46 protein-coding genes, 1 tRNA gene and 1 pseudogene (2 of these 48 cut by a window edge) are annotated in these 56,903 nt (G+C 70.2%); 29 read left to right on the top strand and 19 right to left on the bottom strand.

Annotated features, from left to right (window positions below):
* The 5 genes in view from AC1VNH_RS05380 to AC1VNH_RS05360 are tightly spaced (at most 4 nt apart) and all read right to left on the bottom strand, a layout consistent with a single transcriptional unit that may run on beyond the window.
* On the bottom strand, window positions 1-1,657 hold the 5' portion of the coding sequence (locus tag AC1VNH_RS05380; RefSeq protein WP_483110234.1) for a transglutaminase domain-containing protein. 845 nt of this gene lie to the left of the window's left edge; only the first 1,657 of its 2,502 coding nucleotides appear in the window; the start codon lies at window positions 1,655-1,657; its stop codon lies off the left edge, out of view.
* Entirely contained in the window at window positions 1,654-3,018 is a 1,365-nt protein-coding gene (locus tag AC1VNH_RS05375; RefSeq protein ID WP_483110233.1) for a DUF58 domain-containing protein, read from the bottom strand. Before AC1VNH_RS05375 ends, AC1VNH_RS05380 begins: the two co-directional genes overlap by 4 nt.
* Window positions 3,015-3,980: an AAA family ATPase gene (locus AC1VNH_RS05370; RefSeq protein WP_344229893.1), complete on the bottom strand. Its 966-nt coding sequence runs from the start codon at window positions 3,978-3,980 to the stop codon at window positions 3,015-3,017. Before AC1VNH_RS05370 ends, AC1VNH_RS05375 begins: the two co-directional genes overlap by 4 nt.
* Window positions 3,981-3,984: 4 nt before the next feature.
* Entirely contained in the window at window positions 3,985-9,963 is a 5,979-nt protein-coding gene (locus tag AC1VNH_RS05365; protein WP_483110232.1) for an Ig-like domain-containing protein, read from the bottom strand.
* A 1-nt stretch (window position 9,964) separates the two neighbouring features.
* On the bottom strand, window positions 9,965-11,104 hold the full coding sequence (locus tag AC1VNH_RS05360; protein ID WP_483110231.1) for a serine/threonine-protein kinase: 1,140 nt from the start codon (window positions 11,102-11,104) through the stop codon (window positions 9,965-9,967).
* Window positions 11,105-11,218: 114 nt separating this feature from the next.
* Here AC1VNH_RS05360 and AC1VNH_RS05355 point away from each other — a divergent pair, with 114 nt between their 5' ends.
* The 3 genes from AC1VNH_RS05355 to AC1VNH_RS05345 all read left to right on the top strand — a co-directional run bounded on the left by AC1VNH_RS05355 (window position 11,219) and on the right by AC1VNH_RS05345 (window position 13,955).
* Entirely contained in the window at window positions 11,219-13,066 is a 1,848-nt protein-coding gene (locus AC1VNH_RS05355) for a thioredoxin domain-containing protein (protein WP_483110230.1), read from the top strand.
* A gap of 21 nt (window positions 13,067-13,087) precedes the next feature.
* The gene (locus tag AC1VNH_RS05350; RefSeq protein WP_483110229.1) at window positions 13,088-13,606 is read left to right on the top strand and encodes a MarR family winged helix-turn-helix transcriptional regulator; all 519 of its coding nucleotides are present in this window, start codon (window positions 13,088-13,090) and stop codon (window positions 13,604-13,606) included.
* A 91-nt stretch (window positions 13,607-13,697) separates the two neighbouring features.
* The gene (locus AC1VNH_RS05345) at window positions 13,698-13,955 is read left to right on the top strand and encodes a three-helix bundle dimerization domain-containing protein (protein ID WP_483110228.1); all 258 of its coding nucleotides are present in this window, start codon (window positions 13,698-13,700) and stop codon (window positions 13,953-13,955) included.
* Window positions 13,956-13,957: 2 nt separating this feature from the next.
* Here AC1VNH_RS05345 and AC1VNH_RS05340 read toward each other — a convergent pair whose 3' ends face one another.
* Window positions 13,958-15,487, bottom strand: coding sequence for a dolichyl-phosphate-mannose--protein mannosyltransferase (locus AC1VNH_RS05340; protein ID WP_483110227.1), 1,530 nt, complete (start codon window positions 15,485-15,487; stop codon window positions 13,958-13,960).
* Window positions 15,488-15,510: 23 nt separating this feature from the next.
* Between AC1VNH_RS05340 and rsmI the strand changes: the two genes are divergently transcribed.
* Window positions 15,511-16,329: a 16S rRNA (cytidine(1402)-2'-O)-methyltransferase gene (rsmI, locus tag AC1VNH_RS05335; protein ID WP_483110226.1), complete on the top strand. Its 819-nt coding sequence runs from the start codon at window positions 15,511-15,513 to the stop codon at window positions 16,327-16,329.
* A gap of 56 nt (window positions 16,330-16,385) precedes the next feature.
* Here the strand turns inward: rsmI and AC1VNH_RS05330 are convergent, their stop codons facing one another.
* The 5 genes from AC1VNH_RS05330 to AC1VNH_RS05310 form a co-directional block, all read right to left on the bottom strand.
* A complete protein-coding gene (locus tag AC1VNH_RS05330) occupies window positions 16,386-18,728 on the bottom strand; it encodes a glycosyl hydrolase 53 family protein (protein ID WP_483110225.1) in 2,343 nt (780 codons plus the stop codon).
* Window positions 18,729-18,751: 23 nt separating this feature from the next.
* Window positions 18,752-19,621, bottom strand: a complete 870-nt coding sequence (locus tag AC1VNH_RS05325; RefSeq protein ID WP_243227351.1) for a sugar ABC transporter permease — start codon at window positions 19,619-19,621, stop codon at window positions 18,752-18,754.
* Window positions 19,621-21,225 carry an ABC transporter permease subunit gene (locus tag AC1VNH_RS05320; RefSeq protein WP_483112696.1) on the bottom strand — a complete coding sequence of 535 codons (1,605 nt, stop codon included), beginning with the start codon at window positions 21,223-21,225 and terminating at the stop codon, window positions 19,621-19,623. The genes AC1VNH_RS05325 and AC1VNH_RS05320 overlap by 1 nt, the downstream gene beginning before the upstream one ends.
* A 62-nt stretch (window positions 21,226-21,287) precedes the next feature.
* Complete coding sequence (locus AC1VNH_RS05315) at window positions 21,288-22,505, bottom strand: sugar ABC transporter substrate-binding protein (protein ID WP_483110224.1); 1,218 nt, start codon at window positions 22,503-22,505, stop codon at window positions 21,288-21,290.
* A 121-nt stretch (window positions 22,506-22,626) separates the two neighbouring features.
* Window positions 22,627-24,648: a beta-galactosidase gene (locus tag AC1VNH_RS05310; RefSeq protein WP_483110223.1), complete on the bottom strand. Its 2,022-nt coding sequence runs from the start codon at window positions 24,646-24,648 to the stop codon at window positions 22,627-22,629.
* A gap of 181 nt (window positions 24,649-24,829) precedes the next feature.
* Here AC1VNH_RS05310 and AC1VNH_RS05305 point away from each other — a divergent pair, with 181 nt between their 5' ends.
* The 3 genes from AC1VNH_RS05305 to AC1VNH_RS05295 are packed head-to-tail and all read left to right on the top strand — an operon-like array spanning window position 24,830 to window position 28,404.
* A complete protein-coding gene (locus tag AC1VNH_RS05305) occupies window positions 24,830-25,846 on the top strand; it encodes a LacI family DNA-binding transcriptional regulator (protein ID WP_483110222.1) in 1,017 nt (338 codons plus the stop codon).
* A 52-nt stretch (window positions 25,847-25,898) separates the two neighbouring features.
* Window positions 25,899-27,476: a methionine--tRNA ligase gene (gene metG, locus AC1VNH_RS05300; protein WP_483110221.1), complete on the top strand. Its 1,578-nt coding sequence runs from the start codon at window positions 25,899-25,901 to the stop codon at window positions 27,474-27,476.
* Between the two features lie 49 nt (window positions 27,477-27,525).
* Window positions 27,526-28,404: a TatD family hydrolase gene (locus AC1VNH_RS05295; RefSeq protein WP_483110220.1), complete on the top strand. Its 879-nt coding sequence runs from the start codon at window positions 27,526-27,528 to the stop codon at window positions 28,402-28,404.
* 240 nt (window positions 28,405-28,644) lie between these two features.
* Here the strand turns inward: AC1VNH_RS05295 and AC1VNH_RS05290 are convergent, their stop codons facing one another.
* On the bottom strand, window positions 28,645-30,096 hold the full coding sequence (locus AC1VNH_RS05290) for a sugar porter family MFS transporter (protein ID WP_483110219.1): 1,452 nt from the start codon (window positions 30,094-30,096) through the stop codon (window positions 28,645-28,647).
* Window positions 30,097-30,167: 71 nt separating this feature from the next.
* On the opposite strand from AC1VNH_RS05290, the gene rsmA reads away from it, so the two are divergent.
* The 3 genes from rsmA (at window position 30,168) to AC1VNH_RS05275 (ending at window position 32,467) form a co-directional block, all read left to right on the top strand.
* Entirely contained in the window at window positions 30,168-31,013 is an 846-nt protein-coding gene (gene rsmA / locus AC1VNH_RS05285; RefSeq protein WP_483110218.1) for a 16S rRNA (adenine(1518)-N(6)/adenine(1519)-N(6))-dimethyltransferase RsmA, read from the top strand.
* Entirely contained in the window at window positions 31,010-31,417 is a 408-nt protein-coding gene (locus AC1VNH_RS05280) for an arsenate reductase ArsC (protein ID WP_483110217.1), read from the top strand. The genes rsmA and AC1VNH_RS05280 overlap by 4 nt, the downstream gene beginning before the upstream one ends.
* A gap of 132 nt (window positions 31,418-31,549) precedes the next feature.
* The gene (locus AC1VNH_RS05275) at window positions 31,550-32,467 is read left to right on the top strand and encodes a phosphodiesterase (RefSeq protein ID WP_483110216.1); all 918 of its coding nucleotides are present in this window, start codon (window positions 31,550-31,552) and stop codon (window positions 32,465-32,467) included.
* On the opposite strand, the gene AC1VNH_RS05270 is transcribed toward AC1VNH_RS05275, so the two are convergent.
* Window positions 32,418-33,995, bottom strand: a complete 1,578-nt coding sequence (locus AC1VNH_RS05270; protein ID WP_483110215.1) for a stealth conserved region 3 domain-containing protein — start codon at window positions 33,993-33,995, stop codon at window positions 32,418-32,420. The genes AC1VNH_RS05275 and AC1VNH_RS05270 overlap by 50 nt on opposite strands.
* Before the next feature lie 159 nt (window positions 33,996-34,154).
* On the opposite strand from AC1VNH_RS05270, the gene AC1VNH_RS05265 reads away from it, so the two are divergent.
* The 10 genes from AC1VNH_RS05265 to AC1VNH_RS05220 all read left to right on the top strand — a co-directional run bounded on the left by AC1VNH_RS05265 (window position 34,155) and on the right by AC1VNH_RS05220 (window position 42,160).
* Window positions 34,155-35,141: an aldo/keto reductase gene (locus AC1VNH_RS05265; RefSeq protein WP_460740836.1), complete on the top strand. Its 987-nt coding sequence runs from the start codon at window positions 34,155-34,157 to the stop codon at window positions 35,139-35,141.
* On the top strand, window positions 35,138-36,070 hold the full coding sequence (locus AC1VNH_RS05260) for a 4-(cytidine 5'-diphospho)-2-C-methyl-D-erythritol kinase (RefSeq protein WP_483110214.1): 933 nt from the start codon (window positions 35,138-35,140) through the stop codon (window positions 36,068-36,070). The genes AC1VNH_RS05265 and AC1VNH_RS05260 overlap by 4 nt, the downstream gene beginning before the upstream one ends.
* Before the next feature lie 26 nt (window positions 36,071-36,096).
* The gene (locus AC1VNH_RS05255; protein ID WP_483110213.1) at window positions 36,097-36,483 is read left to right on the top strand and encodes a hypothetical protein; all 387 of its coding nucleotides are present in this window, start codon (window positions 36,097-36,099) and stop codon (window positions 36,481-36,483) included.
* Window positions 36,378-37,403, top strand: a complete 1,026-nt coding sequence (locus AC1VNH_RS05250) for a GNAT family N-acetyltransferase (RefSeq protein ID WP_483110212.1) — start codon at window positions 36,378-36,380, stop codon at window positions 37,401-37,403. The genes AC1VNH_RS05255 and AC1VNH_RS05250 overlap by 106 nt, the downstream gene beginning before the upstream one ends.
* Window positions 37,404-37,521: 118 nt before the next feature.
* The gene (locus tag AC1VNH_RS05245; RefSeq protein WP_243227364.1) at window positions 37,522-37,824 is read left to right on the top strand and encodes a DUF427 domain-containing protein; all 303 of its coding nucleotides are present in this window, start codon (window positions 37,522-37,524) and stop codon (window positions 37,822-37,824) included.
* Window positions 37,825-37,843: 19 nt separating this feature from the next.
* A complete protein-coding gene (locus AC1VNH_RS05240; protein WP_483110211.1) occupies window positions 37,844-38,665 on the top strand; it encodes an ABC transporter ATP-binding protein in 822 nt (273 codons plus the stop codon).
* A 1-nt stretch (window position 38,666) separates the two neighbouring features.
* Window positions 38,667-39,347, top strand: coding sequence for an ABC transporter permease (locus tag AC1VNH_RS05235; RefSeq protein ID WP_483110210.1), 681 nt, complete (start codon window positions 38,667-38,669; stop codon window positions 39,345-39,347).
* Complete coding sequence (locus tag AC1VNH_RS05230; protein ID WP_483110209.1) at window positions 39,344-40,066, top strand: ABC transporter permease; 723 nt, start codon at window positions 39,344-39,346, stop codon at window positions 40,064-40,066. The genes AC1VNH_RS05235 and AC1VNH_RS05230 overlap by 4 nt, the downstream gene beginning before the upstream one ends.
* A gap of 40 nt (window positions 40,067-40,106) precedes the next feature.
* The gene (locus AC1VNH_RS05225) at window positions 40,107-41,021 is read left to right on the top strand and encodes an ABC transporter substrate-binding protein (protein WP_243227368.1); all 915 of its coding nucleotides are present in this window, start codon (window positions 40,107-40,109) and stop codon (window positions 41,019-41,021) included.
* 146 nt (window positions 41,022-41,167) lie between these two features.
* Window positions 41,168-42,160, top strand: a complete 993-nt coding sequence (locus AC1VNH_RS05220; protein WP_483110208.1) for an NAD-dependent epimerase/dehydratase family protein — start codon at window positions 41,168-41,170, stop codon at window positions 42,158-42,160.
* 19 nt (window positions 42,161-42,179) lie between these two features.
* Here AC1VNH_RS05220 and AC1VNH_RS05215 read toward each other — a convergent pair whose 3' ends face one another.
* Window positions 42,180-43,979, bottom strand: coding sequence for an ABC-F family ATP-binding cassette domain-containing protein (locus AC1VNH_RS05215; protein WP_483110207.1), 1,800 nt, complete (start codon window positions 43,977-43,979; stop codon window positions 42,180-42,182).
* A gap of 94 nt (window positions 43,980-44,073) precedes the next feature.
* On the opposite strand from AC1VNH_RS05215, the gene AC1VNH_RS05210 reads away from it, so the two are divergent.
* The 3 genes from AC1VNH_RS05210 to AC1VNH_RS05200 all read left to right on the top strand — a co-directional run bounded on the left by AC1VNH_RS05210 (window position 44,074) and on the right by AC1VNH_RS05200 (window position 46,396).
* On the top strand, window positions 44,074-45,018 hold the full coding sequence (locus AC1VNH_RS05210; protein WP_483110206.1) for a hypothetical protein: 945 nt from the start codon (window positions 44,074-44,076) through the stop codon (window positions 45,016-45,018).
* The gene (locus tag AC1VNH_RS05205) at window positions 45,015-45,407 is read left to right on the top strand and encodes a GntR family transcriptional regulator (RefSeq protein WP_483110205.1); all 393 of its coding nucleotides are present in this window, start codon (window positions 45,015-45,017) and stop codon (window positions 45,405-45,407) included. The genes AC1VNH_RS05210 and AC1VNH_RS05205 overlap by 4 nt, the downstream gene beginning before the upstream one ends.
* Window positions 45,408-45,526: 119 nt before the next feature.
* Window positions 45,527-46,396, top strand: a complete 870-nt coding sequence (locus AC1VNH_RS05200) for an SDR family oxidoreductase (protein WP_483110204.1) — start codon at window positions 45,527-45,529, stop codon at window positions 46,394-46,396.
* Window positions 46,397-46,406: 10 nt separating this feature from the next.
* On the opposite strand, the gene AC1VNH_RS05195 is transcribed toward AC1VNH_RS05200, so the two are convergent.
* A complete protein-coding gene (locus tag AC1VNH_RS05195; protein WP_483110203.1) occupies window positions 46,407-46,931 on the bottom strand; it encodes a hypothetical protein in 525 nt (174 codons plus the stop codon).
* Window positions 46,928-47,425 carry a MarR family winged helix-turn-helix transcriptional regulator gene (locus tag AC1VNH_RS05190; protein WP_243227373.1) on the bottom strand — a complete coding sequence of 166 codons (498 nt, stop codon included), beginning with the start codon at window positions 47,423-47,425 and terminating at the stop codon, window positions 46,928-46,930. The genes AC1VNH_RS05195 and AC1VNH_RS05190 overlap by 4 nt, the downstream gene beginning before the upstream one ends.
* Before the next feature lie 315 nt (window positions 47,426-47,740).
* Between AC1VNH_RS05190 and AC1VNH_RS05185 the strand changes: the two genes are divergently transcribed.
* From AC1VNH_RS05185 to AC1VNH_RS05160, 6 genes are all read left to right on the top strand, one after another.
* Window positions 47,741-47,812: transfer RNA gene (locus AC1VNH_RS05185), tRNA-Gln, on the top strand.
* Window position 47,813: 1 nt separating this feature from the next.
* Complete coding sequence (gene glmU / locus AC1VNH_RS05180; RefSeq protein WP_483110202.1) at window positions 47,814-49,274, top strand: bifunctional UDP-N-acetylglucosamine diphosphorylase/glucosamine-1-phosphate N-acetyltransferase GlmU; 1,461 nt, start codon at window positions 47,814-47,816, stop codon at window positions 49,272-49,274.
* Entirely contained in the window at window positions 49,258-50,292 is a 1,035-nt protein-coding gene (locus AC1VNH_RS05175) for a ribose-phosphate diphosphokinase (RefSeq protein WP_483110201.1), read from the top strand. The genes glmU and AC1VNH_RS05175 overlap by 17 nt, the downstream gene beginning before the upstream one ends.
* Window positions 50,293-50,456: 164 nt before the next feature.
* Window positions 50,457-50,948 carry an FMN-binding protein gene (locus AC1VNH_RS05170; protein ID WP_483110200.1) on the top strand — a complete coding sequence of 164 codons (492 nt, stop codon included), beginning with the start codon at window positions 50,457-50,459 and terminating at the stop codon, window positions 50,946-50,948.
* The gene (locus AC1VNH_RS05165; RefSeq protein ID WP_483110199.1) at window positions 50,948-51,802 is read left to right on the top strand and encodes an FAD:protein FMN transferase; all 855 of its coding nucleotides are present in this window, start codon (window positions 50,948-50,950) and stop codon (window positions 51,800-51,802) included. The genes AC1VNH_RS05170 and AC1VNH_RS05165 overlap by 1 nt, the downstream gene beginning before the upstream one ends.
* Window positions 51,802-53,367 carry an FAD-dependent oxidoreductase gene (locus AC1VNH_RS05160; protein ID WP_483112695.1) on the top strand — a complete coding sequence of 522 codons (1,566 nt, stop codon included), beginning with the start codon at window positions 51,802-51,804 and terminating at the stop codon, window positions 53,365-53,367. The genes AC1VNH_RS05165 and AC1VNH_RS05160 overlap by 1 nt, the downstream gene beginning before the upstream one ends.
* A gap of 470 nt (window positions 53,368-53,837) precedes the next feature.
* Here the strand turns inward: AC1VNH_RS05160 and pgi are convergent.
* The 3 genes and pseudogenes from pgi to AC1VNH_RS05145 form a co-directional block, all read right to left on the bottom strand.
* Window positions 53,838-55,524: pseudogene (pgi, locus tag AC1VNH_RS05155) on the bottom strand (glucose-6-phosphate isomerase).
* A gap of 6 nt (window positions 55,525-55,530) precedes the next feature.
* Window positions 55,531-55,659, bottom strand: coding sequence for a hypothetical protein (locus AC1VNH_RS05150; protein WP_483112694.1), 129 nt, complete (start codon window positions 55,657-55,659; stop codon window positions 55,531-55,533).
* Window positions 55,632-56,903, bottom strand: the 3' portion of a protein-coding gene (locus AC1VNH_RS05145; protein WP_483110198.1) for a sensor histidine kinase. Its footprint extends 102 nt past the window's final position; only the last 1,272 of its 1,374 coding nucleotides appear in the window; the start codon falls outside the window, past its right edge — the gene reads right to left on this strand; it ends in the stop codon at window positions 55,632-55,634. The genes AC1VNH_RS05150 and AC1VNH_RS05145 overlap by 28 nt, the downstream gene beginning before the upstream one ends.

Here is a 56,903-nt window from a genome sequence, read left to right as displayed (position 1 = left end):
CGGCTGCGGACACGAGCAGCGAGTCGTCGGTGCCGCCCGTCTCGTTCTGCTTCTTCAGCAGCTCGCTGAACAGGTCGCCGATGCGGTCGGTGGAGTGTCCGCTGCGGCTGGGCTCGAACGTGTAGTCGCCGAGTTTCTGCGCCCACGCCGGGACGGTTCCGGGATCGAGCGTGAGCGCGTGCGAGAGGAGTCCCCGAGCACGCAGGCGCGAGATCAGCTCGACCAGACCCGCGCCGCCCGACGGTGCGTCCTGCGCGGTCACCCACTCCTCGAGGGATTCGGGGACGAAGGCCGGGTCGAAGGTGCCGGACCGGGACGGGGTCAGCGTCCCGGGGTCGCGCGGGGCGTCCGAGACCACCCCGGTCTGGGTGTAGCTGACGCCGGAGGCGAGCCCGGGGTCCGACAGCTCGACACCCGTGGCGGAGTCCGGGTTGTAGAAGAAGCCGTCCGACAGGGCCGCCCGTGTCGATCCCGAGAAGTCGATCGAGGTGAGATCGCCCACCGCCGGCACCCAGATGCCCGTGTAGTCGCCGATCGTGAACGTGGCGGATGCCCGGTTGCCCGTGTCGGCCGCCAGCGAGGCCGGCACCCGACGGAACTCCGTGCTGTCGGCGCGGCCGCCCGTCTGCGGGTCGGTCGCGCGCATGACCCGGCCGTCGTAGTAGCTCAGGGTCGCGAGACGCACGCGATCGACCCCCGAGTCGGCGGTGACCGTGAACAGCACGTCGTCGAACCTCTCGTCGGAGAACGCGGCACGGTAGTCGGCGAGCGGGCTCAGCGTCTGACGCACCTTCAGCACCGGGTCGACCGCGGTGCGCAGCACGTCGCGGGAGGAGCCCGCCACAGCCCAGGGTGCGAGCGCCAGGCCCAGGGCCAGGGCGATGACCAGCATCCCGGCGGCGAGGGCGATGCGACTGCCGAGCGTGCGCGCGACGCGGACGGAGGAGCGAACGCCGCTCGCCGTGCGGGCGACGCGCAGTGCGACCCGGCGCGTGTGGACGTTGCGCCAGACGTACCACGCGAAGCCGGTGAGCACAGCGCTGAGTCCGATCGCGGCTTCCCAGACGCCGTCCAGCTCCCAGAACCCGATGCGCCAGGAGCCGTCCACGGCGCTCGATCCGAAGAGCACGCCGAACGCGGTGATCACGAGTGCGAGCGGCGCCGCGAGCACCCAGAGTCTGGCCGCCCGCAGCGCCAGGATCAGGGCCAGCGTGCCGAGAGCGAGCATCAGGAAGAAGGGGAGCGCGAGGGTCGCCTGGTACACCCCGAGCGGCAGCTCGAGCGTCAGCAGGTTCTTCCACCCCGTGACCGGTGCGCTCACGACGCCCCAGACGCCCGGCAGGATCGTCGCGGGGTCGGTGATCATCGTCGGCGCGGCCACGGGAACACCCACGACGACGTAGGCGCCCGCGGTGATGAGCGCGAGCTGCCACCAGCGAAGCGGTCGCCAAACGGCGAGCAGAGCGATCGCGGTGGCGATCACGATCGCCACCGCGGCGGCGAGGACGAACCAGCCGCTGCGGTAGATCGCCCACGCGGATGCCGCGCCGATCGCGAGGAGGGCGTCGATGAAGACGATGTTGCCGACGAGGAACGCGATGTCGCGGTCGGCGCGGCGCGGTCGGCGCGTCCGCGCTCGTGCAGCGGGGGCGCTCATGACTGTGCGCTCCGCGCCAGGATGTGGCGCAGGTCTTCGAGCAGACCCACCGTCACGACCGAGGCTCCGCCGATCGTGCGGAAGCCGGGTTCCGCCGCGGGGTCGCACACGATGGCGGCGACGCCGGTGTCGGCGGGGAAGGCGAGTGCGGCGTGCTGCAGCATCCGCAGCGTCGGAGTGGATCCGCAGATGAGGAATCCCACCGAGACGTCGCGGTGCGCCTCCACCGCCAGGCTCGCCACGTCGCGGAGCCCCGTGATGCGTTCGCCCTTCTCGACGCCGGCGAGCTCGTCGAGAAGCGTCCGGGCGGTGATGGTCACGAGGTCACGGGAGGAGCGCACGGCCCGGCGCGCGAACTCGGGCACCTCGCCGCCGACCACGACGGAGACATCGCGTCCGTCACGGATGCCGCGCACGCCGAGCGAGGCGGCGGCGCTGACGGCGAGCTCGAACTCCTCGTCGTCCGCGTAGTCCTCTTCCCCGGTCGCCAGCACGATGACCATCCGCGAGCGGCGGGACTCCTCGTACTGGCGCACCATGAGCGTCCCGGTCTTCGCCGTGGATTTCCAGTGGATCTGTCGCTGCGAGTCGCCGGGGGCGTACTCGCGGATCGCGTGGAACGAGATGTCGGCATCGACGACGAGAGAGGAGGGGTTGCCCTCCAGATCCTTGATGAAGCCGGTCGCCGTGCTTGGGATCGCCGTCGTCACAGGGTGGACGTAGAGCGTGTGCATGTCGTCCCAGACGACCTCGCGGCGGAGGATGCCGAGGGGGTCGCCGCGCACGGCGCGGGCGGGGCCGATGTCCAGCACGCCGCGGCGCAGCCCAGGGATCGTGAGTTCCTCGTCGTGCGCGGCCTCGTGGCGCAGCAGCGGGATCGCGACGTCGACGAGCCCCTCGCCGACGGGCACGTCGACGCGGCCGGGGAGGGCGACGCCCTTCCCGACGTTGACGACGCGCAGCGACAGGGCCACCTCGCTGCCGGCGACGACACGATCGTTCGCAAGACCCAGACTCACGCGGTAGGCGCGCGCACCGAACAGGAACGGTGCCGCGCACAACACGAGCACGGCGGCGACGGCGCCGGCCAGGACGAACTCGATCCATCCGAACACGATGCCGAGACTCAGACCGATCGCGGCCGCTCCGATGAGCAGCCATCCTCCCGCGGTGACGGTGTCGCCGACGGCGCGGGCGCTGCGGGCGACCGCTCGTCGCACGCGCCGCCAGAAGCGGATGCCGCCGACGACGATGACGGTCGTGGAACGCGACGTGTCGTAGCGCGTGCGGGTGCTCCCGGCGGTCGACGTCGAGGTGGACGTCGAGCCGATCCGGGTGATGCGGGAGGAGGAGTCGGTCACGCCGACTCGCGCTGCGTCGGGGGAGCGACGTCGAGCATGACCTGACCGATCACCGCGCCGGCGGTCACGCCGTCGAACTCCGCCTCGGGGTCGAGGATGAGGCGGTGGGCCAGCACGGGCTCGGCGAGAGCCTTGACGTCGTCCGGGGTCACGTAGCCGCGGCCGTGGGCGAGAGCCCAGGTGCGGGAAGCGCGGGTGAGTGCGAGCGCACCGCGCACGCTGACGCCCAGACGCACCTGCGCGGCCTGACGCGTCGCCTCGATGACGCGCGCGATGTAGTCGAGCACGAGGGGGTTGAGGTACGCGTCCTGGGCGATCTGGCTGAGGGTCTGCACGGCCTCGGGCGTGATGACCGCGCCCACCTCGCGCTTGCCGGCGGCGCTGCCCTCCAGGATCCGCACGGTGGCGGCGTGATCGGGGTAGCCGAGCGATGTCTTCATCAGGAATCGGTCGAGCTGGGCCTCCGGCAGACGGTACGTGCCGGCCTGTTCGACGGGGTTCTGGGTCGCGACCACGAGGAAGGGGCTGCCCACCCGCCTCGAGACGCCGTCGACCGTGACCTGGCCCTCCTCCATGACCTCCAGCAGTGCCGACTGGGTCTTGGGACTGGCACGGTTGATCTCGTCCGCGAGGACGATGTTGGCGAAGATCGGGCCCGAGTGGAACTCGAACTCACCGCGCTTCTGGTCGTACACCGTGATGCCGGTGACGTCGCCCGGGAGCAGGTCGGGTGTGAACTGGATGCGGGAGCTCGTGCCCTGCACGCTCTCGCCCATCGCGCGCGCGAGGGAGGTCTTGCCCGTACCGGGGAAGTCCTCCAGCAGCAGGTGCCCCTGCGAAACGAGTGCGGTGAAGGCGAGCTCGATGACGTGCCGCTTGCCGAGCACCACCTGCTCGACGTTCTCCACGAGAGCGGAGAACGTCTCCTGGAACCAGGCGGTCTGTTCTGGGGTGACGGTCATCGGTTCAGCCTCCGGTGGTGGGGTCGTTGTTGGCGTTCGGATCGGTGCAGTCGGCGCGGACGTCGAATGATTCGGTCTGATACGTCGCGGCACCGTTGGACCACACGAACTCGATCGTCGCGGTCACACGACCCGTCTTCTTGGGCACCTTTAGCGGATCGCTGGGGTCGGGATCGATCTTCGTCGAGACGAGCCCGCCGCTGTAGTACGCCACCGAACCATCCTTGATCCGCGCGTTCCCGAGGCCGCCGACGCGTTGGTCGACCGCGACCGCGAGACGCTCTCCGACGACGCACTGGGTGATGCGGGCATTGGAGAGTCGCTCTTGGCGCGCCTTTGTCGGATCGGCCGGCCCCACGGTGGACTCGGGGCTGCATCGCTCTTGGTTCGATCCGTTCACACAGTACTTCGCGGTGATCTGGCCTTCTTGTCCGAAGTCCGGCTCGCGGTTGTTGATCACGGTCTCGTATCCGGACTTGCCAGGCACATCGACGTTGTTGACTCGGTAGGAGACGCTGCCGTCCCAGTCGGTCGAGCGACGGATCGAGTACGTGCCGCCGGTGGGAGCTTCCGGCTGCTGCCAGGCCCAGCCGTCCGCGGTGGCGCTCTTCGCGGCGCCGAAGCCGTTGCTCACGCACGCGCCGACCGTGTACTTCTGGTTCTCCTGCAGGCCGCTGATCGTGGTGGAAGTGGACGTCTGCCCATTGACCCTCGCCTGCAGATTCTGGCCATCGTTGTCCACGTCGCACGAGAAGTCGCCGAAGCCCGCACGGTAGGCGACATAGATGATCTGCCGGCCCCGGTTGCTCCCGTTCATGTCGACGTTGGGCCCGGTCACGACCAGCGCGTTCTTCTGCTCAGCCGCGATACCGACGCCGTCGGTGCGCGGCAGACCCGCGACCTGCACGCCCACGTTCTTGGTCTGCCCGACCGATCCGCTGCCGTCCGGCGCCGAGTTCGCGCTGTTGGCGGTGACGGTGACGGTGGCCTGCCCGACCGGCAACGTGACCGTCAGCTCGGTCGTGTCGCCGCCCGAGCGCGGCACATCGCCGTTCGCCCCCGTGACGGAGTAGGTGCGCACCTCGGGATCGACGTTCTGGATGCGGATCTTCACCGCGCCCGCGTCGTTGGTCGTGCGCTGCCGGTCGAAGATCGGATCCGCGGTGACGTTGCCGACGGCGGGCTGACGATACGCCCAGGCCTGCACGGTCACGCCCGTGCGGGACTCGCCGACGGTGTTGAACGCGCGCGCCTCGTACGTGCGGCGGTCGCCGTTGCTGGAGACCTGGAACGGTTCGCACGCTCCGGCGGCGGAGCACGTCGTGACCTGCTGGCCGCCCTGCAGGATGTGGAAGCCCTGGAGCGTGGGGTAGGCGTTGCTCGCGGCGCCGGGATCGACGCGTAGCGTGATCGTGCGGTCGCCGAAACCGACCTGCGTGACGCTGTTGGGCGCCTTAGGATATCCCTGCAGGTCGAGCGTCACCTGTCCGTTGCGGTCGCCCGCGGACTGGCGTCCCTGCGCGTCCTCGACCGTGAAGCCGACCGTGCAGCGTGTGCCGTCGGCATCCGGCGACCAGTTCGCCTGGATCGCGGTGGAGCTGGCGACGCCGAAGGAGACGCCCGCGCAGCTGCCGCCGGAGACGCCGCCGACGGCGACGAGCTTGAGCGGCGTGCCCGGGAGCGGGTTGATCTCGCCGCCCTGACCGATGACGTTGATCGTGCAGCCGTTGCCCGAGGACTGCAAGCAGGACTGGGTGAGCGTTGCGCCCTTCGGCAGCGTCGAGGGGGCCGGGCCCACCTGGAGGGCGAGGGTGGCGGGGCGCACGTCGCGGTGGCTGGGCAGGGTGACGGTCACCGGCTCCTGCCGGCCCGGGCGCGCGGCGTCACGGGCGGTGACGGTCACCTGCGAGCCGGAGGCTTCGACCGTGAACTGATCGCCGGCATAGGAGACGGCGTAGCGCAGCGCCCCCCAGTCCTCGGTTCCCGCCCACGTCGTCATGTCGCGCAGCTCGAACGTCGCGGAGGAGCCGGGGCTCACGGTGAGGGATGCGGCGCGCAGCTCGGGCTGCGGGTCCTCCGCGATGACGTCGACGCGAATCGTCAGGTAGGTGTAGGTGTCCTGGCCGACCAGGCGCACCGGGACGACGCAGCTGTCGGTCCAGGGCGCGCCGGCGCCGGCGGAGTAACGCACGGTCGTACCGGACACGAGTGCGCACGTGGCCTCCGCGCGCCCGCCGCCGGCGGCGACGCGGGATCCGTCGATCTCGATCTCCGCGTTCGGCGGCAGCGCGACGGCGCGGCTGAGGTCGACGTCGACCGTGCCGCGCTCGTCGACCTGCACCGACGTCGCGGACGAGCGCAGGCTCAGCTGCAGATCCTTCGTCCCGGGGACCTTGAGGAAGCCGTACGAGGTCACCTCGCTGCCGTCGAAGGCCGTGCCGGTCACCTGGAACGGGATGAGCTCGGTCTTGTCGGGCAGGCGTCCCGAGATCTTCCGGCCGTCGACCGCGACGCCGTCGGGGTTGCCCCACAGGGACAGCTTGAGCGTCCCGACGTCGCCCGCGTTCCAGGACACCTTGCCGCTGAGCACGTCGACGCCGTCGGGGAAGTCCTCGCGCGTCTCGACCGTGAGGGTCGTGTCGCGCACCGAGGGGTAGTCGGGGACGGGGTCTCGGACGACCTTGAGCACGATGAGGCCGATCGCGGTGTCGCCCTGTGCGTTGCGCACCGTGTACGCGAACGAGTAGGTGCCGAGCTGCGTGCCGGCCTTGAGTCGCACTTCGCTGTCCTTGACCCCCTGCATCATGGCGTCCATCGCGCGGTACTCCTCGGAGCCCACCTCCGCGTTCGGACGCACATCGATCACCTCGAGGGTCGTGCCGGAGGGATCGAGATCGTTGTCGGCGGGACGGACGACGGCTTCGGAGTCGGCGCCGGCCTGCACCTGCACGTAGTCGCTGTAAGTCACCGGGGCCGGGTTCGACTCCGCATCCAGCACACCGACGCGCACTTCGCCCACGCCGACCGCGCCGAGAGTGTCCCTGACCTGGTAGGTGAAGGAGACCTGGCCCTTGTCGCCGGGTGAGCTCGTGTAGAGGATGGCGTCGCCCTCGGGCGAGATCGCGGCCGAGCCACGATCCGGCTGCGTCGTGATGCGATCCAGCGTCACCGCGTCACCGTCGGGGTCGATCGCGTACCGGTCGAACGGGATCGACACGGTCGCACCGCTCAGCACGCGCCCGACGAGCGTGCGGGGGACCGGCGCAGCGTTCGAGTCCTCGGGCAGGACCGTGACGGTGACCTTGGCGGTGTCCGTCATGTCGGGGAAGCCCATGCGGTAGATCGTGTAGCCGAGCGTGTAGGTGCCGGGCTCGCTGGGCGCGAGGTAGCGCAGCAGGCGCCCCGTGGCGAACGCGAGACCCGTGTTCGACTCGTTCGTGATCGTCGAGGGGTCGATGGCGAACTGGGCGCCCGCGGGTGCCGTGTCGTTGTCCAGGACGGGGATGTCGATCTGCGCGCCGGCGCGCACGGTGACGGCGTCGTCGACGGCGATGGGCGGCTCCGCCGTCGGCGAGGGGAGCAGCACGACGGTCGTCTCGCCCGTCGTGGTGGTGATGCCGTTCCCTGTCCCGTCCGAGACCGTATAGGTCACCACGCCGAGCGTTCCCGGCTGCGCGTTGTCGGTGGAGCCGGCGACGCGCAGCATGCTCTGACCGACCAGATCCACGCTCAGCGACGCGCTCGGGTCGGGGGTGACCACGACGTCGCTGGCCAGGAGCACGAGACCTGCGGGGTTCGAGACGGGCGAGATGACGTCGATCGTCGCGTCCTCGCCGGGGCGGACGAAGGCCGTCAGAGGCGGAGTGGAGATCTGCGTGGCAGCGGGATCGACGATCGTCACCCTGACGGTGCCGGTCGCCTCGGCCAGCGTGTCGGCGACGGTGTACTGCACGAGATACGAGCCCGGATTCGCGGCGGTGAACACGAATGTGCTCGCGACGCCGTTCACGGAGATCTGCGCCGCCGCATCCGTGATGGAGTTCGCGCTGCGCATCGTGATGGCGCCGTTGATGCCGGTGACGTGCGGGCGCACGTCGATCGTGGTCGGCGCGCCGATGGTTCCCACCGCCGCGAACGACGCGGCCGTCAGCTGCGGGCTCGGGGTGATCGCGATCTCGAGCGGCTTCTCGGTCGACAGGCCCCTGGCGTCGGTGACGGTCACGAGGATCGTGACCGACTGGGCGTCGGTCTGGTTCGGATTGGGGTGCTGGAAGGTGATGGTGCCCTGCGGGTCGAGAGCCACAGAGCCGATGCCGCTCTGATTCACCGCGGAGGAGATGTAGATCGGGTCGCCGTCGGGGTCGACCCATCCCTCGAGGACGTTGACCGAGACGGTTCCGCCCGGCACGACCTGCGGGCTCGGCCAGGTGGCAAGACACGCCTGGACGCCGCACCAGACGGGGGCGGAGTTCTGGCCCGGGTCCGACACGGTGAGGGTGACGGTCGCCGGTTGCGAGGTGAGACCGTCGGTGGTCGTGCCGTCCGTGATGCGGTACCGGAAGGTCGCCGATCCGGTCGCCTCGGGGGAGATCCGAACGACGAGCTCCTGCTGCTCGTTCGAGACCGTGACCGTTCCGAACGCCGGATCGAGACCCTCGACGGATGCGGCGACGATGCTCAGCACGTCTTCGTTCGGATCGTGGTCGTTGAGCAGGACGGGCAGCACGGCGCTGCGGCCGGCGCGCACGCCGAACGCGTCGTCGACGGCGACGGGGGGCTTCGGATCGATCACGCGTTCGGCCTGGACGTCCTCCTGCTGCTGGGTGGGCACGTCCTGGTCGGAGTCCCACTGCTGCGAGGACGGCACGAGAGCGCCGTTCGGAAGCGTCCACACCCAGCCCGAGCGCGTCTCGTTCAGGATCATGCGCGAGCCGTTGCTCAGGAACTCCGGCGCGACTTCGTCGCCGAGCGAACCTCCGGCGTAGTCCAGGTCGCTCTGTCCCGCATCCGAGGTCCACAGCGTGCCCTGGGCCTGGCTGTTGGGCAGCCAGGCCGCGTACACCACGCCCTTCGCCTCCGCCGGAGCCGCGGGGGTGCCCTGTGCGGCGTCGACGACGCGCTCCGGTCCGGAGCCGTCGAGGGGGACGGAGACAAGTCCGGTGGTGTCGGCGATGTAGACCTGGTCCCGCGCCGAGCCCGACTTCTGGAGGACGCCGCCGATCGTCCCGGTGTCGAGGGGCTGATCGCGTCCGCGCAGCCAGAGGCGTCCCGAGTCCGGTTCGAGCAGAGCCCACGTCGTGCCGACGGCGCTCAGCGTCGCGGATGCGGGGGCGTCGGTCACCGCATCGGAGCCCTCGATCTTGCCGGTGCGCGCATCGGCGCGCAGAACGCGTTCCTCCTCGGACGAGTAGGCGTAGACGATGCCGTCGACCCCGACCGCCACGCTGTCGGCGACGAACACGGGCCGTTCCTCGCCCTCGGCGACCTGCGTCTGGGCGTACGGGTCGATGGGCACAGTGCTGCTCGGGGAGGCGAGCGAGCCGGCGAAGACAGCGCCGTTGTCGGTGCGGTAGGCGATGGTGTCACCGGTGGCGACGACGTCCACCGTGCCGGGCGGGGTGTTCTGGAACGCGTCCTCCGCGTCGGCGTTGAGATCGGCGGGCATCGCCATGTCGACGTCCGCGAAGCGGGTGTCGCCCTCGGCGTAGACGAGCAGGCGGTCCGCGTTCTGCACGAGTGCGCTGGGGTTCTCGACCTGCTTGACGGTGTCGATCTCGCCGACGGTCGTGTTCACCCGCGCATAGCGCCGACCCTCGCCGGACTGCATCGCCCAGATCGTGCCGTCGTCGGGCGGGGTCTGCTGCGCGTCGAAGCCCGGCCAGACGACCGCGAGCGTGGTCACGATGGCGAGCACGGCGGCGACGGAACCGCCGATGATCCAACCGCGGCGGTCGGCGAGGGGGGTGCGTGGGGCCTCTGCCATCTCAGGCTCCTCCGAGAACGAGGACGGTCACGAGCACGGCTGCCGCTGCGACCAGGGCAGCGCCGCCCACGAGCAGGGCGATCATCCCGCCGGATAGTCCACGCCCGCGCGGCGATGCTCCGGCGAGGACGGTGCCCTCGTCGGGACGCCGGCCACCGCGCTCGCGTGCGCGCACCGGCCGGCGCGATTCGTACTCCACGCGCGGGCGCACGGGGCCGCGAGCGCGATCATCGGCGAAGTTCACGGGGGTGCCGGCGGACGCCCATTCATCGACGGCCACCTCCATCGGGGTGTGCGGCAGGCCGAGCTCGTGCTGAATGAGCTGAAGTTCGTACGCGAATTGAGCGGCCGAGGGGTGACGGCCGGCGGGATCACGGTTCATCGAGCGCGACAGCACGGCCTCGAGGCTCGCAGGGACATCGGCCCGGCCGATCGGGGTGTAGGCGGCGCGGCGGATGCGGGCCTTGAGCTGGTCGCGACCGTTCTGGCCACTGCCGGGACGCTCGAACGGGCTGCGTCCTGCCAGCAGCGAGTACACGGTGGCGCCCAGCGCCCACACCTCGGCGGGCACGGAGCCGGCGATGCGCTCGTCGATGATCTCGGGCGCACTCCACGGCACGGACATGGCGAACACTTCGTCATCGCCGCGTCCGCCCACGGCGGTGGCGATGCCGAAGTCGGCGAGGACGGGAGCGCCGAAGGCCGTCACCAGAAGGTTCGAGGGCTTGATATCGCGGTGGAGCAGTCCCGAGCGGTGCGCCGTCTCCAACGCGGAGCCGATCCGGATGCCGGCCTGGAGCACCTCGGCCAGCGGGATCTCCTCCCGACGGTAGCGCGAGCCGAGCGATCCGGGGCAGTACTCCATGACCAGGTAGGGGCGTCCGTCGGAGGAGATGCTCGCCTGGTAGATCGTGAGGATCGACGGATGCGCACTCAGACGCGCCATGACATCGGCCTCTGCGTTGAACATGCGCAGCAGGCCCTCGTCGACGATGTCCTCGAGGAGGACTTTGACGGCGACCGGGCGGCGCGGCATGTCCTGTTCGAACAGGAAGACGTCGGCGAAACCACCCGTGCCGAGAGGGCGCACGTAGGTGAAGCCGGGAAGAACGGGCGGTGCCGCGGGCAATCTCTGCGCCACCGGGGTCCCCCTCTCCGCGTACGACGTGCACACCCGACGTACGCGCGGGACTCTGCCGAACCTTCCTATCACAGCGTCGTTACCGCATCCGATTCGGAAACCTACGCTTGACACATGTCCTCCGAACTATCGCGCGCGGCGAGCCCCTACCTCCGTCAGCACGCGGAGCAGCCGGTGGCGTGGCACGCGTGGGGTGAGGCCGCGTTCGCCGAGGCGCGCCGGCGCGACGTTCCGGTCATGGTCTCGATCGGCTACGCCACCTGCCACTGGTGCCATGTCATGGCGGCGGAGTCCTTCTCCGACCCCGATATCGCGGAGCGACTGAACCGGACCATGGTCTCGGTCAAGGTGGACCGCGAGGAGCATCCCGAGGTCGACGCGGTGTTTCTGGCTGCGGCGGCGGCGTTCACCCCGCATCTCGGCTGGCCGCTGACGGTGTTCACGACGCCGGAGGGCAAGCCCTTCTTCGCCGGGACGTACTGGCCGCCGACGGCGCGCGGCCGGCTGCCCGGATTCGTCGACGTCATCGACGCCGTCGACCAGGCGTGGCGTGAACGCCGTGAGGCGGTGACCGAGACCTCGGGCGCCGTGCAGCGGGCGCTCGAGGCGGCGGCGCGCGAGAGGGGCGAGGAAGCACTCGATCCCGCATGGCCCACCGCCGAGGTGCGCGCACAGCTCGCCGCGCGCATCGCGGCGCGCGAGGACCCCGAGTTCGGCGGGTTCGCTCCGGCGGGAGCGGATGCGGCGACTCCGAAGTTCCCGGTGTGGCCGGTGCTCCGCTTCCTGCAGACGGAACCCGATGAGACGGCGGCGCAGCTCGCCGCGCGAACCATCGACCGCATGGCCCGCTCGCCGCTGCGCGACGCGGACGGCGGGTTCTTCCGGTATGCCACACGACGCGACTGGAGCGTGCCCCACTACGAGCGCATGCTGACGGACAACGCCGGCCTCATCCAGGTCGCCCTCGCCGCGGGGCGTGCCGACATCGCGTCCGCCGCGGCGGGATTCCTCGTCGACACCCTTCAGCTGCCCTCCGGCGGATTCGCCGCCGCGCAGGACTCCGAGTCCTGGATCAACGGCGCGCGCAGCGAGGGAGGGTTCTATCTGCGCCCCCTCGACCAACGGAGCACGCTGGAGCCGCCGCGCATCGACGACAAGCTCGTCAGCGGCTGGAACGGTCTGGCCATCGGGGCGCTCGCCGCGACGGGGGCCCGCCTCGGGCGCGAGGAGTTCGTGAGCGCAGCGGTGCGCGCCGCCCTGGCGGTCGAGGAGTCGAACCTCGCCGACGACGGGACGCTGCGCCGAGCCTCGCTCGACGAGATCCTCTCCGGCGCGCCGGCGACCCTCGAGGACTACGGCGCTCTCGCCCAGGGGCTCGCGGTGCTCGCGATGGCGACGGGACGCGTCGCCTATGCCGTCGAGGCGCGCCGGCTCATCGACCTGTGCTGGCCGACGGAGGAGGCGACGGCCGTGCCCGGCGGACGCGACAGGGTGCTGGCGGCTCTCGGGGCGCCGGCGGTCGACGACGCCGACACCGACCGCCCGTCCGGGGCCGCGTCGCTCGCCGAAGCCGCCCTGACGCTCTGGCGTCTGGGGGCGGGCGAGCGGTACCGGCGTCGGGCCCGCACGATCGTGGCGGCGCGCGCGACACGCGCCGTCGAGGATCCGTTCTCGCACGCCGCGGTGCTGCGCGTCGCCGCACTCCTGGAGAGCGCTGGACGCCAGATCGTGGTGGTCGCCGACAGCGACGACGATCCGCTCGCGCGCGCCGCGCACGCGACCGGTGCCGACGTCGTCGTCAGGGTGAGCGAGGCGGATGCGGGGGCGTGGTCCGAGGCGGGCTTCTCGCTGTTCGCCGACCGCACTGCCCGCGAGGGGCGTCCGACGGCGTACGACTGTCGCGAGTTCGTGTGCCGCCTGCCCCTCCACGACGCGAGCGGTTTCGCCGACCCTGCGGCGTGAAGTCGTCCTATCATCGAGAGCATGCCAGAGCTGGAGGAGCCGCACAGCGGCTACTGGTACGCCGACGACGACGAGTCGCGCAAGCGTCGCGCCGTCGATCTGCTGCAGGCGTTCCGGGTGTACCGCGCGGCGGAGGTCGCGATGCGACGCCGCACGCGCGAGGCGATGTCGATGGGCGAGAACGATCTCCTCGTGCTGCGCTATCTGCTGCGCGCCCAGCAGCGCGGCGAGCGCGTCTCACCGGGTGAGCTGGCCCGCTACCTCGGCGTCTCCACCGCGTCCATGACGGCGATGGTGGACCGGCTGGAGAAGTCCGGGCACGTGCGGCGCGAGCGGCACGAGACCGATCGGCGCAGCATCTGGGTCGTTCCCACCGTCGACAGCGACGAGGAAGTGCGCCGCACTCTCGGCGACATGCACGAGCGGATGATGGATGCCGTCATCGACATGTCTCCGGACGACATGCGCATCGTCATGGAATGCCTGGGCCGGCTCCAGGCCGCGGTCGACCAGGTCGACGCCCACACCAGCGTCGGCTGAGCGGCACATGGCTCGCCGGGCGTCTTGCTCGTCAGGCTAGCTACCCGCCTCGACGGCCCACATCCGGTGCTGCGGTGACAGCATGGGCAGCATGACCCTTTCAGCCGACGCCGTCGGTGAGCACGACACGACGACCCACGTGGTCGACGGCTGGCTGCTCACCTCGTACGCCGGTGTGGTCGCGCGCCTGCAGGCCCGCTATCCGCTGCTGCGCCTCTCGGAGATCGAGGCGATCGTCGCGAGGGAGTACGACGCCTTCACCGGCGGGCGGCCGATCGCGGTGCCCGTCGACGTGGAGTCCGGGGCCGAGGAGATCCTGCAGATGTACGCCGACGAACAGCGCGCCTGAACTCAGATCCAGCTCGGCAGCCAGTTGTGCAGCCGCCAGAACTCGTAGGGCACCGGCATCGCCGTCCACACCGGGTACCAGAACGCCGACAGCGCGACGCAGGTCACCAGGAACACGGTGACCACCCGCTGGCCTGCGATACGGCGGTCGGCATCGGCCGAGCTCGCGATGCGCCGGGCAGCGAGGGCGATGGCGATCACGAGGAACGGCAGCATCACGACGGTGTAGAACTGGAAGATCGTGCGCTCGGGGTACAGCAGCCACGGCACGTAGGTCGCGGCGAGGGCAACGAGCACGAAAGCCGCCTGTGCGTCGCGGGTGCGGATGAACCGGTAGAGCAGGTACAGCGCCGCAGCGATCCCCGCCCACCAGATCAGCGGGTTCGGGATGCTCGAAACCGCCTGGACGGTGTCGCCGCTCTGGTGCCAGTACATCGACGTCGGGCGCACCAGCAGCGGCCACTGCCACGCAGGGCTCTGATAGCCGTGGGGAGTCGTGAGCCCGACGTGGAAGGCGTAGATCGCCTCGTGGTAGCGCCAGAGGCTCGCGAGCGCTCCGCCGAGGCCTTCGGATGCGATCGCGCGCCCGTATCCGCCGCTGCTGGCAAGCCAGCCCGTCCACGAGGCCAGGTAGACGATCATCGCGACCGGCACGAGCAGCACGAACGCCGCCGCGCCCTGGCGCACCGCATCCAGCGGCCACTGCACGATGCCGAGTCGGCGCCGTGCGAGGGTGTCGGTGACGACGACGTAGAGGCCCAGGGCCGCGAGCACGTACAGGCCCGACCACTTCACGGCCGTGGCGGCACCGACGGCCGCTCCTGCGGCGATGAGCCACGGCCGGTTCCAGAGCACCGGCCCCCACCCGGGACCGGCCGTCTCCGTATCGCGCGCAGGGACGGCCCGGCGCAGGCGCTCCAGATGCGCGCGGCGATCGAGTAGGACGAACCAGAAGCCCAGCGCCACGAACAGCGCGAGGATGCCGTCCAGGAGCGCGATGCGGCTGAGCACGATGGCGAGGCCGTCGATGGCCATCAGGCCGCCGGCGATCGCGGCGACGGTCGTCGAACCGGTCAGCGTGCGGGCGATCATGTAGACGACGAGGACGGTGAGGGTCCCCGCCGCGGCCACCGCCACCCGCCACCCGACCGAATCGCCGGGGCCGAAGAGCCACATTCCCAATCCGATCAGCCATTTGGCCAGCGGCGGATGTACGGAGAAGCTTCCCGTCACCAGCGGGGCGGGAACGTCGTCCTGCGCGAACAGGGCGTCGGCACCCTCGGGCCAGTTGGCCGTGTAGCCCAGCAGCCACTGCGACCACGCGTCCTTCACGTAGTACGTCTCGTCGAAGACCAACGACGACGGCGTACCCAGGTTCGCGAAGCGCAGGATCCCGGCGACGAGCGTCAGCAGGACGGGTGTCCACACCTGCACGCGCCGCTCCAGCACGCGAGAGCCGCGGATGCGGTCGGAGAACGCGTCGAACGCCGAGCGGCGCGGCGCGGGCGCAGTCGGCGGGGCGCTCGAGGTCACGCCCTCCACCTTATGCTGGGGCCGTGATCATCCTCGCGGCGACTCCGATCGGAAACCTCGGGGATGCCACCCGCCGGCTCGTCGAGGCGCTGGAAGCCGCCACCGTGATCGCGGCCGAGGACACCCGCACGACGCAGCGGCTGCTCGCGGGGCTCGGCGTCGCCAACCGCCCGCAGCTGATCGCCCTGCACGATCACAACGAGAAGCAGCGTGCCGCGGAGCTGGCGCGACGCGCGGCGACCGAGGACGTGCTCGTGCTCAGCGACGCCGGCATGCCCACGGTGAGCGACCCGGGGTACGGGCTCGTGGCGGAAGCCGTGGCACAGGGCGTCGAGGTGATCGCGCTGCCCGGCCCGTCCGCCGTGCTGACCGCTCTCGCGGTCTCGGGCCTTCCCACCGACCGCTTCGCCTTCGAGGGTTTCGTGCCGCGCAAGCAGGGGGAGCGGCGGGCGATGTTCGCCCGGTTGGCGGCCGAGGAGCGCACGCTGGTCTTCTTCGAGGCGCCCACCCGTCTCGCAGACACCCTCGCGGATCTGGCGGAGGCGTTCGGCGCCGATCGCCCCGCATCCGTCTCGCGAGAGCTGACCAAGCTCTACGAGCAGACCGTGCGCGGCCCGCTCTCTGAGCTCGTGGCCTGGGCCGCGGACGGCGTGCGCGGCGAGCTCGTCATCGTCGTCGGGGGAGCCGAGCGTGCCCGCGTCGCCTTTCCCGATGCCGTCACCCAGGTGCTCGAGATCGTCCGCACGGGCACGCGTCTGAAGGATGCGGCCGGCGAAGTCGCCGAGGCGACGGGTCATTCGTCGCGCGAGCTGTACCAGGCGGCGCTCGCCGTCCGCGGCTGACGCGCCCACCCGGCCGGACGCCGACTCCTCGCCGTGGGCGGGAGCCGGCGCCGCGGTCAGCGTCTGCGCACGCGGCGATGCCGTGCGAGCAGGGCGAGGCCGGCGCCGAGCACCAGCGTCGCCGCCACGAAGAGCGTGAGCGGGGCCTCCCGGCCGGTGGCGGCGAGCGCGGCGGATGAGGATGCCGTCTCGCGCTGCGGCTCGGTCGCGACGGGGTCTCCGGAGCCGGCCGCGGGGTCCGTCCCCGGCGTCTCGATCTCGGTGAGGGCGTCGAGCGCGGCGGAGAGCAGAGCCGCGGCCGCGTCCACCCGTTCCTGGGCGGGGGACTGCGCACCGCTCAGGAACCGGGCGACCTCCAGCGCGTCGTCGACCGCGGTGAGGGATGCGGGTGTGTACCGGGACTGCTCCAGCGCCTCGGCGCGGGCGACCAGCGCGCTCAGCTGCGTGAGATCGGCCGCCGCATCCAGCACGCGCTCCAGTTGCAGGTCGTCGACGGTTCCCCAGGACCCCTGCGCGAGCTCTCCGGCGACCCGCACGGTGATCGTCGCCCCGTCGGCCACGGTGAGGGTGTCCGTCGTCGGGGTCGACCAGTTGCGCCACCCGCCGAGGACGAACGGTCCGGACTCCTCCTGCGCCCCCGACGAGACCACGAGACGCACCGTGTCGCTGAGCTGGCCGCCGCCCTGAAGGGCCCCGGTGGCGCGGTAGGTGCCGGCAGGCACCGGTCCCACGGACTGCTCGAGCGTGAAGGAGAACCGATCCGCCGAGTAGAAGTGGGCGGATCGCGATCCGGTCCGCGGGTCGTCCCACGCGCCCACCGTCAGACCAATGCCCGCCGTTCTCCACATGGACGTGTCGTCGTCCTCGAAACCGGGGTTCGCGAGCAGGTTCGCCGAGGTCACGGTGACCGTCGCGCTGGTCGACAGGCCCGCCGAGGTCGTCCCGCGGAACACGTAGGTGCCCGGGCCCGACACCCACTCGGTGCCGGGTGTCCACGTGACGGCCTGTTCCTCGTTGCTCAGGTCGTTGTACGAGACCGTCACCGTGGTGGGCAGCGTGATCTCCTCGCCGTCGGCCACCGTCATCGCGGGGGAGGCGACGGCGGTGACCTCGCGAGGGGCGACGGCGCCGGTACGGGCGTACGAGAACACGTTCAGAGACTCCAGCGGCGTCCCGTCGTGGGCGAACAGGGCCTGGTTGTCCCAGGCGGAGCCTCCGTAGTGGACCCCCGCGTCGTTCGGGTCGTACTCGCCGGCGTAGCTCGCCGCCCAGCCGGAGCCGTCCCTTTCCCAGAGCGCGGCGTTCTGCGCCACCGCCTCCGGCGGGCCGACCGGCAACCAGGCGGGCTCCCAGTAGTACACGCCGAGCCCGGCCGCACCCACATCCGAGACGGCCTGGATGACGTCGCGCACCGCGAGCGCCTGCCCCTGCACGCTCACCGGGTAGTTCGTCGCCTCGCCGGGAAGGTCGATCACGTTGGTGTGGCCGTCGCCGTCATCCAGCGTGTACGCCCAGCTGGTCTCCGCGACGATGACGTCCTTGTCGTAGGTGTCTGCGACCTGCGTCAGGACACTCGTCAGGTTCTGCAGCGTGCCGTGCCAGAACGGGTAGTAGGACGAGGCGAAGACGTCGTAGTCGACGTCGCGGTCGTCGAGCTGCTTCGCGATGTTCGCATAGCTGCCGGGTCGCTCCGGATTGGTGAAGTGCAGCGCGACGAGCGCGTCGGGGAGGACCTCTCGCACGGCGGCGGAGCCGGCGGAGAAGATCTGCGCCATGTCGTCCCACCCGCTGACACCCGCGACACCGCTCGTGGTCTCGTTGCCGATCTGCACCATCCGCACGTCCACCCCGGCCGTCTCGAAGGCCGTGAGTGCGTCGGCGGTGAACGCGCGGGTCGCCGCCGCCTTGTCGGCGACGTTCAACGCCGCCCATGCCTTCGGGGCCTTCTGCTTCGCGGGGTCCGCCCAGAAGTCGGAGTAGTGGAAGTCCACGAGCACGCGGAGCCCCGCATCCGTCGCCCGCTCACCGATCTCGATCGCGCGGGCGACGTCGACGGTGCCGCCGCCGTAGCCGTTGCCGGCGGCGTCGAAGGGGTCGTTCCAGACGCGCACGCGCACGTCGGTGACGCCGGCGTCCGCCAACACGTCGAACAGGTCGGCCGGCTGGCCCGCCGTGTCACGGAAGACGACGCCGGAGTCCTCGAGGGCGATGACCGAGGACACGTCGACCCCGTTGATGAAATCGGGCGAGAGGTTGTCGACCCTCGGAACCGTGATGCCGGCCGAGACCGGCTCGTCCGCGGCCACTGCGGGGGTGGCGGCGAACGCGCTGACGGCGAGGACGCCGGCCGTGGCCGCGGCGGCGGATCGGCGGAGGGAACGACGGATGCGGCTGTGCATGAGTGTCCTTTCGTGCGGGCGGCTCAGCCCTTGACGGAGCCCTGGGTCAGCCCGCCCACGATGAATCGCTGCAGGGAGAGGAACAGGGCGAGCACGGGAACGGCGGCGATGACGGCGCCGGCGGCGAACAGGCCCCACCTGGAGGCGAGCTGGTTCGAGACCCACTGGTACATGCCGACGGCGAGCGTCCAGTTGTCTTCGCTGGTGAGCACGATCTTCGCGAGGATGTAGTCGCCGAACGCGGTGATGAACGCGAGCAGCGCCACCACGGCCAGGATCGGGGTGACGAGCGGGATGATGAGGCGCCAGAAGATCTGGGCGTGCGTCGCGCCGTCGATCTTCGCCGACTCGTCGATCTCGATCGGGATGGTGTTGAAGAAGCCGTACATGAGGAACGTGTTCGCTCCCAGCGCGCCGCCGAGATAGACGCAGATGAGCGCGAGTTTCGAGTTCAGCCCCAGCGCCGGCACGATCTCGCCGATCGCGAGAAGCATGAGGAAGATCGCGACGAACGCGAGCGCCTGCGGGAACATCTGCACGATGAGCAGCGACGTGAGGCTCACGCGGCGGCCGCGGAAGCGGAACCGGGAGAACGCGTAGGCGGCCGACGCGCCCATGATCACCGCGCCGACGGCCGAGACGCCGCCCACGAGCAGCGTGTTGCCGACCCACGTCCAGTAGCTGGTCGCGCCCAACGCCGCGAAGTTCGACAGATCGAACGCGCTGAACAGGTTGTTGGAGCCGGAGAGCGTGCCGCGCGGGTTGAGCGCCGCCGAGAGCACATAGACCAGCGGGAAGACCGCGTAGAAGACGACGATCGCGGCGAAGAAGTACTTCCAGCCGACCTCGAGCCACCAGCGGCGGCGACGGATGCGGGTGCGTGCCGTGGACATCACTGGAACTCCTCGAGCTTGCGGGTCTGGCGGAAGGCGACGGCGGAGATGACGCCCACGACGATGAACACGATGATCGACAGGGCACTGGCCAGGCCGTAGTCGGCGGCCCCGCCGGCGACGCCGGAGACGCGGTAGATCGCCGAGATGAGGATGTCGGTCGATCCGAGCGTGTAGGGCGCCCCGGGTATCGCTGGTCCGCCCGCGTTGAACATGTAGATGACGGTGAAGTTGTTGAAGCTGAAGGCGAAGGAGGAGATGGCGAGCGGCGCGGTCGACACGAGCAGCAGCGGCAGCACGATCGAGCGGAACTGGCGCCACCGGCCGGCGCCGTCGATCGAGGCCGCCTCCAGCGTGTCGGAGGGGAGCGCCTGGAGTGCGCCGGTGCACACGAGGAACCAGTACGGGAAACTGAGCCAGACGTTCACCCACAGCACGGCCGCCTTGGCCAGCCAGGGATCCCCGAGCCAATTGATCTGGCTGCCGAAGAAGAACAGGTCGTTGATGACACCGAACTCGGCGTTGAACATGCCGCGGAACAGCAGCGCGGACATGAAGGCGGGGAAGGCGTAGGGGAGGATGATGAGCGTGCGCAGGTACTTGCGGGCGCGCACGCGGGGGTCGTTGAAGACGAGCGCGAAGACGAGCCCGAGACCGAAGCTGATGACGACGGAGCCGGCCGCGAAGGCGAACGTCCAGCCGGTCACCGACAGCAGCGGGCCGGCGAGCGAGGGGTCCGTGAACACCCGCAGGAAGTTGTCGAAGCCGACGTTGACGTACCAGCCCGCGGGAAGTCGCGTGCCGTCGTCGGCGACGAAGCTGCCGGTCGCGTCATCCGCGGTGTAGACCGTGCCGTTCACGGTGTCGGTGATGGTGCCCGCGTCGGCATCCCACACCATCGTCGGCGTGTAGAGCACACCGGTGGAGCCGTCGCGGGTGCGGATGGAGCCGTCGTTGGGGTCGTCGGAGAAGGGCACGCGCAGGGCTTCGATCGTCGCCTGCAGCTGCTGGTCGGTGATCACCTGGGTACGCGGGATCACGGTCCACCCGTCGACGGATGCGGGCGCCTGGCCCGCGGGGGCGGCACCGGCATCCGTCAGCGGCGAATCGGCGCTGCCGACGCGGATGTCGCCGTCGTCGTTGATCGCCAGGCCGTACTCGCCGAAGCGCTCGACGACCGACAGCGGGTAGGTCTCGGAGCCCTCGATGCGCCGCTCGCCCTGGATGAGGGCGGCGTCCACGGCCTGCTCCTGGGACCCGGCGTGACCGGTGCCGTAGTTCGTGAAGGCGATGTAGGCGGTGTAGCCGAAGACGAACACCTGGAAGACGAGCAGGAAGACGAGCCCCGGCATCAGGTACTTCAGCGGCAGCGCGCGCTTAGTGAAGTAGACGATGTCCGCGGCGATCACGAGCGCCGCGGTGACGCCGAGCAGGATCCACGACTGGGCCGAGAAGGCGGAGAGGATCGCCATGACCCCGAGGGCGTTGATCAGGCCCATCACGATGAGCTTGACGATGAAGCCCCATCCGATGCCCCGCCACGATCGGGCATGGGACTCCCGTGGGGGCCTCGAGGGCGGGGTGAGAACCTGCGGCTGCGCCATGTGTGTCGTCTCCTGTTCGACGGCCACGAGCGGGGCGGGCCACAGGGCCCGCCCCGTCGCGGTCAACCCGCGAGGGTGCCCTGAAGGTCGGTGATCATCTTGTTCCAGGTGCCGGACGGGTCGGCGCCGCTGATGATCTGCGACTCTGCCGCGTTCCAGAAGTCCCAGACGGAGCCCATCTCGGGGATCGAGGGCATCGGCACGCCGTTCTGCGACGAGGCGAGGAAGCCCGCGATGATCGGGTCGCTCGCGACCTCCTCTGCCAGGCTGCTCCACGCCGGGATGCGGGGGTCCGCCTCGTAGAGCGCACGCTGCGCGTCCTCGGTGCCGAGGTAGTTCACGAGGAACTCCTGGGCCAGCAGTGCGTTCTTGCTCTGCGAGCTCAGGTAGAAGCCCTGCACGCCCACGAAGGGCGCGGCGGGCTGGCCGCCCGCGGAGGGAATCGGGTTCACGGCGACGTTGACGTCGGGGAAGGAGCTGATCGCCCAGGGGCCCTGCACCGTGTACGGCGCCTTGCCGGAGGCGAACAGCTCGTTGTTGATGTCGTAGTCGATCGTGGTCGAGAGGTATCCGGTGCCCGCCGAGCCGTTGGCGTGCAGCCACTGGGCGAACGCCTCGCCGGCCGCCCCGCCCATGCCGACCTCGTTCGTGTACGAGCCGCTGGAGTCCTGCACGAACACCGGGGCGCCGAACGAGGTCTGGAAGCCGTACATCGTGTAGCCGTCACCGGTCTCGCCGGCGGTGTTGATGACGAAGGGCCGCTCGGTGCCCGCGGCCAGACCCTTCTGGATCATCTCGTCCCACGTGGCGGGTGCGTCGGCGCCGACGAGGTCCACGTTCTGCACGAGAGCGACCGTCTCGAGCGAATAGGGCAATGCGTAGAGCTGACCGTCGTAGGTCATCGCCTCGATCGCGACCGGCTCGAACTCGGAGGCCTTCTCGCCCAGGTCGATCGTGTCCACGACACCCGCGGCGACGAGCGCCCCGAGCCAGTCGTGCGAGCCGACGGTGATGTCCGGACCTTCGCCGGTGGGCACCTGCGAGATGAAGTCGTTGCGGAGGTCCTCGAAGTTCTTCTGCACCAGGGTGACCTTCGCGCCCGTCTCCTCCTCGAACGCCTTCGCGGCCGCCGTGATGGCGGCTTCGCGTTCCTGGTCGGTCCAGATGACCAGCTCGGCCGACGAGTCGGCGGTCTGCTCGGCGGTCGAGCCGCCGGAGCAGCCGGCGAGCAGCAGCGCGGATGCGGCGGCAGCGACGCCGATTCCGATGATCTTGCGCATGTGACGTGTTCCTTTCAGAACGGTGGTCGAGGATGCGCGCCTTCGTCGACGTCGCATCGTCACGACCGGATGGGGAAGCGTCCGCCCGTTGACGGACGCCGAGGTTCGGGGGAGTCGCCGGTCAGCGACCACCCCCGCGGGTCGATGGGGTGCGCACGACGGCGACACCGCCGGCGGCGACGACCGTCTCGTCGTCCGAGGCGGTGCCGGTGAGCAGGTCCGTGCCGGCGACCGGGGCCGCGACGGCCGCGTCGGAGTGGTTGACGAGCACGACGTAGTCGGCGTCGCGGCCGTGTCGGGTCACTCTCTCCAGGCCTGCGGGCAGACCTGCCGGCGTGAGGCCGGCGTCGGCGTACACCCGCGTGAGGATCGCGGCGAGGCCCGCCGCATCCGGCCTCGTGCTGACGTACCAGCCGAAGCCCGCGCCGTGCCCGTTCCGCGTGACGGCGGGAGCGCCGTCGGCGGGGCCGCCGACGTAGCGGGCGAGCACCTCGGCGCCGTCGACGCGCAGGTCTTCGCTCCACTGGTCGATCGTCAGCCGCTCGCCGTCGAGATCGATGGCGGCGACGTCTCCCTCGCGCAGCGGCAGGAACTCCTCGACCCGCACGCCGAGAGCCTCGCCGAGCGGTGCGAGGTACCCGCCCTCATGGACGGCGTCGTTCTCGTCGACGACCGCGGAGAAGTAGGAGACGACGAGCGTTCCGCCGCCGGCGACGTAGGCGGTGAGGTTCGCCGCATCCTTCGTCGTCAGCAGATACTGCGCGGGGGCGAGGACGAGCGAGTAGCCCGACAGGTCGTGGCCGGGCAGCGCGAAGTCCACCGTGATGCCGTCGCGCCAGAGCTGCGTGTAGTAGGCGCGCACCCGCTCGTCGTGGTCGAGGAGATCCGACGGTCGCCACTCGAGGTCCTGCGCCCAGAACGACTCGAAGTCCCAGAGGATGGCGACGTCGGCTCTCACGCGGGAGTCGCGCACCTCGGCGAGGGCGGCGAGATCGGAGCCGAGGGCGGTGACCTCGCGGAACACGCGGGAGTCGGTGCCGGCGTGCGGCAGCATCGCCGAGTGGAACTTCTCGGCGCCGGAGCGCGAGGCGCGCCACTGGAAGAAGAGGATCGCGTCGGCGCCGCGTCCGAGGTGCGTGAGCGAGTTGCGGGCCATCTCGCCCGGGCGCTTGGCGACGTTCTGCGGCTGCCAGTTGACGGCGGACGTCGAGTGCTCCATGAGGATCCACGGCTTGCCGCCGCCGACGGAGCGGCTGAGATCCGCGGCGATCGCAAGACCGATCTCGCCCTCGCGATCGGGGGCCCACAGATAGTGGTCGTCGGAGACGATGTCGACCTCGCGCCCCCACGCCCACAGGTCCGTCGTCTGGCTCTGATTCGCCATGAAGTTGGTCGTGATCGGCTGGTCGGCGTACTGCCGGATGGCGTCGCGCTCGGCGATGAAGCAGGCGCGCAGTTGGTGATCGGTGAAGCGTGCGAAGTCCAGTCGCTGCGCGGGGTTGACCACGGAGGGCGCCGCGGCGGGCGCGCCCACGTGCTCCCACTCGCCGTAGTGCTGGCCCCAGAAGGCGGTTCCCCACGCGGCGTTCACCGCATCGAGGCTGCCGTAGCGCTCGCGCAGCCAGAGCCGCCAGGCGGCGACCGCGTGCGGCGAGTAGTCCTCGCCGACGGGCACGCCGTACTCGTTGTGGACGTGCCACATCACGACCGCCGGATGCGTGGCGTACCGGCGGGCGAGTTCGGTCGCGATACGCACCGACGCCTCGCGGTAGGCAGGGGCGGAGTGCGACGCCATCCCGCGGGAGCCGAAGCCCATCGTGGTGCCGTCGCGGGTCACGACGCGGGCGTCCGGGTGGTTCGCGAAGAACCATGCGGGCGGGGAGGCGGTGGGAGTGCCGAGATCGACGTGGATGCCGTTCGCGTGGAGGAGGTCGAGCAGCTCGTCCATCCAGGAGAAGTCGAAGACGCCCTCCGCGGTCTCGATCAGACCCCACGAGAAGATGCCGACGCTCACGAGGTTGACCCCCGCCTCGCGCATGAGCGCGACGTCCTCGTGCCAGGTCTCGACGGGCCATTGCTCCGGGTTGTAATCGCCGCCGTAGGCGATTCCGTCCAGCTGCGGCCAGGGTGAGCTCTGGGTCATGACGCTCCGTCGGGTCGAGGGTGATCGGTCCTCATCGGGTGCGACTGGGACCGGTCACAGTCTGCGCAGCTGCGCACGGAACGATCAAGCCCGTGACCCGTTCGTTATCAAACTGTGACCGGTCACAGTTTGCGCGGCACGTCGACTCCCCGCCGCGCAGAGCAGGCGATAGAGTCCTCGCGTGGAAGACACGACCATCGCCCGGCGCCGCCCCACCATTCGGGACGTGGCCGCCGCCGCCGGCGTCTCGCGCGGCACGGTCTCCCGCGTGATCAACGGCGGGCACTGGGTGTCGCCCGACGCCCGCACGGCGGTCGAGGAGGCAATCCGGCGCACGGGCTACACGGCCAACCACGCCGCCCGCTCGCTCGCGACCGGGCGTGCCGGCTCGCTGGCGTTCCTGCTGACCGAGCCGCAGCATCTGCTGTTCGCCGACCCGAACTTCTCGCTCCTGCTCCGGGGGGCCGCCGAAGCCCTCGCCCAGCGGTCGATGACCCTCGTCCTGCTCGTCGCCGGTACCCCGGAAGAGCGTGCGAACGTGGCGCACTTCGTCAGCGCGGGTCACGTCGACGGCGTGCTGCTCATCTCATCGCACGAGGCCGACCCGCTGCTCGATTCCCTCCTGGACGCGGGTGTTCCCACCGTCTCGTGCGGACTCCCGCTCGGCCATCAAGGCGACCTCGCCGCGGTCGCGGTCGACGAGGAGGGGTCGGCGCGCGTGATGACCCGGCACCTGCTCGAGCGGGGACACCGGCGCATCGCGATGATCGCCGGGCCCGACGACACCCCGGGCGGACGCTACCGCCTCGTGGGCTTCCGCGAGGAGCTCGGCGAGGCGTTCGACCCCGACCTCGTCGAGCACGGCGACTACAGCCGCGAATCGGGAACGCTCGCGATGTCGCGACTGCTCGAGCGCACCCGTGACATCGACGCCGTGTTCGCCGCATCCGACATGATGGCCGCCGGCGCCGTCGTGGCACTCGGTCGCGCCGGTCTCCGCGTGCCCGAGGACGTCGCCGTGGCGGGCTTCGACGACTCCGGACTCGCCGCGGCGCACGAGCCGCCGCTGACCACCATGCGTCAGCCCTGGGACCGCATCAGCGCCGAGATGGTGACGCTGCTGCTCGAGGTGATCGACGGTGCACCGCGTCGCAGCGTCACGCTGCCGACAGAGCTGGTCGTGCGAGAGAGCGCCTGAGCCGGCTCGTCACAGGGAAGCGGCCCCCTCAGGCGCCGCCTAGAATCTACGGGTGAGCAACGGCCGTTCCTTCTACATCACGACGCCGATCTATTACCCGAGCGATGTTCCGCACATCGGTCACGGGTACACGACGGTCGCCGTCGACACGCTCGCGCGCTGGCACCGCCAGTCGGGGGACGACACCTGGATGCTGACGGGCACCGACGAGCACGGCCAGAAGATGCTGCGCGCGGCCGCCGCCAACGGCGTCACGCCGCAGGAATGGGTCGACAAGCTCGTCAGCGAGGCCTGGTTCCCGCTGCTCGAGAGCCTCGACGTCGCCAATGACGACTTCATCCGCACGACTCAGGAGCGCCATGAGGAGGGCGTGAAGCGCTTCGTGCAGGCCATCTACGACCGCGGGTACATCTACGCGGGCGAGTACGAGGCGCTGTACTGCGTGGGCTGTGAGGAGTTCAAGCCGGAATCCGAGATCCTCGACGGCACAGGAGCGTTCGAGGGCCTCAAAGTCTGCGCGATCCACTCGAAGCCGCTCGAGCTGCTGCAGGAGAAGAACTACTTCTTCAAGCTGAGCGAGTTCGCCGAGCCGCTGCTGAAGCTCTACAAGGACAACCCCGACTTCATCCGTCCCGAATCGGCGCGCAACGAGGTCGTCTCCTTCGTGCGCTCGGGCCTGAAGGACCTCTCGATCTCGCGTTCGGCGTTCGACTGGGGCATCCAGGTGCCGTGGGATGCGCAGCATGTGATCTACGTGTGGGTCGACGCACTGCTCAACTACGCGACCGCGGTCGGCTACGGCGTCGACGACGAGGACTTCGGCCGCCGCTGGCCGGCCTATCACGTGGTCGGCAAGGACATCCTGCGCTTCCACGCCGTCATCTGGCCGGCGATGCTGATGGCCGCGGGACTCGAGGTGCCGCGCGGCGTCTTCGCACACGGCTGGCTGCTCGTCGGCGGCGAGAAGATGTCGAAGTCAAAGCTCACCGGCATCGCGCCCACGGAGATCACCGACGTGTTCGGCTCGGACGCCTACCGCTTCTACTTCCTCTCCGCGATCGCCTTCGGGCAGGACGGCTCGTTCTCGTGGGAGGACCTGTCGGCGCGGTACCAGGCGGAGCTCGCGAACGGCTTCGGCAACCTCGCCTCGCGCACGGTCGCGATGATCGAGCGCTACTTCGAGGCGATCGTTCCGCCGCCGGCCACCTACACCGAGGCGGATCTGGCGATCCAGCAGATCGTGGCGGATGCGGCCGCATCCGCCGACGCGGCGATGGAGCGCTTCCGCATCGACGAGGCGATCACGGCCATCTGGACGATCGTCGACGCGCTCAACGGCTACATCACCGAGAACGAGCCGTGGGCTCTCGCCAAGGATCCGGAGCAGGCGGGGCGCCTCGGCACCGTGCTCTACACGGCGGCCGAGGGACTGCGCGCGCTCGCCGTGCTGCTGTCGCCGGTCATGCCCGTCGCGACCGAGAAGCTGTGGATCGCCCTGGGGGCGGCCGAGTCGCTCGGGCGGCTGCGGGACCAGCCCCTGCGCGAGGCCGGGGTGTGGGGCGCCCTGCGACCCGGCACGAGCGTCAACGGCCTCTCGCCGCTGTTCCCGCGCGTCGAGCAGACGGCCTGATGGTGCGCGTTCCCTCTCGCTTCGCTCGCTCAACGAGAGGGGCGAGTCGATGAGCGATCCCAGCCAGTACGTGCGCCAGCGCGAGAAGGGCAGCCGCGACGTCAGCTACCCGCCCTCGCCCCAGCCGTTGGGCGTCGCCCTCTACGACAACCACTGCCACCTGGAGATCCAGGACGGCGACGAGGCGATGTCGTTGGACGAACAGCTCGAGCGGGCCGCATCCGTCGGCATCGTCGGAGTCGTGCAGGCGGGCGGCGACGTCGAGTCGAGCCGCTGGTCGGCGTGGGCGGCGGCCTCGCACCCGCGGGTGCTCGCCGCCGTCGCGATCCACCCCAATGAGGCGCCCGCCTATGCGGCAGCAGGGCAGCTGGGCGAGGCGATCGAGGTCATCGACGAGCTCGCCGCCCAGCCGCGGGTGCGCGCCGTCGGAGAGACGGGTCTCGACTTCTTCCGCACCGAGCCCGAGGGCCTGGGTGCGCAGCACGAAAGCTTCGAGGCGCACATCGCGCTCGCGAAGAAGCACGACATCGCGATGCAGATCCACGACCGCGACGCGCACGAGGCCGTGCTCGAGACACTCGAGCGGGTGGGTGCTCCCGAGCGCACGGTGTTCCACTGCTTCTCGGGCGACGCCGACATGGCGCGGATCGCGTCCGAGCGCGGCTACTACCTGTCATTCGCGGGCAACATCACGTTCAAGAACGCGCAGAACCTGCGCGACGCGCTCGCCGTGACGCCGCTGGATCGCATCCTCGTCGAGACCGACGCACCGTTTCTCACACCCACCCCGTACCGAGGGCGTCCCAACGCGCCCTACCTGGTGCCGGTGACGGTGCGCTTCATGGCCGCGGAGCTGGACATGGACCCCGACGCGCTGGCCGCACAGCTGGCCGCCAACACGCTGGCCGTCTACGGCTCGTTCGACTGACGGCGCCCGTGTCCGTTCCGCCCGTCGGAGAAAACGGCGAAGGTCGGAGGATGCGGCGGCAATCCTCCGACCTTCAAGCGTTTCTCCGACGGGAGAGGCCCGGGATGCGGGCTCAGCGGTCCTCGTCGTCGAGGCGCTTCTCCTCCTGCGCCTCGAGGCGGTCCTTCTCCTTCTGCGCCTTCTCCCGCTCCTCGCGGATCTCCTCGTGCGACTTCGAGTTGTTGGTCATGTCGGCTCCTCTCACTTCTTCTGGCGGGGTTTCTTGACGAACAGCGTCTCGGTCTGTTCGAGCTCCATGCCCTTGGTCTCGGGGATCTTCCAGAGCACGAAGACGAACGACAGGGCCGCGAAGATCGCGTACATCAGGTAAGTCAGCGGAAGCGACCAGGACGACAGCTCCGGGAAGGTCCACGACACGAGGAAGTTCGCGATCCACTGCGCACCGGCGGCCACGCCGAGGGCCTTTCCGCGGATGCGGCTGGGGAAGATCTCGCCGAGGAGCACCCAGACCAGCGGTCCCCACGAGGCGCCGAAGCCGACCACGAACAGGTTCGCCGCGACGAGGGCGACCGGCCCCCACGCGCCCGGCAGGGAGATGTCCGTGCCTTCACCGGTGGCGAACGAGAACGCCAGGGCCATGGCGCCCAGCGAGAGGGCCATCAGCACGGAACCCGTGAGCAGGATGGGCTTACGGCCCACCCGGTCGACGAGGAAGATCGCGATGAGGGTCACGAGCACGTTGGTGACGCTGGTGATGACGCTCACCAGCAGCGCGTTGCTCTCGTCGAAACCGACCGCCTGCCACAGCGTCGTCGAGTAGTAGAAGATCACGTTGATGCCGACGAACTGCTGGAACACCGACAGGATGATGCCGATCCACACGATCGGATTCAGCCCGAGCGCGGGGCCGGCGAGGCTGGCCTTCGCGTTCTTGCGATCCGTCTCGATGGCCGTCGTGAGCTCGTTGACGGTCTTGTCGAGGTCGGCGGCGGGCACGAGACGGGCGAAGATCTCCTTCGCCTCCTGGGTCCGGCCCCGCGCGAGCAGGTAGCGGGGCGACTCGGGCATCGTGAACGAGAGGATGCCGTACACGGCGGCGGGCACGACGCCGATGAGGAACATCCAGCGCCAGGCCTCCAGCCCCCACCACAGCGTGTCGTCGGCGCCGCCGGCCGCGCCGGCGAGCACCGCGTTGCTCAGCAGCGCGGCGAAGATACCGAGCGTGATGGCGAGTTGCTGCAGCGACGCCAGCGACCCGCGGATCTGCCGGGGGGCGACTTCGGCGATGTAGGCCGGCGCGACCACCGAGGCGATACCGATGCCGAGACCGCCCAGGATGCGCCACACGATCAGGTCGGGGACGCTGAAGGTCAGCGCGGAGCCGACCGAGCTGACCAGGAACAGCACGGAGCCCAGCAGCATGACGCGCAGACGCCCGAAACGGTCGGACAGGGCGCCGGCGAGGATGGCGCCGACGGCGCAGCCGAGCAGGGCGACAGCGACGACGAAGCCGGTGAGGATCGGCTCCTTCGTGTAGTCCGCCTCGATGGATTTCACGGCGCCGTTGATGACGGAGGAGTCGAACCCGAAGAGGAACCCGCCCACGGCCGCGGCGACGGAGAGTCCGATCGCCCGGCGTCCGAACGGACTGCGCATCGAGAACGTCCCCGTGGGGAGTGCTTCGGTGGTCATTTCGTCACCCTAACCCTGACAGCGTTCTCTCAGGGTCGGACTTGGCTCGACGGTTGTCTAGGGTTATACACATGACCGTGCACCTGCTCGGCGCGGCCGAGATCCGCGCGCTGGCCGCCGAGCTCGATGTCACTCCGACGAAGAAACTGGGGCAGAACTTCGTCGTCGACGCCAACACGGTGCGCAAGATCGTGCAGGTCGCCGGTGTCGCCGCCGGTGAACACGTCGTGGAGGTCGGACCGGGGCTCGGCTCGCTGACCCTGGCGATCCTCGAGACCGGCGCGAGCGTGGTGGCGGTCGAGATCGATCACCGTCTCGCCGAGCGCCTCCCGGCCACGGCGCGAGCGCACGGGGTGCGCGACGGGATGCTGCGCGTGGTGGATGCGGATGCGCTCACCATCCGGGAGCTGCCGGGGGAGCCGACGGTGCTCGTGGCCAATCTGCCGTACAACGTCTCGGTCCCTGTGCTCCTGCACTTCCTCGAGCACTTCGGTCACCTCGAGCGCGGGGTGGTCATGGTGCAGGCCGAGGTCGGCGAGCGACTCGCTGCACCTCCCGGGTCCAAGATCTACGGTGCTCCGAGCGTCAAAGCCGCCTGGTACGGCGCCTGGCGGCTCGCGGGAACCGTGTCGCGCCAGGTGTTCTGGCCCGTGCCCAACGTCGACAGCGTGCTCGTCGGCTTTCGGCGCGACGCCGCGGCGCGCGGCGACGAGGCTGAGCGCGTGGCGACGTTCCGGGTCGTGGACGCGGCGTTCCAGCAGCGCCGCAAGATGCTGCGCCAGGCGCTGTCCGGGCTGTTCGGCGGCTCGGCCGCATCCGCCAGCGCCGTTCTCGAGGAGGCGGGCGTGGACCCGACCCTCCGGGGCGAGCAGCTGACGATCGACGACTTCCAGCGGATCGCGCGGGTGTCCGCATGAAGGTTCCCGTCGTCCTGTTCGTGTGCGTCCACAACGCGGGACGCTCGCAGATGGCCGCCGGCTTCGCCCGCGCGCTGGGCGGCGACGGCGTCGAGGTGCGCTCGGGCGGCTCCGAGCCCGCATCCGCGATCAACCCCGTCGCGGTCGAGGTCATGGCCGAGCGAGGCATCGACATCACCCGGAACGTGCCGCAGCTACTGGCGACTGACGATGTGCGCCAGGCCGATGCCGTGATCACGATGGGATGCGGCGACGCCTGCCCGATCTTCCCCGGCAAGCGCTACGAGGACTGGGAGTTGCGCGATCCCGCCGGGCAGGGCCCGGAGCTGGTCCGTGAGGTGCGCGACGACATCGAGGCCCGCGTGCGCCGACTCCTCGTGGAGCTCGACGTCATCTCCGCCTGAGCGTCCCGCCCCGGATCGTCACCGGCTGCAACTGAGGGATTTACCGTGTGTTCAGCCACCGGTACGAAACATGCCGGTAACGTTCGCGGGAACGATGGCCGCGCCCGAGCGGCCCGTGAAAGGGACGAACCGATGCGTGCTGGGGAGTATCCGGCGGCGGAACGCGTACTGCTGCACCTGAGCGACACCCATCTGCGAGCGCCGGGGCCGAAGTTGTTCGACCGCGTCGACGGACTCCGCCTGCTCGAGCGGGCCCTCGAGCGCATCGAGGCGAGCGGTATCCGCCCCGACGGCATCGTCTTCACGGGCGACCTCGTCGATCTGGGCGAGGCGGATGCCTACACGGCCCTGCGCGGCCTCGTCGAGCCGTTCGCCCGGCAGCTGGACGCGCCGGTGTTCTGGGTGATGGGCAACCACGACGAGCGCGGCGCGTTCCGCGCGCGCCTGCTGGATGCGGCCCCCGCCACGACGCCGTTCGACCGCGTCGACGAGATCGACGGGCTTCGGCTCATCACCCTGGACACCACCGTCCCCGGCGCGCACCACGGCGAACTGCGCCCCGCGCAGCTCGTGTGGCTCCGGGAGCAGCTGGCACAGCCGGCGCCGCTGGGCACGATCCTCGCCATGCACCACCCGCCCGTGCCTAGCGTGCTGCCGCTCGCGGCCAGCGTCGAGCTGCGCGATCAGCGCGCGCTCGCCGAGGTGCTGCGCGGGAGCGACGTGCGGGCGATCATCGCCGGCCATCTGCACTATTCGACCTTCGCGACGTTCGCCGGCATCCCGGTCTCGGTCGCATCCTCGACCTGCTACGCGCAGGACCTCACGGTCCCCGTCGGAGGCACCCGTCCGCAGGACGGCGCACAGTCGTACAACCTGGTGCACGTGTTCGCCGAGACCGTCGTGCATTCCGTCGTCACGGTCGACGCGCCGCATCCGCTCGAGTACATCGACCCGCTCGAGGCGCAGCGCCGCCTACACTCGGCGGGCATCGCCCAGGACGTCAGCGCAGGGCGGACGCCTCCGACCGCTCCCATCCCGATCCTTCGCTGACCGCGGGAAGCTCCCACGGGGCGCGCACCGGGAACATGCGCTCCAGGAGCTCTGTGACCACCCGCACGCGCACCTCTTCGGGAACCTCGGCCGAACCGCCGTCGTTGAGGCAGAACATGTCGATGTCGCGGCGCTCGCCCAGCCGGCTCATGCGTCGCAGCGACTCCGCCATGGTCGTCTGGTAGTAGCGGGTGCGCGGCGCGGTCGTGGCGACCGCGCGACCGGTGAAGGCGGCGTAGTAGTGGTACAGGCTGTTCGTCACCGAGATGTCGGTGGCAGAGCGGAACCGGGATGCGGCGGTGCGCGCGAAGTCCTCGGCGAACGTCTGCTCCAGCTCGGCCATGACGCTGCGTCGGAGCGGCGTGGCGCAGTGCTCGAGATCGTGTGTGATGGTGCGTCCGAAGCGCTCGCGCAGGAGCTCGCGGTTCACCCGCAGCGCGTTGTCGTGGCCGCTGCGGTGAGGCGCGTTCGGCCCCGTACCGATGCGCACGTCGCACTCCACGAACTGCGAGACGCCGGCGGGGGAGAAGAACAAGCCCGGCGCGACGGGCCGCCCGAAGAACATGTCGTCGTTCGAGTAGAGGAAGTGCTCGGCCAGACCGTCGATGCGGTGCAGCTGCGCCTCGACCGCGTGCGAGTTGTGGATCGGCAGCACCGAGGTGTCGGCGAAGAACTCCTCGCTGCGCACGACTGTCACCCGCGGGTGGTCGGCGAGCCAGGACGGCGTCGGCGAATCGGTGGCGATGAAGATGCGACGCACCCAGGGCGCGTACATGTACACGCTGCGCAGCGCGTAGCGCAGTTCGTCGACGTGCCGGTAGCGGGCCGGCCCGTCATCGCCTTCGCCGACCACGTAACCGGCCATCTGCGCCGCGCGCTGACGCTGGAACTCGCTCGACGAGCCGTCGACCCACGAGAAGACCATGTCGATGTCGTCGACCATCTCGTTCGGATGCGGGTCGAACATGCCTCGCAGGCTCTGCCAGGTGCGGCCATGACGCTGGATGTTGACGCGCTCGATGTCGGCGGCGGCGATGATGCGCCGGGTCAGCGCGTTGGCGTGCGGGGCCTCGACCGTCTCGGCGCCGAAGCGCCAGAACTCCAGGCGTACGCCGTGCGACGCGCCGTACCGCAGCGATCCGGCCAGGCGCGGGCGGAACACGCGCAGCGCGCTCGGGGCGCCGCGGCGCGGGGTGTGATCCGGCGCGGGCACCGCGCTCAGGCCCTTCGGCTTGACGTACACCGGTTCGCCGACGCACAGCCGCGTCACGGCGTCCCAGGCGCGGTCCTGATCGGCGACGTCCACCACGATCGCCTCGTCGCGCAGCCCGTGGCGCACGAGCAGCGGCTCGATGCCGGCATCCGTCAACGCGTCCGCGATCATCGCGAGATCTGCGAGGTGCGCGTCGTGCGGGGAGAGATCGTCGTGACGGAGGTGGAGCATGCCCGCTTCGAGCACGATGTCCTCACGCGTCAGAAGCGCCGCCCAGGGGTGAGGGTCGGCGGGAAGAGCAGACAGAGAGACCATCTCGTCAGCGTAGAGCGCGCGCATTACGGGGGAGTTTCGCAAGGGGCCGCGCTCCGCGGCCGCCCTGGATAGGCTGCAGTGGTGACTGCGCCGCGTTTCCGTCCGAACGTCCCCGAGATCCACCGCCCCTACACCGCCGCCGACGAGCGCTACGGTGCGATGGATTACCGCCAGGTCGGCCGATCGGGCCTGTATCTGCCGCCGATCTCGCTGGGGCTGTGGTGGAACTTCGGCGACAACGTCGCGTTCGACAAGCAGCGCGAGATCCTGCGTCACTCCTTCGACAGGGGCATCACGCACTTCGACCTCGCGGACAACTACGGGCCGCCCTACGGTGCCGCGGAGACGAACTTCGGGCGCATGATGCGCGAGGACTTCGGCCGCTACCGCGACGAGCTGATCATCTCGTCCAAGGCGGGTTGGGACATGTGGCCCGGCCCCTACGGCGATTACGCCTCGCGCAAGCACATCCTCGCCGGCGCCGAGCAGTCCCTGAAGCGGATGAACCTCGACTACGTCGACATCTTCTACTCGCACCGCGTGGACCCGGTGACCCCCATCGAGGAGACCATCGGCGCCCTCGACACCCTCGTGCGCCAGGGCAAGGCGCTCTACGTCGGCATCTCGTCGTACAGCGCCGAGCGCACCGCCGTCGCCTCGGCGGTGGCGCGCAGCCTCGGGACGCCGCTCGTGATCCACCAGCCCGCGTACTCGATCCTCAACCGCTGGGTCGAGGACGGTCTGACCGCAGTGCTGCGCCAGGAGGAGATGTCGGCCATCGCCTTCACGCCGCTCGCGCAGGGACTGCTGACCGGCAAGTATCTCGGCGACGGGCGCGGTCATCGCTCGCAGACCCGCAGCTCGCTTCCCGACAAGCCGCTCTCGCACGCCACGATCGCGGCGCTGCGCGGACTCAACGTCGTGGCGAAGGAGCGGGGTCAGACACTCGCTCAGATGGCGATCCAGTGGGTGCTGCGCGAGCCGACGGTCGCGTCCGCGCTCATCGGCGCGTCGAGTGTCGAGCAGATCGACGAGAACCTGGCAGCTCTGGCCGGCCCCGCGTTCGACACGGAGGAGCTCGAGCGCATCGACGCGCTCGCGGAGGGCATCGACGTCGACCTCTGGGCGGTGTCCTCGAAGCTGTGAGCATCTCGCGAGCGTCGTCGCGCGTCCATGTGCGCGCCCCGGGGAAGATCAACGTCTTCCTCGAGGTCGGTCAGGTGCAGGACGACGGCTATCACGACGTCGCGAGCGCGTACCAGGCCGTATCGGCGTTCGAGGATGTCTGGGCGACGCCGGCCGACGCGATCAGCGTCGAGGTGACGGGTTCCGTGGATGTGGCCGGCGTGCCGCTCGACGACCGCAACCTCGCCGTCCGCGCTGCGCGGCTCCTGGCTGCGGAGACCGGCTATCGGGGCGGGGTGCATCTCGAGATCCACAAGGGCGTCCCCGTGGCGGGCGGCATGGGAGGCGGGTCCGCGGATGCGGCGGCGACTCTTCTCGCCTGCGACGCCCTGTGGGACACCCGGCTGGGAACGGCGCAGCTCCACGCGCTCGCTGCGCGGCTGGGAGCCGACGTGCCCTTCGCGCTCATGGGGGGCACGGCGGTGGGCGTCGGGCGCGGCGACGAACTGAGTCCCGCTCTCGCCCGCGGACGCTTCGACTGGGTGATCGTCACGAGTCAGGACGGCCTGTCCACGCCGGAGGTGTACCGCGCGCTCGATGAGCATCGGGCCCGCCACGCGCTCGACATCTCGCCCGCTTCGCGTCGGCCGCTGGTCGACAACGACGTGCTCCACGCGCTGCGAGCGGGGGATGCCGCCATGCTCGCCTCATCCGCTCGCAATGATCTGCAGGTCGCGGCCCTGACGCTGCGTCCGAGGCTCGGCGACGTCCTCGAGGCGGGGGAGCGCGAGGGCGCGCTGGTGGGCCTCGTCTCAGGGTCGGGGCCTACGCTCGCCTTCCTCACAGCCGACGCCGAAGCGGCGATCGAGCTCCAGATCGTGCTCAGCGCGAGCGGGCACGTCGCCCACCACGTGCACGGGCCGGTGCCCGGCGCCCGGATCATCGACTGAGCGCGCCGCTCGTCAGGAGGATATGCATGTCTGCCCACGACGTCATCGCCCGTCAGCACGAGGGGCCGGTCGACGCCGCATCCGCTGCGCGTCTGGCGAGTGACGGCCTGCAACTCGTGCGTCTCTCCGACGACGACGACCGCTCGTTCGACGGCTGGCAGGCGGCCGTCGCGCGTGGGTTCCTCGACGACGAGCCCAGCGACGTGCAGCGCGAGACCGGTCGGGGGCTTCGCGGGCACCGCCGGATGGTCGCGGTGCTCGACGACACCGCCCCGCAGCCCGAGGTTCCGGTGGGAACCCTGGCCTCGTGGGTGGGGAGCTGTCCGTTCCCGGCGGTGTCGTCGACTCCTGCGCGATCAGCTCCGTCACGGTGGCACCCACGCACCGTCGGCGCGGCATCTGGCGCGCGATGATGGAGGGCGAGCTGCGCACGGCAGCGGCGCTCGGGCTGCCGGTCGCGAGTCTGACGGTGAGCGAATCGACGCTCTACGGTCGGTTCGGATTCGCGCAGGCGGTCGCCGTGGCGAGCATCGAGATCGACGTCAAGCGCGCGGCGTGGGCGGGGCCTGCGCCCTCCGGCCGGGTGGACTTCATCTCGCGCGAGCGTTGGCGCGAGCTCGCGCCCGAGCTGTTCGACCGTGTCCGGGTCACGCGACCGGGCGAGGTGGAGATGCCCCGCGGGCACTGGGGACGCTTCGCCGGCACCCGGGCCGATGCCGAGAAGCCCGGCCACACCCGTGCCGTCCAGTACCGGGACGCCTCCGGTGAGATCACGGGTCTCGCGCTGTACTCCGTCGAGGAGAACCACGACGACTTCACCCGTTCGAGCGTGACGGTCGCGAACCTCACGGCGGCGGATGCGGACGCGTACGCGGGCCTGTGGCGCTTCTTCGTCGAGATGGACCTGATCGGGACGGTACGTGCGAGCGAGCTGGCGGTCGACGAGCCGCTGCTGTGGATGATCTCGGATCGCCGCGCCGCCACCCTCATCCTTCGCGACCACCACTACCTGCGCGTGCTCGATACGCCCGCGCTGCTGGGGTCACGGCGGTACGAGGGGGCGGGCTCGGTCGTGCTCGACGTGCAGGATCCACTGGATCTCGCGGGCGGGAGGTTCCGCCTAACGGTCGGAGAGGACGGCGCCGCGTCGGTCACCGAGACCGACGACGATGCCGACGCGCGCCTGGGCGTCGCGGAGCTCGCCGCGATCTTCCTCGGTCAGGTCTCGGCGGTGACCCTCGCCGCGGCCGGTCGCATCGACGCCGACGATCCCGTGACGCTCGCCCGCCTGTTCGGCTGGCACCTGCCGGTCCGCTTGAGCTACTGGTACTGACGCAGCGCCAGCACATGACGCCCCATGACGCAACCTGCGGCGCCGGTGTCGCCGGGGGTCGGTAACGTTGGTGCTTCTCCGCTGTTCTGCGGGGGTGTGGCGCGGCTGGGAGGCGGCGATGAAGGCTCTTTTGGGTGACACGGTGCTCGCGGAGGCTCCGAAGGAAGATCTGATCCGCATCGAGGGCAATTGGTACTTCCCGCCGGCGAGCATCACCGACGGCGTCCTCGTCGACAGTCCGACGCCGTACACCTGTCCGTGGAAGGGTGCGGCGCACTACTTCACGGTCACCGCGGACGGCCGGGAGCTTGCCGATCGCGCATGGTCCTACCCCGAGCCCTACCCGGGTGCGATCGAGAAGGTCGGCGCGGATTTCTCGGGGTACGTGGCCTTCTGGAAAGAAGTCGAGGTCACCGAGTGAGCCTCGCCCGGGACCGAGCATGATCGAGTTCCGCGGCGTCGACAAGCAGTTCCCCGACGGCACGCGTGCGGTCACGGACTTCTCCCTGGTCATCCCGTCGCGCCAGACCACGGTGTTCGTGGGCTCGTCGGGATGCGGCAAGACGACGCTGCTGCGCATGATCAACCGCATGGTCGAGCCGACAGCGGGCGTCATCGAGATCGACGGTGAAGACGTGTCGACGGGCTCGCCCGTGGCGTTGCGCCGGCGGATCGGCTACGTCATGCAGAACTCCGGTCTGCTTCCGCACTTCACCGTCGCCGACAACATCGCCACCGTGCCGGTGCTGAACGGCACCTCTCGCCGTGACGCGCGGCGCCGGGCGCTTGAGCTCATGGAGACCGTCGGGCTCGACACGGCCCTCGCCGATCGCTACCCGAGCCAGCTCTCGGGCGGCCAGCAGCAGCGCGTGGGCGTGGCCCGCGGCCTCGCCGCAGATCCCAACATCCTTCTGATGGACGAGCCGTTCGGCGCGGTCGATCCGATCGTGCGCGCCGAGCTCCAGCAGGAGCTCATCCGCCTTCAACGCGACCTCGACAAGACGGTGGTGTTCGTCACGCACGACATCGACGAGGCGTTCCTGCTGGGCGATCAGGTCGTCATCCTCGCGAAGGGGGCGCAGAAGCTCCAGGTCGGCAGCCCGAGCGAGATCATGCAGGCGCCCGCCGATGACTTCGTGTCGGCCTTCATCGGCGCCGACAAGGGCAAGCGCGCGCTGCGACTCAAAGAGGTGGGCGGGCGCACGGTGGTCGTCGACGCCGAGGGGCGCACGCAGGGCGCGCTCGTCGAGAACGGCGACTGAGATGGCCTGGGTGCTCGCGAACCTCGGAATGATCGCGGAGTTGGCTCTCGATCACCTGCGCCAGAGCCTCATCGCGATCGTCGTCGGATTCGTACTGTCGATCCCGCTCGGCTGGGTGGCATGGCGGTACCGCCTGCTGCGCGGCTGGGTGATCACCGTCACCGGGCTGCTTTACACGATTCCGTCCCTCGCTCTGCTCATCCTGTTGCCGACGGCGCTCGGCTACCGCATCCCGACGGAGTTCAACCTCATCGTCGGTCTCACGATCTACGCGATCGCGATCCTCACGCGCGCCGTGACGGATGGCCTGGACTCGGTGGATGCGGGCGTGCGTCAGGCGGCGACGGCGATGGGCTACGGCGGCTTCCGACGCTTCTTCGCCGTCGATCTGCCGTTGGCAGGGCCCGTGATCCTGGCCGGGCTGCGGGTCGCCGCGGTGTCGACCATTTCGCTCGCCACGGTCGGCATCCTCGTCGGCGTCACCAATCTCGGTTATCTCTTCACGAACGGCCTGCAGCGCCGCATCCTCGAGGAGGTCTTCGCGGGTGTGGTCGCCGTCGTGATCCTCGCGCTCGTCGTCGACCTGCTGCTCGTGCTTCTCGGACGCCTGGCGATGCCGTGGAGCCGCACGGCCCGCCCGACCCGTCGGCGCGTGGCCGAACGAGCGGAGGCGGCCGCATGAACGTCTTCTGGGATGCGATCCTCTGGCTCTTCTCGCCCGAGCAGTACACCGGCCCGAGCGCACTGCCGGTGCTGCTGCTGCAGCAGCTGGGCTACACGGCGGTGGCGGTGGCGATCGCGGGCGTGATCGCGATTCCCGCCGGACTCGCCATCGGTCACACCGGTCGCGGCCGTGAGATCGCCGTGGCGGTCTCGGGTGCTGCCCGTGCCGTGCCGTCCTTCGGACTGCTGGTGCTGCTGGTGCTGCTCATGGGCGTGCTGCACAAGCCGGAGGCGGCGGTGGTGACCTTCGTCGTGCTGGCCATCCCGGCGCTGCTCGCCGGTGCCTATTCCGGCCTCGAGGCGATCGATCGCCGTGTCATCGACGCCGCCCGCGCGATGGGCATGACCGAGTGGCAGATCCTGTGGCGCGTCGAGATCCCGCTCGGCCTGCCGCTGCTGGTCGGCGGCATCCGCTCCGCCGTGCTGCAGGTCGTCGCCACCGTGACGATCGCCGCCTACGTCGGCCTCGGCGGCCTCGGCCTGCCGATCATCCAGGGCATTCCGCTGCGCAGGATCGACCAGGTGCTCGGCGGGGCGATCGTCGTCGCCCTTCTCGCGCTCGTGCTCGACGCGCTGCTCGCCCTCGCACAGCGCGCCGCCGTGCCCGCCGGCATCCGTGTCCAAGCACCGTCGCGCACGCCGCGGCGGCTGCGCTCCCGACCCGTGCAGGCCGCCTGAGCCTCCCGCACACGTCCCGAATCCACCAGGAAGGAACACCATGTCCACAGCATTCCGCCGCCGCGTCGCCCTCATCGGCGCCGTCGCACTCACCTCGGCGCTGGCCCTCGCCGGCTGCGCGTCCTCTTCCGACCCGCTCTCCGACGGCGACCAGACGAAGGCGCCGTCCGACACGATCGTCGTCGGCTCCCAGGACTACTACTCGAACGAGATCATCGCGGAGATCTACGCCCAGGCACTCGAGGGCGCCGGCTTCACGGTGCAGCGTGACTTCACGATCGGTCAGCGCGACGCCTACCTGCCCGAGCTCGAGAGCGGCGCCATCACGCTGTTCCCGGAGTACACCGGCAACCTGCTCCAGTTCTTCGAGCCCGACACCGAGGCGCGCTCCTCCGACGACGTCTACGCCGCGCTCAAGGACGCCCTGCCCGACAACCTCACGGTGCTCGACCAGTCGACCGCGAGCGACCAGGATTCCTACACGGTCACCGAGGCGTTCGCCGAGCAGTGGGGGCTGGAGACGATCGCCGACCTCTCGAAGGTCACGGAGCCGTTGACCCTGGGCGGCCCGCCCGAGCTCGCCGACCGTCCGTACGGGCCCACGGGTCTCAAGAGCACCTACGGCATCGACGTGACCTTCCAGGCGACGGGGGCGACCACGGTCGAGGACCTCGTGGCAGGCACGGTGAACGTCGCCAACGTGTTCACGGCCGACCCGCAGATCCAGACCCAGAAGCTGAAGGTTCTGGAGGACCCGAAGTCGCTGTTCCTCGCGTCGAACGTCGTCCCGCTCGTCAACAAGGACGTCGCCGGCGACATCGCCGACGTCATCAACAAGGTGAGCGCCGCGCTGACGCCCGAGGGCCTCGTCGCGCTGAACGTGGAGAGCACGGTCGACAAGTCGTCTTCCGCGGACATCGCGAAGAAGTGGCTGGCGGACAACGGGCTGAGCTGACCGCATCCGTCATCGAAGGGCCCCCGGCGTGCACCGCGTCGGGGGCCCTCCGCCGTCATGGGACCTTCGCCCCTGCTGCGTGCGGATGCGCGCGCCTAGCGTCGAAGACACAGGGCGCCGAGGGGATCGGCGCGGAAGGGCTCATCATGCAACGCGCACTCGTCGTCGGCGGCACCGGCCTCCTCGGCTACCACACCACGCAGGAGCTGCTGCGTCGCGGCTATCCGGTCGCGACTCTCGCGCTTCCCGCCACCGACGCGCCGGAGCTGCCGGTGGAGGTCGACGCCCACTGGGGCGACCTGAACCTGATGACCGACGGCGAGCTCACTGACCTGCTCACCGGAACGGATGCGGTGTTCTTCGCGATGGGTGCCGATGAGCGCACGCTCCCGCCCGCTCCCGCATCCCGCTTCTACTACGAGGCCAACGTGGTGCCGACGCAGCGCCTCGCACGCCTCGCGCGCGCGGCCGGCGTCCGGCGCTTCATCGTCTTCGGCTCCGACACCGCCGAGTGGGGCGAGCGCTGGCCCGAACTCGGGTTCCGTACCCGCAACGCCTACCCGCGCTCCCGCTACGCGCAGGAGGAGGTCGCCGTCCTCGAGGGCGACGGCGCGATGGATGTCATGGTGCTGCGCCTGCCCTACATCTTCGGTGTCGTGGCCGGGCAGCGTCCGCGCTGGCAGGCCGTGCTGGATGCGGTCGCAGCCAGTGCCGGCCCGATCCCCGTGCTGGGCGGCTCCACGTCCGCCGTCACGGTACGCCAGGTCGCGCAGGCCGCCGTCGGTGCGATGGAGCGCGGCACGCACGGCAGCCGGTACACCCTGAGCGCGTACGAGCTGAGCCATTCTCAGTTCCTCGAACTATGCTGCGAGGCGGTCGGTCGTGACCCGCACGATGTCGCGGTGGTGCCGCTGGGCGACCTGCTTCCCGCCTCAGAGGCCCGCGAGGCCGAGGTGCAGGCGGTCGGACGCGAGTTCGGCCTGCACCCCGCCGACACGGCACTGCTCGGTGAGAAGCGCGCGGTGGGGGATGTGGCCGACACGATCGCCCTCGACGTCGAACCCGACGACGTGCTGGGCGAGATCCGCGCCTGCCTCGCCTGGTGCGTCGAGCACCCGCGCGAGGCTGTCCCCGCCTGACGGGCCTTCGGCGGGGCGCTCAGTCGTCGAGCGCCTCGCCGAGTTCCAGCCAGCGCTCTTCGAGCGTGGCGACCTCGGCGACGTGTGCATCACGCGTGCGCTGCAGCTCGAGCAGCCGGTCGTAGTCGTCGTGGGCGTCCGCGAACCGGGCGTCCAGGGCAGCAATTTCGGTCTGCAGCTTCGCGAGACGCCGGTCGATCGCCGACAGCTCCTTCTCGGCGGCGCGGCGCTCGGCGCCCGCCAGCGCGGGGGAGGCGGCGGTCGCGTTCGCAGGACCCCGTCGTTCCGCGCCCGTGCTCCGAGGCTGCGCGGCGCGCAGCTTCAGATACTCGTCGACGCCGCCGGGCAGGTGCCGGAAGCGGCCGTCGAGGATCGCATACTGCTGGTCGGTGACGCGCTCGAGGAAGTACCGGTCGTGCGAGACGACGACGAGGGTGCCCGGCCAGGAGTCGAGCAGATCCTCCATGGCGGCGAGCATGTCGGTGTCGAGGTCGTTGGTCGGCTCGTCGAGGATCAGCACGTTGGGCTGCGACAGCAGCACGAGCAGCAGCTGCAGCCGGCGCTTCTGACCTCCTGAGAGGTCCTTCACGGGCGTCGAGAGCTGCGCGCTGGAGAAGCCCAGGCGCTCGAGCAACTGGCCGGGGGTGAGCTCCTGCGCCTTCGATCCCGCCCCGAAGGAGTACGTCGTCCGCAGGCCCGCGAGCACGACGCGCACGGGGGAGTCGAGGTGCTCGTCGAGCTCGTCCATACGCTGCGAGAGCGTCGCGACCTGCACGGTCTTGCCGCGCTTCACCCGTCCCGCGGTCGGTGCGATCTCGCCCGAGACGAGCCCCAGCAGAGTGGACTTGCCGGCTCCGTTCACGCCGAGGATGCCGGTGCGCTCGCCCGGGGCGATGCGCCACTCGACCTCGTGCAGCACCTCGCGATCCCCGTAGGAGACGGAGGCGTCGAGCAGATCCACCACGTCTTTGCCGAGCCGGGCGACGGCGAGGGAGCGCAGCGAGACGCTGTCGCGGATCTCGGGCACGTCGGCGATGAGCTCGTTCGCCGCATCGATGCGGAACTTCGGCTTCGACGTGCGGGCCGGTGCGCCGCGCCGCAGCCACGCCAGCTCCTTGCGGGCCAGGTTCTGCCGCTTCGACTCGATCGCCGCGGCCTGCCGGTCGCGCTCGACGCGCTGCAGGATGTATGCGGCGTAGCCGCCTTCGAAGGGCTCGACGATGCGGTCGTGCACCTCCCAGGTCACGGTGCACACCTCGTCGAGGAACCACCGATCGTGGGTCACGACGAGTAATCCGCCGGCGTTCGCGGGCCACCGCTTCTTCAGGTGCGCAGCCAGCCAGCTGATTGCCTCGACGTCGAGGTGGTTGGTCGGCTCGTCGAGGGCGATGACGTCCCAGTCGCCGGCGAGGAGGGCGGCGAGTGCCACGCGTCGCCGCTGCCCTCCGGAGAGGGTCGCGACATCCGCATCCCAGTCGAGATCGCCGAGCAGCCCCGCGATGACGTCGCGGGCGCGGGCGTCGCCGGCCCACTCGTGTTCGGGGCGGTCGCCGACGACGCTCTCGCCGATCGTCCGCCCGTCGACGAGGGTGTCGGCCTGATCGAGCACGCCGATGCTGACGCCGCCGCGGACCGTGACGCGCCCGCTGTCGGGTTCGGTGCGGCCGGCGAGCATGCCGAGAAGGGTGGACTTGCCGTCGCCGTTGCGGCCGACGATGCCGATGCGGTCGCCCTCATTCACGCCGAGCGAGACGGAGTCGAAGACGACCTTCGTCGGATATTCGAGATGGAGCGCTTCGCCGCCGAGTAGATGAGCCATGTTGCTTCCAGGCTACGCAGTCTGGTCTGTATCAACGCATTGACACACGAGATCCCCTGCGTGTATCAGTTGATTGATACAGGTGGGAGGCGGGATGGTTGAGGCAGTCATCGTCGGATATGTCGCATGCGTGACCGCGGTGATCGCGGTCGTGTGGCGGCGGGGGCGCAGCGGCAGGGAAGACACGAGGTCGTTGTCGCCGATGGTGCGCCGGCTCCTGCAATCGGCCCGTCGGCGCGCGCTCGCCGCCATCGTGGTCGCAGGAGGGGTCGTCGTCTGCTTGTCCGCGGCATCATTCTTGGCTTCCCGGCTCGTCGGCCTGCCCATCCTGATCGCCCCGGCCATCGGGGCGATCTCAGGACTTCTCCTGTACGCGGCGATGCCGCCTCGCGTCGGGGACGCGGGGCCCGACATCCCCCGCGAGGCCTCGCTCACCCCGAGGACACCGCTTTCTCACCTCGGTCGACGCGGTGTCGGCCTCTTCGTGCTGCTCGTCGTCGCCCAGCTGCTCTTCGTCCTGTTCGCGGGCCTCACCGGCAGCGCCGACGAGAGGGGGCGAGAGAGAACGATCGCATTCGACACCGGGGAGTACACGACGGCGGCCACTCCGTATCCGGGGTGGTTCTATGGGGTCCCTCTCCTCGTTGCGACGTCGATGCTCGTCGCGTCGACGTTCCTCGCTCTGCGGCGAGTCAGCTCCACCCCGGCCCTCGGCGATCATCGGCTCGCCGACGTGGACGCGTCGTGGCGTCGCGAGACCGCGCAGATCATCCTGCTCGTCGCCCTCTCGGCGGTTCTGCTTCCCCTCGGCGGCGTGGTGTTGCAGGCCGGCCTCTCGATCGGCCGTGCGTATGTCGTCGGGGTCGGAGTGGCATGGATCGTCGCCGCGCCGATTCTCGCGGTCGTCGGCGTTCTGGCGTTGGCCTGCAGCGTCGTCGCGGTGATCATGGCGGCACGTCGGACGATCGTGCTTCCGGTGTCCGTCGCGGTGGAGGCGGGGAATCGTGCCGCGTCCGAGCGCCGGATGGCCGCGCGATGATCGTGCTCGATCCGGGCAGCGCCGTGCTCCCGTCGGAACAGATCCGTGGGCAGATCGCCGGCCTCATCCGGTCGGGGAGTGTCGCCGGTGGCCACCGGCTGCCGTCGGTGCGTCAACTGGCCGCTGATCTGCGCGTCGCACCGGGGACGGTGGCGAAGGCATACTCGGCCCTCGAGGCCGAGGGTCTGCTCGAGACCAGCCGAACCCGCGGCACACGAGTCGCGCTCCACCGCGCGCACCCCGAGGAGGTGCGACGCGCGGCCCGACGCTACGTGGATGCCGTCGCGGAGCTCGGCCTGGAGCAGGCGCTCGGTGCGGTCAGAGCCGCATGGCTGGCGCGCGCTTCGGGTTCGCCTCGCGGGTCTGCCGAGGGGGCCGCATCCGAATAGTCGAGCTCTCCGCCGCCGAGCGCGCTCGATGCGGTTGGTACGCTCGCAGCATGCAATGCCGGTGACCCGCCTTCTTCTCCCGCACACGCGCGCTCGCGCGCCCCGGAAAGGGTCCACCCATGCATGCAGATCTTCCCCTGAGCGGCCGCACCGCTCTCGTCACCGGCGTCTCCCGCCGTCGTGGCATCGGCTACGCCGTCGCCCGCTCACTCGCCGCCCGCGGCGCGCATCTCGTCATTCAGCACCACCGTCCACACGACGCCGACCAGCCGTGGGGCGCCGACGACCTCGACGCGGTCCGCGCCGGCATCCGTGCCGAGCTCGCCTCCGGTGCGACGCTGACCGACATCGGCGCGGATCTCGCCGACACCGAGGCGATCGGTCGGGTGATGGATGCAGCCGCCGCTGCGACCGGCACCGTCGACATCCTCGTCTGCAATCACGCGAAGAGCGGCGACGACGGCAGTATCCTCGATATGACACCCGAGCGTCTCGACGCGTTCTGGCAGGTGAACGCGCGCTCGACGCTGCTGCTGACGGCGGAGTTCGCCCGCCGCAAGGCTCCGAGTCGGGACGAGCAGCGGCGCCCCGGGGAGCGCGTGAGCGGAGCGAAGCCCTACGCTGCGCCGCAGGGCCACGTCATCTGGATGACCTCGGGTCAGATCCACGGGCCGATGCGGGGAGAGATCGCCTACGCCGCGAGCAAGGCCGCGCTCGCCGGCATCACCGCATCCGTTGCGGCGGAGCTGCTGGAGCTCGGCATCGTGCTGAACACGGTGAACCCGGGGCCGGTGAACACCGGCTACCTGGACGCCGAGACCGCGGACCGTCCGCTGGGCGGCGTCGAGGAGTACCTCCGGACGACCCCGTTCGGGCGCTTCGGCCGTCCCGAGGACGCGGCGGAACTGATCGCCTGGCTGACCAGCGCCGCGGGAAGTTGGGTGGTGGGTCAGGTGCTCACGGGCGACGGGGGCTTCTCGCTGGGCTGAGCACGGTCGTTCAGTGCAACAAGAACTCCAGCATCACAACGAGCAGGCCCAGGAACGCGGTGCCGACGGCGCCGAGCAGGCGCACCCAGAGCTTCGCACCGGTGCGGGCGTAGGCGGAGAACCCGAGGATGGCGAGCATCGCAATAGCCGCCCAGATGCCGGCATCCTGCACGTCGCCCGCGTCCGAGGTGAAGAACGCCGTGATGATCATGGCGATCGTGGACGGCGCGCACGCGTAGAGCATGCCGAGTGAGTGGATGAAGGCGAGTCGTGTTGCGGCACCGAGGCCGTGGCGACCGTGGTCCGAGAGGGTGTGCGCGAACACGTGCGCGAGGTAGAAGACGACCAGGCTGCTGATGGCTACCGAGAGCAGCTCGCTGACGGGGCCTTCCTCATCGGCGATCAGCACGACCGTCGTGTAGACGATGAGGCCGTAGACGGCGACGGGGGTGCGGAAGCGGTTGTCGAACCAGCGCTGCAGCTTGCGGTGCCGAGCCGCATCCGGGGCGGGGGCTGCGATCGTGTCGTCGCTCATGTGTCGAATCCCAGGGAGAGTTTGCGCAGGAGGGCGGCGAGGCGGTCCCGGTCGCTGCGCGAGAGTCGCTGCAGCAGCAGGGCCTCCGCATCGACCAGGCGGGTGATGGCCGCGTCGACGCGGGTACGGCCCTCGTCGGTGAGGATCACGTGGACGCTCCGGCCGTCGGCCGGATCCGCCTCGCGGCGCACGAGCCGGCGCCCCACGAGCCGGTCGATGCGATTGGTCATGGTGCCGCTGGAGACGAGCGTCTGCTGCAGCAGCTGCTTGGGGCTGAGCTGGTACGGCTCGCCGGAGCGCCGCAGCGCGGAGAGCACGTCCCACTCCCACGGCTCCAGGTCGCTGCGGCGGAACGCCTCGCGTCGGGCGCGGTCGAGGTGGCGCGAGAGGCGGTCGACGCGCGAGAGCACCTCGAGCGGCGAGAAGTCGAGGTCCGGGCGCTGGGTCATCCACGACCCGACGATGCGGTCGACCTCGTCGCTCTCTGTCGCCATGAGGCCATTATGGCGATCGGTGCTCGCTCGCGCGCACCCGCATCCGCTCGCCCCTTCTCACGCACTTCCTCCCCGCGAGACTGCATTTCCCGCACGAGATCACTGTCATTACCCGTGATCTCGTGCGAAAGATGCGGTCTCGCGGGGAAGGGGTGGGCGGATCCGGATGCGGCGGGCCGGGCGTGGGGAGTGGGATGCGGACGCGGTGAGGTCGGGAGCGGGAGCGGGAGCGGATGCGGGAGCGGGAGTGGGAGCGGATGCGGGCGGGTCGGGCCTCAGGTGGCAGACTGGGGGAGCCCGCCCGAGTGCGGGCGGTCCGCCGTGGTGTAATGGCAGCACGACAGCCTTTGGAGCTGTGAGGTCTAGGTTCGAGTCCTGGCGGCGGAGCATGTCGGAATCGCTCACGGCGCCCCTCGCCGTCATCGTCCTCGCCGCCGGTCAGGGAACGCGCATGCGTTCCCGCCTTCCCAAGGTGCTGCATCCGCTCGCCGGGCAGCCGCTCGTCGGTCACGTGCTGCGCACGGCGCGCGCCCTCGAACCGGCGCGCGTGGCGGTCGTGGTGCGGCACGAGCGCACCCTCGTCGCCGAGGCGGTCGCCGCCCTCGCGCCCGACGCGGTCGTCGTCGATCAGGATGAGATCCCCGGCACCGGACGCGCCGTCGAGCTCGGCCTTGCGGGCCTCGACGCCTTCGACGGCGACGTGCTCGTGCTGAGCGGCGACGTGCCGCTGCTCGAGGCCGAGACCCTGCAGGCGCTCGTCGAGACCCACCGGGCGCGCGAGGCGGCCGTGACGCTGCTCAGCGCGGTCCTGGCCGACCCCACCGGCTACGGCCGGGTGCTGCGCGACGCGTCGGGCGATGTGGAGCGCATCGTCGAGCAGAAGGATGCGACCGACCACGAGGCCGAGGTCGCCGAGATCAACGCGGGCGTCTACGTCTTCCGTGCCGCGGCGCTGCGCCGTCATCTCCCGGATGTCGGCCAGGCCAACGCGCAGGGCGAGAAGTACCTGACAGACGTCGTGGCGCTGGCCCGACGCGCCGGTGAGCGCATCGCCGTGGGTCAGTCGCCGGATCCGGCGGCCGCCCTCGGCGTGAACGACCGGGTGCAGCTCGCCGAGGCCGCCCGCATCCTCAACGCCCGCACGGTGCGTCGCTGGCAGCTGGCGGGCGCCAGCATCCTGGATCCCGCGACGACCTGGATCGACGTCGACGCGACCCTCGCCGAAGACGTGACGGTGCTCCCGGGCACGTATCTCCTCGGCGCGACGTCCGTCGCCGCGGGCGCGACGATCGGCCCCGACACGAGCCTCACCGACTGCGAGGTCGGCGAGGATGCGGTCGTCCGTCGCACGGATGCGACCCTGGCCGTCATCGGCCCGCGCGCGAACGTCGGGCCGTTCGCCTACCTCCGCCCCGGAACGACGCTCGCGGCCGACGGCAAGATCGGAACGTTCGTCGAGACGAAGAACTCGCAGATCGGCGAGGGCAGCAAGGTGCCCCACCTCTCCTACATCGGCGACACGACGATCGGCCGCGGGGTCAACCTCGGCGCCGGCGCCATCACCGCGAACTACGACGACGTCTCCAAGCACCGCACCGAGATCGGCGACGAGGTGCACAGCGGTTCGCACAATGTGTTCGTGGCGCCGGTTAAGATCGGAGACGGCGCGAAAACCGGTGCCGGAGCTGTCATCCGCAAGGATGTTCCGGCCGGTGCCCTGGCTCTCAGCGTCGCCCCTCAGCGCAACGTCGAGGGATGGGTCGAGAACAACAGGCCGGGCACGGCCGCAGCTGATGCGGCGAAGCGCGCACGGACCGCACAGGAAGCTGGCGATGGCACGCAAAGATAAGACGGTCGATCTGGATCGTGAGCGCGGAATCGCTCCGGGACTGGTCGCCAAGACCAAGAAGCGTCTCGTCGTGGCTTCGGGGCGTTCGCATCCCGAGCTGGCGACGGAGGTCGCCGCGCAGCTGGGCACGCAGCTCGTTCCCACCGAGTACCGCACCTTCGCCTCCGGCGAGATCCTGACCCGCTTCGAGGTCTCGATCCGCGGCTGCGACTTCTTCCTGCTGCAGAGCTTCGGCCCGCCGGTCAACGAGTGGCTCATGGAGACGCTCATCATGCTGGACGCGGCCAAGCGTGCATCCGCCAAGCGCATCACCGTCGTGGCGCCGTACTTCCCTTACTCCCGTCAGGACAAGAAGGGCCGCGGTCGCGAACCGATCAGCGCCCGCCTGGTCGCCGACCTGCTGAAGACCGCGGGCGCCGACCGCGTCATGAGCGTCGATCTGCACGCCGCTCAGATCCAGGGCTTCTTCGACGGTCCTGTCGACCACCTGTTCGCGAAGCCGGTGCTCCTCGAGTACTTCGAGCGCACCCTGACCCCCGAAGACCGCGCGAAGCTCACGGTCGTCTCCCCGGACACCGGTCGGGTGCGGGTGGCCGACACGTGGTCGGACAGCCTCGGCGCGCCGCTGGCCATCATCCACAAGCGTCGCGACCCCAACGTCGCCAACCAGGTCACCGTCAACGAGATCGTCGGCTCGGTCGCGGGTCGCGTGTGCCTGCTGGTCGACGACATGATCGACACCGGTGGCACGATCGTCAAGGCGGCGCAGGCACTCAAAGCCAGCGGCGCCGAGCGCGTCATCGTCGCGGCCACGCACGCCGTCTTCAGCGACCCCGCCACCGAGCGCCTGCAGGATGCGTCGATCGACGAGGTCGTGGTGACCGACACGATCCCGCTTCCCGAAGAGAAGCGTTTCCCCGCGCTGACCGTCCTGCCGATCGCTCCGCTTCTGGGCCGTGCGATCCGCGAGGTCTTCGAGGACGGCTCGGTCACGAGCATGTTCGACGGCGCCGCCTGACGGCTCGGTATCCACATTCCCCCGGGATTCATAGCGGTCGCAAAAGTCGGCTGCGCAGGATGGTCCATGCCGCCGCATGAAGCGGACGGTTACGACAGCGCGAGGGACGCGCACGGCATACGCCGCGCTCGTCTGTCGAGGCACCGCATCCAGGAGGACCGAAAATGATCCGCACGAACGCCGTACCCCGCCCCGTCCGCACTGCCGCCGCCGTCATCGGCGTCGCTGGGGCCTTCGCCCTTGCCGGCTGCTCCTCGCAGGCCGCAACCACCGACGCCGACACGAGCGATGCTCCGGCCACGTCGAGCACCCCGCTGAGCACCGGTTCCTCGGATGCGGGCTCGAGCTCGAGCTCTGGCACCTACAAGGACGGCACGTACACCGCCGAGGGTTCGTACCAGACACCTGAGACCGTCGAGAAAATCACCGTCGAGGTGACGCTGGCCGATGACACGGTCACTGCTGTCACCGTGACCGGCGACCCGCAGGCGCGCGAGTCGCAGCAGTACCAGGGCCAGTTCATCGGCGGTATCTCGGACGAGGTCGTCGGCAAGAAGATCGACGACATCAAGGTCAGTCGGGTGGCCGGCTCGTCGCTCACGAGCGGCGGCTTCAACCAGGCCATCGAGGAGATCAAGACCGAAGCCAAGGGCTGATGTCCGAGCTGTGGCGGTTCGACGCGATCGGCACCCGATGGGAGATCGAAACCGCTGAGCCCGTCGCGGACGAGACCCGCACCCTGATCGGCGCCGTCATCGACGGCTTCGATGAGGAGTGGTCTCGATTCCGCTCGGACTCGCTCGTGAGCCGCCTCGCCGCCGACGGCGGCGAGGCGGCCGCGCCGGCCGACGCCGTGGCGATGCTCGATGTGTACCGCGAGCTCGATGCGGCGACGGCGGGGGCGGTGAATCCATTGGTGGGGGACAGCCTCGCCCGTCGCGGATACGACGCCGTGTACTCGTTCGTCGATCACGGGGCCGCTCCCGCGCCCTCGTGGCGGCAGGTGCTCGAGTGGGACGCGCAGACGCTGCGTCTCGCGCAGCCGGCGCTGCTGGACGTGGGCGCGCTCGGCAAGGGACGCCTGGTCGACCTCGTCGCCGAGATCCTCGAGGGATCCGTGGCCGGCGGCTTCGTCGTCGACGCGAGCGGAGACATGGCCGTGCGCGGCGGACCCATCCGGGTGGGCCTCGAGCATCCCTTCGACCCCTCACGGGCGATCGGCGTGTTCGAGGTCGAGGATGCGGCGCTGTGCGCGTCCGCGATCAACCGCAGGGCGTGGGGCGAGGGCCTCCACCATGTGCTCGACGCCCGCACCGGGGTTCCGGTGCGCACGATCGTCGCCACCTGGGCGCTCGCATCCGATGCGATGCACGCCGACGCGGCGGCGACCGCACTCTTCTTCGACGGCGGCCCGGAGCTGGCCGCCGAATGGGGGGTGTCGTGGGTGAGAATGACCACCGACGGCACCGTCGAATGGTCCGCCGACCAGAAAGCCGAGTTGTTCCTGTGATCGCCTCCTTCACCGCCGGCGCGAATCGGGTCACCGCCCTGTTCGGGAGCCTGTCGATGTATCGGCTCGTCCAGCTCGCGCTGGGCGTGCTCGCCGCCATCGCGTTCGTCCTCTCATTTGCAGGCCTCGTCGTCCCCACGCCGTGGGAGCTGCTGGTCACCGCCGTCGTGCTGGCCGTCGTCGGCGTCCTCGCCGACACGACCGCGCAGCGGATACTGGGGCTCCCGCTGCGCACCGAGTCGACCCTCATCACCTCGGTGATCCTGCTGTTCGTGCTGCGTCCGACGATCGAGCCGATGGGGCTCGTGGGCATCGCGATCGCGGCTCTGGCCGCATCCGTCTCCAAGTACCTGCTGGCCTGGCGTGGCCGCCACATCTTCAACCCGGCGGCCGTGGGAGCGACGGTCGTGACGATCGTCTCCGCGCTGCTGCCGCTGGATTCGGGCATCGGCGGCTCGGCCTGGTGGGTGGGGACGCCCGTGCTGTTCGGGCCGGTGCTGCTGCTCGGGCTCATCGTGCTCTGGCGCACCGAGAAGATCCGCGTCGTCGGGCTCTTCTTCGTGGTCGCCGTCATCGTCAACCTGATCCGCGTCTTCGTGCAGTACCAGCAGTCGGGTCTCGCGATCGATGCGGGCACCGTGATCGGGCAGGTGCTGACCGCATCCCCGTTCCTGTTCCTGGGCGCGTTCATGCTCTCCGAACCGCTGACGCTGCCACCGCGTCGTTGGCAGCAGTACACGGTGGCCGCGGTCGTCGGCGTGCTGGCGGGCTGGCCGATCCCGGTCGGGTACATGACGCTGGGGCAGGAGCGGGCGCTGCTGATCGGCAACCTGATCGCGTTCCTGTTCTGCCTGCGTCAGGCTGTGCGTCTCACCCTCGTGGAGCGCCGGTCGCCCAGCGCCACGGTGCGCGAGCTCGTGTTCCGGGCCGAGCGTGGTCTCGCCTTCAGGGCGGGGCAGTACCTCGAGCTCGACGTGCCGCACCGCCGCGCCGACGCCCGAGGAACCCGACGGGAGTTCAGCATCGTCTCCGCGCCCGAGGACCTGCCCACCGTCCGTGTCGCGTACCGCGACGGGGTCGGGCCGCAGAGTTCCTACAAGAAGGCCCTCGGCGAGGTGGAGCTCGGCAAGAAGCTGGCCGTCACGGGGATCTGGGGTGACTTCGTGCTGCCGAAGGACACCTCGCGACCCGTGCTGCTGGTGGCTGCCGGCATCGGCGTGACACCGTTCGTGTCGCAGTTGCGTCATCTCACGGCGAGCGGCGTGCGCCGTGACATCGTGCTCGTGTTCGTGGCCTCGGATGCCGGTCAGCTCGTGTTCCGCGACGACCTCGCCGCGTCCGGGGTCCCGGTCGTCGTGTTCACGCCGGACGATCCGGGAACGCTGCCCGCGAACTGGACGTGGGCCGGTCCCGAGCGCATCGATGCCGGACATCTCGCCCGCGTCGTGCCCGACATCGGCCAGCGCCACGCGTACGTCTCGGGCCCGCCCCGGCTGATCGCCGACCTCGCGCCCGCGCTCGAGAAGGCCCGCGGCATCACGACCGACGCCTTCAGCGGCTACTGACCTCGCGTCGCGCGTGTGGGGTCGGGGCCCGGGGGCCCGGGGGCCTGGGGTCATGGGGCAGGGGCCCGGGGGAGGTCCGGCGTGAAGGTCGGTTCCGCCATCCGGGTGCCCGAGTTGCGTCGCAGTTGCGCAAATGCCACAGTTCTGCGCACCTGCGCCAGCGATGAGCTGGTGCAGGTGCGCATTTCTGTAGCGGCGAGCGGCGAGCGGCGGATGGCGGATGCGGGCGCGGAAGCCGCATCCGTTTCCTTCGCGGCTACTCGCCGCCAGCGCGAACGGATGCGGAACCGCCACACTTTTGCGCAGATGCGCCTGCGATCAGCTGGCGCATCTGCGCAAAAGTGGCGCATCTGCGCACATGCGACGCAACTCGGGCGATGGAGCGGGGGGCACACGGAGCACACGCCCGCCACAACGCCACGGCGCCGCACCCGAAGACGGATGCGGCGCCGTGGCGTGAAGCCCGGGACTCAGTGCGTGCGGTGGGCCCGGTAGTAGTCGAGCAGGGCGCGGGTCGACGCATCCTGCGCCGACGTGGCGTCCGCGTCGCCCTCGATCGCAGGGGCGATCTGCAGGGCGAGCTTGCTTGCCGAGCTCGACGCCCCACTGGTCGAACGAGTTGATGCCCCAGATCGCGCCCTGCGTGAAAGTGATGTGCTCGTACAGCGCGATGAGCTGGCCGAGCACCGCCGGGGTCAGCGCGGGCGCGAAGATCGACGTCGTCGGACGGTTGCCCGCGAACGTGCGTGCGGCGACGAGCGCACCGGTGGTGCCCTCGGCCTCGACCTCCGCGGCGGTCTTGCCGAACGCGAGCGCCTTGGTCTGGGCGAGGAAGTTCGCCAGGAACAGCCCGTGCACGTCCCGGTCGCCGTCGCGGAGCGGATAGGCGGGGTTCACGAACGCGATGAAGTCGGCCGGAATCAGTCGCGTGCCCTGGTGGATGAGCTGGTAGAAGGCGTGCTGTCCGTTCGTGCCCGGTTCGCCCCAGAAGATCTCGCCGGTGTCGGTGGTGACGGGGGAGCCGTCCCAGCGCACGGACTTGCCGTTGGATTCCATCGTCAGCTGCTGCAGATAGGCGGGGAACCGGCTCAGCTGCTGCGCGTAGGGGAGGGCGGCGTGCGACTGCGCACCGAGGAAGTTGTTGTACCAGATGTTCAACAGACCCATGAGCACGGGCACGTTGCGCTCGAGCGGCGTGGTGCGCACGTGCTCGTCGACCGCGTGGAAGCCGGCGAGCAGCTCGCGGAACACGTCGGGGCCGAGAGCGATCGCCAGTGACAGGCCGATCGCCGAGTCGACGGAATAGCGGCCGCCCACCCAATCCCAGAACCCGAACGCGTTGGTGGGGTCGATGCCGAAAGCGGCGACCTTGTCGAGCGCCGTCGAGACCGCGACGAAGTGGTGCGCGACCGCATCCGTCCGCGCCTCTTCGTCGTCGGCGATGGCGCCGGATGCGGTGAGCCCCGCCCACAGCCAGTCCCGCGCAAGGCGGGCGTTGGTCAGCGTCTCGAGCGTCGTGAACGTCTTGGACGCGACGATGAACAGAGTCGTTTCGGGGTCGAGGTCCGCCGTCTTCTGGGCGAGGTCGGTCGGGTCGATGTTAGACACGAACCGCGCCTGGATGCCGGCGTCCGCGTAGGGCTTGAGAGCCTCGTAGACCATGACGGGACCGAGATCGGATCCGCCGATGCCGATGTTGACGACGTGGGTGACCTTCTTGCCCGTGACACCCTGCCATTCACCCGAGCGCACCCGGTCGGCGAACGCGGAGACGAGCTCGAGCACCGACTGCACGTCCTCGTCGACCTGCTGGCCGTCCACGACGAGCGCGGGCTCGGCGCCCGCGGGTCGACGCAGGGCCGTGTGCAGCACGGCGCGGTCCTCGCTCGTGTTGATGTGCACGCCGGCCAGCATCTCGGCGAAGCGCTCCTCGACGCCGGTCTGGCGCGCGAGCTCCACGAGACGGGCGAGGATCTCGTCGGTGACGAGGTTCTTCGACAGGTCGACGTGCAGGTCGGCCAGCGGCAGGCTCAGGCGTGCGGCACGGTCGTCGTCTGCGGCGAACCAGCCCCGCAGGTCGGGAGAGAACCCGTCACGGAGAGCGGCGAGCTCCGTCCAGGCGGAGGTGGTGGTGGCATCGATCGGAGTGGTCACCACACCACGCTAGCGGCTCGGATCGGCCTCGGATGCGGTCGGTCCCGGATCAATGGGTTTGCCCGGCATACGCAGGGTGAACGTGGTGTCGCCGGGGACGGAATCCACCGTCAGCTCGCCGCCGTGCGCGTTCGCGATGGCGCGCGCGATCGACAGGCCGAGCCCCGTCCCGCCGGTCTTGCGGGCGCGGAGCTGTCGCCGCGGGCGAAGCGCTCGAACAGCTCGTCGCGCACCTGCGGGTCGACACCGGGGCCGTCGTCGTGCACGCGGAGCACCGCGTCCGCGTCTTCGCGTGTGACGCTGAGCGTCACCGTGGTGCCCGCCGGCGTGTGGGTGCGGGCGTTGGCGAGCAGGTTCGCCACGACCTGGGTGAGTCGGCCCGTGTCGCCCGCGACGATGACGGGCTCCTCGTCGAGTTCGAGCTCCCAGTGGTGATCCTGGCCCGCCGCCTGTGCGTCGCCGAGGGACTCGACGGCCAGCCGCGAGAGATCGACCGACCCGTACACGAGTTCGTGCCCCTCCTCGAGGCGGGCGAGCAGCAGCAGGTCTTCGACGAGTTCCGTCATCCGCAGCGACTGCGCCTGGATGCGCTCGAGCGAGGACTCCGTGGTCTCGCTGAGCGTGCGATCACGCAGCGAGAGCTCGGAGTATCCGCGGATGGAGGCGAGGGGCGTGCGCAGTTCGTGGCTCGCGTCGGCGACGAAGCGCCGCATCCGCTCCTCGTTGCGCTGACGTGCTTCGAGGGAGGTCTCGACATGGTCGAGGAGGGTGTTGAGCGCGACCCCGACGCGTCCGATCTCGGTGGCCTCGTCGGCCTCGGATGCGGGAACGCGTTCGGTGATGCGCACGGCGCCCTCGGAGAGGGGCTGGGCGGCGACCCGCTCGGCGGTGCTCGCCACGGCTCGGAGCGGGCGCAGGCTGCGTCGGATGATGATGGCCAGCACGACCCCCAGCAGCAGAAGACCTCCGATGGTCACCAGGGCGACGGTGGTCACGATCTGCCCGAGGGTCTCTGTCACTTCCGAGGTGGGCAGCCCGACCAGGAGGAAGGCGCCGGACGTGTTGCCGGTCAGGATGGCGCGATAGTCGCCCAGGCCGTCGACCGTGACGTCGACGCGGCCCGTGTCGTGGTCGGGGCGTCCGGTGATGCTCTCGATCTGCGACGACGAGAGCTCGACGATGTTGTTGTCGTCGGCCACGTACGCGCCGGTGGTGGGACCGTACTGTCCGCGCAGCACGAGAAGCGTGCCGACCTCCTGCCGACCGTTCTTGAGGATGTCCGCGGCGCTGTCGGTCGGGTTGCCGTACAGCTGCGACGCCTCGGTGACCTGCGTGTCCAGGCTCTCCCGCATGATCGAGGTCAGGATCGTGCCGGTCGCCAG

The sequence above is a fragment of the Microbacterium sp. KU4F genome (assembly GCF_056868075.1).
This window is presented reverse-complemented; position numbering and strand designations above follow the sequence as displayed.

Excerpts from the sequence above, each read along its gene's own strand:
- AC1VNH_RS05370 (WP_344229893.1), bottom strand. The coding sequence starts at position 3,980 with ATGACCGTCACCCCAGAACAGACCGCCTGGTTCCAGGAGACGTTCTCC.
- AC1VNH_RS05365 (WP_483110232.1), bottom strand. The coding sequence starts at position 9,963 with ATGGCAGAGGCCCCACGCACCCCCCTCGCCGACCGCCGCGGTTGGATC.
- AC1VNH_RS05355 (WP_483110230.1), top strand. The coding sequence starts at position 11,219 with ATGTCCTCCGAACTATCGCGCGCGGCGAGCCCCTACCTCCGTCAGCAC.
- AC1VNH_RS05350 (WP_483110229.1), top strand. The coding sequence starts at position 13,088 with ATGCCAGAGCTGGAGGAGCCGCACAGCGGCTACTGGTACGCCGACGAC.
- AC1VNH_RS05345 (WP_483110228.1), top strand. The coding sequence starts at position 13,698 with ATGACCCTTTCAGCCGACGCCGTCGGTGAGCACGACACGACGACCCAC.
- AC1VNH_RS05330 (WP_483110225.1), bottom strand. The coding sequence starts at position 18,728 with ATGCACAGCCGCATCCGTCGTTCCCTCCGCCGATCCGCCGCCGCGGCC.
- AC1VNH_RS05325 (WP_243227351.1), bottom strand. The coding sequence starts at position 19,621 with ATGTCCACGGCACGCACCCGCATCCGTCGCCGCCGCTGGTGGCTCGAG.
- AC1VNH_RS05320 (WP_483112696.1), bottom strand. The coding sequence starts at position 21,225 with ATGGCGCAGCCGCAGGTTCTCACCCCGCCCTCGAGGCCCCCACGGGAG.
- AC1VNH_RS05315 (WP_483110224.1), bottom strand. The coding sequence starts at position 22,505 with ATGCGCAAGATCATCGGAATCGGCGTCGCTGCCGCCGCATCCGCGCTG.
- AC1VNH_RS05310 (WP_483110223.1), bottom strand. The coding sequence starts at position 24,648 with ATGACCCAGAGCTCACCCTGGCCGCAGCTGGACGGAATCGCCTACGGC.
- AC1VNH_RS05295 (WP_483110220.1), top strand. The coding sequence starts at position 27,526 with ATGAGCGATCCCAGCCAGTACGTGCGCCAGCGCGAGAAGGGCAGCCGC.
- AC1VNH_RS05290 (WP_483110219.1), bottom strand. The coding sequence starts at position 30,096 with ATGACCACCGAAGCACTCCCCACGGGGACGTTCTCGATGCGCAGTCCG.
- rsmA (WP_483110218.1), top strand. The coding sequence starts at position 30,168 with ATGACCGTGCACCTGCTCGGCGCGGCCGAGATCCGCGCGCTGGCCGCC.
- AC1VNH_RS05280 (WP_483110217.1), top strand. The coding sequence starts at position 31,010 with ATGAAGGTTCCCGTCGTCCTGTTCGTGTGCGTCCACAACGCGGGACGC.
- AC1VNH_RS05275 (WP_483110216.1), top strand. The coding sequence starts at position 31,550 with ATGCGTGCTGGGGAGTATCCGGCGGCGGAACGCGTACTGCTGCACCTG.
- AC1VNH_RS05270 (WP_483110215.1), bottom strand. The coding sequence starts at position 33,995 with ATGGTCTCTCTGTCTGCTCTTCCCGCCGACCCTCACCCCTGGGCGGCG.
- AC1VNH_RS05265 (WP_460740836.1), top strand. The coding sequence starts at position 34,155 with ATGGATTACCGCCAGGTCGGCCGATCGGGCCTGTATCTGCCGCCGATC.
- AC1VNH_RS05255 (WP_483110213.1), top strand. The coding sequence starts at position 36,097 with ATGTCTGCCCACGACGTCATCGCCCGTCAGCACGAGGGGCCGGTCGAC.
- AC1VNH_RS05245 (WP_243227364.1), top strand. The coding sequence starts at position 37,522 with ATGAAGGCTCTTTTGGGTGACACGGTGCTCGCGGAGGCTCCGAAGGAA.
- AC1VNH_RS05240 (WP_483110211.1), top strand. The coding sequence starts at position 37,844 with ATGATCGAGTTCCGCGGCGTCGACAAGCAGTTCCCCGACGGCACGCGT.
- AC1VNH_RS05235 (WP_483110210.1), top strand. The coding sequence starts at position 38,667 with ATGGCCTGGGTGCTCGCGAACCTCGGAATGATCGCGGAGTTGGCTCTC.
- AC1VNH_RS05230 (WP_483110209.1), top strand. The coding sequence starts at position 39,344 with ATGAACGTCTTCTGGGATGCGATCCTCTGGCTCTTCTCGCCCGAGCAG.
- AC1VNH_RS05225 (WP_243227368.1), top strand. The coding sequence starts at position 40,107 with ATGTCCACAGCATTCCGCCGCCGCGTCGCCCTCATCGGCGCCGTCGCA.
- AC1VNH_RS05220 (WP_483110208.1), top strand. The coding sequence starts at position 41,168 with ATGCAACGCGCACTCGTCGTCGGCGGCACCGGCCTCCTCGGCTACCAC.
- AC1VNH_RS05215 (WP_483110207.1), bottom strand. The coding sequence starts at position 43,979 with ATGGCTCATCTACTCGGCGGCGAAGCGCTCCATCTCGAATATCCGACG.
- AC1VNH_RS05210 (WP_483110206.1), top strand. The coding sequence starts at position 44,074 with ATGGTTGAGGCAGTCATCGTCGGATATGTCGCATGCGTGACCGCGGTG.
- AC1VNH_RS05205 (WP_483110205.1), top strand. The coding sequence starts at position 45,015 with ATGATCGTGCTCGATCCGGGCAGCGCCGTGCTCCCGTCGGAACAGATC.
- AC1VNH_RS05200 (WP_483110204.1), top strand. The coding sequence starts at position 45,527 with ATGCATGCAGATCTTCCCCTGAGCGGCCGCACCGCTCTCGTCACCGGC.
- AC1VNH_RS05195 (WP_483110203.1), bottom strand. The coding sequence starts at position 46,931 with ATGAGCGACGACACGATCGCAGCCCCCGCCCCGGATGCGGCTCGGCAC.
- AC1VNH_RS05190 (WP_243227373.1), bottom strand. The coding sequence starts at position 47,425 with ATGGCGACAGAGAGCGACGAGGTCGACCGCATCGTCGGGTCGTGGATG.
- glmU (WP_483110202.1), top strand. The coding sequence starts at position 47,814 with ATGTCGGAATCGCTCACGGCGCCCCTCGCCGTCATCGTCCTCGCCGCC.
- AC1VNH_RS05175 (WP_483110201.1), top strand. The coding sequence starts at position 49,258 with ATGGCACGCAAAGATAAGACGGTCGATCTGGATCGTGAGCGCGGAATC.
- AC1VNH_RS05170 (WP_483110200.1), top strand. The coding sequence starts at position 50,457 with ATGATCCGCACGAACGCCGTACCCCGCCCCGTCCGCACTGCCGCCGCC.
- AC1VNH_RS05165 (WP_483110199.1), top strand. The coding sequence starts at position 50,948 with ATGTCCGAGCTGTGGCGGTTCGACGCGATCGGCACCCGATGGGAGATC.